47 protein-coding genes and 8 tRNA genes (1 of these 55 running past the window's edge) are annotated in these 57,671 nt (G+C 44.5%); 38 read left to right on the top strand and 17 right to left on the bottom strand.

The features are described 5' to 3' along the window. The 20 genes from alaS to luxS form a co-directional block, all read left to right on the top strand. A protein-coding gene (gene alaS, locus LDO37_RS16045; RefSeq protein WP_126607277.1) for an alanine--tRNA ligase crosses the window boundary here: on the top strand, nt 1-2,045 show its 3' portion. The gene continues 538 nt to the left of window position 1, outside the view; 2,045 of the gene's 2,583 nt are visible here — the last part of the coding sequence; its start codon lies beyond the left edge, outside the window; the stop codon is at nt 2,043-2,045. A 135-nt stretch (nt 2,046-2,180) separates the two neighbouring features. After that, nucleotides 2,181-3,377 carry an aspartate kinase gene (locus LDO37_RS16040; protein ID WP_126607276.1) on the top strand — a complete coding sequence of 399 codons (1,197 nt, stop codon included), beginning with the start codon at nt 2,181-2,183 and terminating at the stop codon, nt 3,375-3,377. Between the two features lie 86 nt (nt 3,378-3,463). Next, nucleotides 3,464-3,661: a carbon storage regulator CsrA gene (gene csrA, locus LDO37_RS16035; protein WP_101112495.1), complete on the top strand. Its 198-nt coding sequence runs from the start codon at nt 3,464-3,466 to the stop codon at nt 3,659-3,661. A 180-nt stretch (nt 3,662-3,841) separates the two neighbouring features. Further along, a tRNA-Ser gene (locus LDO37_RS16030) sits at nt 3,842-3,934 on the top strand. Between the two features lie 55 nt (nt 3,935-3,989). Beyond that, nucleotides 3,990-4,066 (top strand) — tRNA-Arg (locus LDO37_RS16025). 27 nt (nt 4,067-4,093) lie between these two features. Next, nucleotides 4,094-4,186: transfer RNA gene (locus LDO37_RS16020), tRNA-Ser, on the top strand. A gap of 66 nt (nt 4,187-4,252) precedes the next feature. Then, nucleotides 4,253-4,329 (top strand) — tRNA-Arg (locus LDO37_RS16015). 37 nt (nt 4,330-4,366) lie between these two features. After that, nucleotides 4,367-4,443, top strand: a tRNA-Arg gene (locus LDO37_RS16010). Nucleotides 4,444-4,494: 51 nt separating this feature from the next. Then, a tRNA-Arg gene (locus LDO37_RS16005) sits at nt 4,495-4,571 on the top strand. 37 nt (nt 4,572-4,608) lie between these two features. Further along, nucleotides 4,609-4,685, top strand: a tRNA-Arg gene (locus LDO37_RS16000). A gap of 51 nt (nt 4,686-4,736) precedes the next feature. Next, a tRNA-Arg gene (locus LDO37_RS15995) sits at nt 4,737-4,813 on the top strand. Nucleotides 4,814-5,191: 378 nt separating this feature from the next. Continuing rightward, nucleotides 5,192-5,449 carry an oxaloacetate decarboxylase subunit gamma gene (locus LDO37_RS15990; protein WP_101112494.1) on the top strand — a complete coding sequence of 86 codons (258 nt, stop codon included), beginning with the start codon at nt 5,192-5,194 and terminating at the stop codon, nt 5,447-5,449. 32 nt (nt 5,450-5,481) lie between these two features. Continuing rightward, complete coding sequence (oadA, locus tag LDO37_RS15985; RefSeq protein WP_126606891.1) at nt 5,482-7,278, top strand: sodium-extruding oxaloacetate decarboxylase subunit alpha; 1,797 nt, start codon at nt 5,482-5,484, stop codon at nt 7,276-7,278. 9 nt (nt 7,279-7,287) lie between these two features. Further along, nucleotides 7,288-8,418: a sodium ion-translocating decarboxylase subunit beta gene (locus tag LDO37_RS15980; protein ID WP_101112492.1), complete on the top strand. Its 1,131-nt coding sequence runs from the start codon at nt 7,288-7,290 to the stop codon at nt 8,416-8,418. Nucleotides 8,419-8,529: 111 nt separating this feature from the next. After that, nucleotides 8,530-9,483 (top strand): NADP-dependent oxidoreductase, encoded by a 954-nt coding sequence (locus LDO37_RS15975; protein WP_126606892.1) that lies wholly within the window; start codon nt 8,530-8,532, stop codon nt 9,481-9,483. After that, nucleotides 9,477-9,914 carry a YqaA family protein gene (locus LDO37_RS15970; protein WP_101112490.1) on the top strand — a complete coding sequence of 146 codons (438 nt, stop codon included), beginning with the start codon at nt 9,477-9,479 and terminating at the stop codon, nt 9,912-9,914. Before LDO37_RS15975 ends, LDO37_RS15970 begins: the two co-directional genes overlap by 7 nt. A gap of 10 nt (nt 9,915-9,924) precedes the next feature. Next, nucleotides 9,925-12,777, top strand: a complete 2,853-nt coding sequence (locus tag LDO37_RS15965; RefSeq protein ID WP_126606893.1) for a M16 family metallopeptidase — start codon at nt 9,925-9,927, stop codon at nt 12,775-12,777. 198 nt (nt 12,778-12,975) lie between these two features. Then, nucleotides 12,976-14,544: a glutamate--cysteine ligase gene (gene gshA, locus LDO37_RS15960; RefSeq protein ID WP_126606894.1), complete on the top strand. Its 1,569-nt coding sequence runs from the start codon at nt 12,976-12,978 to the stop codon at nt 14,542-14,544. 5 nt (nt 14,545-14,549) lie between these two features. Beyond that, nucleotides 14,550-15,155, top strand: coding sequence for a transglycosylase SLT domain-containing protein (locus LDO37_RS15955; RefSeq protein ID WP_101112487.1), 606 nt, complete (start codon nt 14,550-14,552; stop codon nt 15,153-15,155). A gap of 24 nt (nt 15,156-15,179) precedes the next feature. Beyond that, nucleotides 15,180-15,698, top strand: coding sequence for an S-ribosylhomocysteine lyase (luxS, locus tag LDO37_RS15950; protein ID WP_101112486.1), 519 nt, complete (start codon nt 15,180-15,182; stop codon nt 15,696-15,698). 89 nt (nt 15,699-15,787) lie between these two features. Here the strand turns inward: luxS and LDO37_RS15945 are convergent, their stop codons facing one another. From LDO37_RS15945 to LDO37_RS15935, 3 genes are all read right to left on the bottom strand, one after another. After that, nucleotides 15,788-17,023, bottom strand: coding sequence for a YbiU family protein (locus LDO37_RS15945; RefSeq protein WP_126606895.1), 1,236 nt, complete (start codon nt 17,021-17,023; stop codon nt 15,788-15,790). 214 nt (nt 17,024-17,237) lie between these two features. Continuing rightward, nucleotides 17,238-18,503: an HlyC/CorC family transporter gene (locus tag LDO37_RS15940; protein ID WP_101112484.1), complete on the bottom strand. Its 1,266-nt coding sequence runs from the start codon at nt 18,501-18,503 to the stop codon at nt 17,238-17,240. Nucleotides 18,504-18,602: 99 nt separating this feature from the next. Continuing rightward, complete coding sequence (locus tag LDO37_RS15935; RefSeq protein WP_126606896.1) at nt 18,603-19,397, bottom strand: cytochrome C assembly family protein; 795 nt, start codon at nt 19,395-19,397, stop codon at nt 18,603-18,605. 431 nt (nt 19,398-19,828) lie between these two features. On the opposite strand from LDO37_RS15935, the gene ffh reads away from it, so the two are divergent. From ffh to mutT, 6 genes are all read left to right on the top strand, one after another. Continuing rightward, nucleotides 19,829-21,214, top strand: coding sequence for a signal recognition particle protein (gene ffh, locus LDO37_RS15930; protein ID WP_101112482.1), 1,386 nt, complete (start codon nt 19,829-19,831; stop codon nt 21,212-21,214). Nucleotides 21,215-21,494: 280 nt separating this feature from the next. After that, nucleotides 21,495-21,743 (top strand): 30S ribosomal protein S16, encoded by a 249-nt coding sequence (gene rpsP / locus LDO37_RS15925; protein ID WP_101112481.1) that lies wholly within the window; start codon nt 21,495-21,497, stop codon nt 21,741-21,743. A gap of 25 nt (nt 21,744-21,768) precedes the next feature. Beyond that, the gene (rimM, locus tag LDO37_RS15920) at nt 21,769-22,323 is read left to right on the top strand and encodes a ribosome maturation factor RimM (protein ID WP_101112480.1); all 555 of its coding nucleotides are present in this window, start codon (nt 21,769-21,771) and stop codon (nt 22,321-22,323) included. 26 nt (nt 22,324-22,349) lie between these two features. Next, on the top strand, nt 22,350-23,093 hold the full coding sequence (gene trmD / locus LDO37_RS15915) for a tRNA (guanosine(37)-N1)-methyltransferase TrmD (RefSeq protein WP_126606897.1): 744 nt from the start codon (nt 22,350-22,352) through the stop codon (nt 23,091-23,093). 41 nt (nt 23,094-23,134) lie between these two features. Next, nucleotides 23,135-23,488: a 50S ribosomal protein L19 gene (gene rplS / locus LDO37_RS15910; protein WP_101112478.1), complete on the top strand. Its 354-nt coding sequence runs from the start codon at nt 23,135-23,137 to the stop codon at nt 23,486-23,488. Nucleotides 23,489-23,645: 157 nt separating this feature from the next. Then, on the top strand, nt 23,646-24,059 hold the full coding sequence (gene mutT / locus LDO37_RS15905) for an 8-oxo-dGTP diphosphatase MutT (protein WP_126606898.1): 414 nt from the start codon (nt 23,646-23,648) through the stop codon (nt 24,057-24,059). A gap of 91 nt (nt 24,060-24,150) precedes the next feature. Here mutT and yacG read toward each other — a convergent pair whose 3' ends face one another. The 8 genes from yacG to nadC form a co-directional block, all read right to left on the bottom strand. Next, nucleotides 24,151-24,345 (bottom strand): DNA gyrase inhibitor YacG, encoded by a 195-nt coding sequence (gene yacG / locus LDO37_RS15900; protein ID WP_126606900.1) that lies wholly within the window; start codon nt 24,343-24,345, stop codon nt 24,151-24,153. Between the two features lie 69 nt (nt 24,346-24,414). Continuing rightward, a complete protein-coding gene (gene zapD, locus LDO37_RS15895; protein ID WP_126606901.1) occupies nt 24,415-25,155 on the bottom strand; it encodes a cell division protein ZapD in 741 nt (246 codons plus the stop codon). 37 nt (nt 25,156-25,192) lie between these two features. Beyond that, nucleotides 25,193-25,792: a dephospho-CoA kinase gene (coaE, locus tag LDO37_RS15890; RefSeq protein ID WP_126606903.1), complete on the bottom strand. Its 600-nt coding sequence runs from the start codon at nt 25,790-25,792 to the stop codon at nt 25,193-25,195. A gap of 51 nt (nt 25,793-25,843) precedes the next feature. Continuing rightward, nucleotides 25,844-26,713 (bottom strand): prepilin peptidase, encoded by an 870-nt coding sequence (locus LDO37_RS15885; RefSeq protein WP_126606905.1) that lies wholly within the window; start codon nt 26,711-26,713, stop codon nt 25,844-25,846. A 59-nt stretch (nt 26,714-26,772) separates the two neighbouring features. After that, nucleotides 26,773-28,005 (bottom strand): type II secretion system F family protein, encoded by a 1,233-nt coding sequence (locus LDO37_RS15880; protein WP_126606907.1) that lies wholly within the window; start codon nt 28,003-28,005, stop codon nt 26,773-26,775. 9 nt (nt 28,006-28,014) lie between these two features. Next, entirely contained in the window at nt 28,015-29,703 is a 1,689-nt protein-coding gene (gene pilB, locus LDO37_RS15875; protein WP_126606908.1) for a type IV-A pilus assembly ATPase PilB, read from the bottom strand. Nucleotides 29,704-29,706: 3 nt separating this feature from the next. Beyond that, nucleotides 29,707-30,129, bottom strand: a complete 423-nt coding sequence (locus LDO37_RS15870) for a pilin (protein ID WP_126606910.1) — start codon at nt 30,127-30,129, stop codon at nt 29,707-29,709. Between the two features lie 294 nt (nt 30,130-30,423). Further along, nucleotides 30,424-31,311: a carboxylating nicotinate-nucleotide diphosphorylase gene (nadC, locus tag LDO37_RS15865; protein WP_126606912.1), complete on the bottom strand. Its 888-nt coding sequence runs from the start codon at nt 31,309-31,311 to the stop codon at nt 30,424-30,426. Nucleotides 31,312-31,794: 483 nt separating this feature from the next. Between nadC and ampD the strand changes: the two genes are divergently transcribed. The 5 genes from ampD (at nt 31,795) to lpdA (ending at nt 39,683) form a co-directional block, all read left to right on the top strand. Next, entirely contained in the window at nt 31,795-32,352 is a 558-nt protein-coding gene (gene ampD, locus LDO37_RS15860) for a 1,6-anhydro-N-acetylmuramyl-L-alanine amidase AmpD (RefSeq protein WP_126606913.1), read from the top strand. A gap of 576 nt (nt 32,353-32,928) precedes the next feature. Next, nucleotides 32,929-33,696, top strand: a complete 768-nt coding sequence (pdhR, locus tag LDO37_RS15855; RefSeq protein WP_101112467.1) for a pyruvate dehydrogenase complex transcriptional repressor PdhR — start codon at nt 32,929-32,931, stop codon at nt 33,694-33,696. Between the two features lie 54 nt (nt 33,697-33,750). Next, on the top strand, nt 33,751-36,414 hold the full coding sequence (gene aceE / locus LDO37_RS15850; RefSeq protein ID WP_126606915.1) for a pyruvate dehydrogenase (acetyl-transferring), homodimeric type: 2,664 nt from the start codon (nt 33,751-33,753) through the stop codon (nt 36,412-36,414). A 31-nt stretch (nt 36,415-36,445) separates the two neighbouring features. Next, nucleotides 36,446-38,005 (top strand): pyruvate dehydrogenase complex dihydrolipoyllysine-residue acetyltransferase, encoded by a 1,560-nt coding sequence (gene aceF, locus LDO37_RS15845; protein ID WP_126606917.1) that lies wholly within the window; start codon nt 36,446-36,448, stop codon nt 38,003-38,005. Nucleotides 38,006-38,252: 247 nt separating this feature from the next. Then, nucleotides 38,253-39,683 (top strand): dihydrolipoyl dehydrogenase, encoded by a 1,431-nt coding sequence (gene lpdA / locus LDO37_RS15840; RefSeq protein ID WP_101112464.1) that lies wholly within the window; start codon nt 38,253-38,255, stop codon nt 39,681-39,683. 154 nt (nt 39,684-39,837) lie between these two features. On the opposite strand, the gene LDO37_RS15835 is transcribed toward lpdA, so the two are convergent. Then, nucleotides 39,838-40,449 carry a TetR/AcrR family transcriptional regulator gene (locus LDO37_RS15835; protein ID WP_101112463.1) on the bottom strand — a complete coding sequence of 204 codons (612 nt, stop codon included), beginning with the start codon at nt 40,447-40,449 and terminating at the stop codon, nt 39,838-39,840. Nucleotides 40,450-40,703: 254 nt separating this feature from the next. Between LDO37_RS15835 and hpt the strand changes: the two genes are divergently transcribed. Continuing rightward, nucleotides 40,704-41,237 carry a hypoxanthine phosphoribosyltransferase gene (hpt, locus tag LDO37_RS15830; RefSeq protein WP_101112462.1) on the top strand — a complete coding sequence of 178 codons (534 nt, stop codon included), beginning with the start codon at nt 40,704-40,706 and terminating at the stop codon, nt 41,235-41,237. An 87-nt stretch (nt 41,238-41,324) separates the two neighbouring features. On the opposite strand, the gene LDO37_RS15825 is transcribed toward hpt, so the two are convergent. Continuing rightward, nucleotides 41,325-42,536: a multifunctional CCA addition/repair protein gene (locus LDO37_RS15825; RefSeq protein WP_126607215.1), complete on the bottom strand. Its 1,212-nt coding sequence runs from the start codon at nt 42,534-42,536 to the stop codon at nt 41,325-41,327. A gap of 84 nt (nt 42,537-42,620) precedes the next feature. Between LDO37_RS15825 and LDO37_RS15820 the strand changes: the two genes are divergently transcribed. Next, nucleotides 42,621-44,228, top strand: a complete 1,608-nt coding sequence (locus LDO37_RS15820) for an ExeA family protein (protein ID WP_126607214.1) — start codon at nt 42,621-42,623, stop codon at nt 44,226-44,228. Between the two features lie 63 nt (nt 44,229-44,291). Further along, complete coding sequence (locus tag LDO37_RS15815; protein ID WP_185829760.1) at nt 44,292-45,005, top strand: general secretion pathway protein GspB; 714 nt, start codon at nt 44,292-44,294, stop codon at nt 45,003-45,005. 96 nt (nt 45,006-45,101) lie between these two features. Here the strand turns inward: LDO37_RS15815 and LDO37_RS15810 are convergent, their stop codons facing one another. The 3 genes from LDO37_RS15810 to LDO37_RS15800 form a co-directional block, all read right to left on the bottom strand. Next, nucleotides 45,102-45,713, bottom strand: coding sequence for a TIGR04211 family SH3 domain-containing protein (locus LDO37_RS15810; protein ID WP_101112458.1), 612 nt, complete (start codon nt 45,711-45,713; stop codon nt 45,102-45,104). 165 nt (nt 45,714-45,878) lie between these two features. Next, nucleotides 45,879-47,138: an inorganic phosphate transporter gene (locus tag LDO37_RS15805; RefSeq protein ID WP_126607212.1), complete on the bottom strand. Its 1,260-nt coding sequence runs from the start codon at nt 47,136-47,138 to the stop codon at nt 45,879-45,881. A 122-nt stretch (nt 47,139-47,260) separates the two neighbouring features. After that, nucleotides 47,261-47,941, bottom strand: a complete 681-nt coding sequence (locus LDO37_RS15800; protein ID WP_101112456.1) for a TIGR00153 family protein — start codon at nt 47,939-47,941, stop codon at nt 47,261-47,263. A 203-nt stretch (nt 47,942-48,144) separates the two neighbouring features. Between LDO37_RS15800 and LDO37_RS15795 the strand changes: the two genes are divergently transcribed. From LDO37_RS15795 to hldE, 4 genes are all read left to right on the top strand, one after another. Next, on the top strand, nt 48,145-49,659 hold the full coding sequence (locus LDO37_RS15795; protein ID WP_126607211.1) for a CYTH and CHAD domain-containing protein: 1,515 nt from the start codon (nt 48,145-48,147) through the stop codon (nt 49,657-49,659). Between the two features lie 350 nt (nt 49,660-50,009). Further along, complete coding sequence (locus LDO37_RS15790; RefSeq protein WP_126607210.1) at nt 50,010-51,614, top strand: methyl-accepting chemotaxis protein; 1,605 nt, start codon at nt 50,010-50,012, stop codon at nt 51,612-51,614. A 112-nt stretch (nt 51,615-51,726) separates the two neighbouring features. Beyond that, entirely contained in the window at nt 51,727-54,576 is a 2,850-nt protein-coding gene (gene glnE / locus LDO37_RS15785) for a bifunctional [glutamate--ammonia ligase]-adenylyl-L-tyrosine phosphorylase/[glutamate--ammonia-ligase] adenylyltransferase (protein WP_126607209.1), read from the top strand. 100 nt (nt 54,577-54,676) lie between these two features. Beyond that, a complete protein-coding gene (gene hldE, locus LDO37_RS15780) occupies nt 54,677-56,107 on the top strand; it encodes a bifunctional D-glycero-beta-D-manno-heptose-7-phosphate kinase/D-glycero-beta-D-manno-heptose 1-phosphate adenylyltransferase HldE (protein WP_101112452.1) in 1,431 nt (476 codons plus the stop codon). Nucleotides 56,108-56,191: 84 nt separating this feature from the next. On the opposite strand, the gene tolC is transcribed toward hldE, so the two are convergent. After that, nucleotides 56,192-57,496, bottom strand: a complete 1,305-nt coding sequence (gene tolC / locus LDO37_RS15775; protein WP_126607208.1) for an outer membrane channel protein TolC — start codon at nt 57,494-57,496, stop codon at nt 56,192-56,194. Nucleotides 57,497-57,671 lie beyond the last annotated feature (175 nt).

Here is a 57,671-nt window from a genome sequence, read left to right as displayed (position 1 = left end):
CTTGTACTGAGATCTTCTACGATCACGGTGATCACATTTGGGGTGGACGTCCAGGTACACCAGAAGAAGATGGTGATCGATTCATCGAAATCTGGAACAACGTTTTCATGCAATTTAACCGTCATGCCGATGGCACGATGGAACCGCTACCAAAGCCTTCTGTCGATACCGGAATGGGTATTGAACGAATTTCTGCGATTATGCAGGGTGTACACTCAAACTATGAAATTGATGTATTCCAAACATTAATCAAAGCCGCGGCGGAAGTGACTGGCTATGACGATCTATCGAATCAATCGCTTCGCGTTGTCGCTGACCATATCCGATCTTGTGCATTCCTAATCGTTGATGGTGTTATGCCTTCTAATGAAGGACGCGGTTACGTACTTCGCCGAATCATTCGTCGTGCTGTTCGTCATGGCAACAAGCTAGGTGCGCAGGGTGCGTTTTTCCACAAATTGGTGGGTGCACTTGCTGACGTGATGGGGACTGCTGGCGTTGAGTTGAAAAAACAGCAAGCCATTGTTGAAAAAGTACTTCGAATCGAAGAAGAGAACTTTGGTCGTACTCTTGAACGCGGCATGACCATTCTGAACGACGCATTAGATAGCCTTGAAGGTAACGTTCTGGATGGTGAAACAGTATTTAAGCTTTATGACACATACGGTTTCCCAGCTGACTTAACCAATGATGTTGCTCGTGAGCGAGAACTTGCGATCGATGAAGAAGGTTTCGAGAAAGCGATGGAAGCACAGCGTCAGCGTGCTCGTGAAGCAGGTCAATTTGGCACCGACTACAACTCATCTATTAAGATTGATGCGACAACTGAATTCCAAGGTTATTCAGCAACCGAAGGTCAGAGCTCTGTTACAGGCATTTTTGTGGAAGGGGAAGAAGTTGAATCTCTGTCCGCTGGTGACAAAGCGATCATTGTTCTAGGTGAAACACCTTTCTATGCCGAGTCTGGTGGTCAGTGTGGTGATACCGGCGTGTTAAAAACAGACACTGGGTTGTTCATAGTGGAAGACACACAAAAGCTGGGTAATGCCATTGCTCATCACGGTGTTCTTTCTGAAGGTGTTTTAGCGAAAAGCGACAGCGTATCGACCAATGTGGATGCAGAGCGCCGCGCGGCTATTTCTTTAAACCACTCAGCAACTCACTTACTGCATGAAGCGCTACGTCGAGTACTTGGCGAACATGTTATGCAGAAAGGGTCACTAGTTAAAGCCGATAACTTGCGTTTTGACTTCTCTCACTTGGAAGCCATGACTCCGGCAGAAATCAAAGAAGTAGAACGCCTAGTAAACACGCATGTGCGTCGCAATCACACAATTAAAACGGACATCATGGATATTGAGTCTGCTAAAGCGAAAGGTGCGATGGCGCTATTTGGCGAGAAGTATGACGACGAAGTCCGTGTGCTGTCGATGGGAGAATTCTCAACCGAGCTTTGTGGTGGTATTCATGCGTCCAGCACTGGTGATATCGGCCTATTTAAGATTGTTTCAGAAGGTGGTATCGCAGCAGGTATCCGTCGTATTGAAGCGGTGACCGGTGAAGGTGCACTAGACGCGATCGAAGCAAGCCATGATAAGTTCGAAGCCAAATTGTCTGAAGCCGCGAACAAAGCAAAAGCTTTAGAAAAAGAGATTCAACAGCTGAAAGATAAACTGGCTTCTCAAGCTAGCGCGAGCCTAACGAGCCAAGTAAAAGAAATCGCTGGCGTGAAAGTATTGGTTTCTAAGTTAGACGGTGCTGACAATAAAGCACTGCGTGGCATGGTTGATGAGCTAAAAAATCAACTGGGCAGCGGCATCATTATGTTGGGTAACGTATCTGGAGACAAAGTTGGCTTGATTGCTGGTGTAACTAAAGACCTGACTGGTAAGGTAAAAGCAGGTGAGCTAGTTAACATGGTTGCTCAACAAGTCGGTGGCAAGGGTGGCGGTCGTCCAGACATGGCTCAAGCTGGTGGTACGGATGCAACTGCACTGCCAGAAGCTTTGTCGTCTGTTGATGCGTGGCTAGAAGAGCGTTTGTAACTTTTGTATTTTTGACTGCCACTGGCTGATAAAGTCAGTGGCATTTGTATTTAGTCGCTTTGAATATGATGGCTTCGTGTTCAATCGCTTTTGTGTAATAACAACGGGGATTAAGCCCCAGGATGGTGAAGAAAGGTGACACAGTCATTACGTGAATCTTTAGTAGTTCAGAAGTTCGGCGGAACTTCGGTTGGTTCGATTGAGCGCATTGAGGCAGTTGCTGAGCGCATCATAAAAACCAAGCAAGAAGGGAAGCAGCTTGTGGTTGTCGTTTCTGCAATGTCAGGTGAAACAAACCGCTTGTTGGGGTTGGCTCAACAGATTGATTCTGTACCAACTGCCCGAGAGTTAGATGTATTGTTATCAGCAGGCGAGCAAGTTTCAATGGCACTTTTGGCCATGACCTTGAACAAAAAAGGTGTGAATGCTGTATCGCTAACTGGCAGCCAAGCGGGTATTAAAACGAATGGTTTCCACAACGACGCGTCTATCGAATCGATTGATACCAATACGATTCAGAGCTATTTAGAGAATGACCACGTAGTGATCGTCGCAGGCTTTCAGGGAGTTTCTGAAAGTGGCAATATTACCACCCTTGGGCGCGGAGGATCGGACACGACCGCAGTGGCACTTGCGGGTGCGTTAAACGCTGTAGAATGTCAGATCTTTACTGACGTTGATGGCATTTATACATGCGATCCGCGCATCGTAAAAAGTGCACGTAAACTAACGGAAATTGACTTTCCTAGTATGGAAGAAATGGCCAGGAAAGGGGCGAAAGTATTGCACTTACCTTCTGTCATTCATGCATGGAAACACGGTATTCCTTTACGTGTTCTTTCTTCATTTTCTGAAAATTCGGGAACTTTGGTGACCGGAGAGCAGTCTGATAGTCCGATATGCGGGCTCGCTATCCAGCGTGATTTGATTGTTGTTGAGGTTAAATCAAGCGCATTGCAGTCTATTCGAGATCAAAGCCAAATGTTAGGGATTGATGTTTGGGCGACGGCGGAAGATGTGAAAGTATCGGATATTGTCATTCCACAGAGTTCTCTCGCGAAGTTATCACTTATTGCTTCTGAGAGTATTGAAAAGACTACTCGGGTATCAGCAATCAGCTGTGTTGGTTGTCGAATCCAAGAAGTGCATGCTGCGCTTACTGATGAATTCGCACAGCATCAAATTCCATTGTTAGGTGAAGTGAAGAGCAACCGCTCTTGTACATACTTCATTGAACCAGAGAGAATAGAAGAGATTTCAAATCATCTTCACAATTTTATTGTAGCTGGACATTTAGAGCTTGATGGGCACCAAAAGCTAATGGTTTCATAGCCAAATAACATTATGGAATTGTTAATTGCCTAAGATGGTGACATCATAGAGAAAAATAAATCAGAGATTACTCAAGGAGCACAAGAATGCTAATTTTGACTCGCCGCGTAGGTGAAACTCTTATGATCGGTGATGAAGTAACTGTCACCGTGCTTGGTGTTAAAGGTAACCAGGTTCGAATTGGTGTTAATGCGCCAAAAGAAGTATCCGTACACCGTGAAGAAATCTACATGCGTATACAAGCCGAGAAAGGCAACGGTGGTTCTGCTTCAGGCAACTACTAACATTAAAAAGGTCAGCAAACGCTGGCCTTTTTAATAACGGTTTAAATGGTGTGTAACAGGAAAAGTTTAATTTCCCGCCGCTTTGATTAAATACCCAACGCTTAAGCCATTTTTTGCAAATTATGCCAAGAAAATGTTTGACATATTTTTGGTAAATCGTAATATGTGCCTCCGCAAGACGGTGAGGTGGCCGAGAGGCTGAAGGCGCTCCCCTGCTAAGGGAGTATACGGTTTGTAGCCGTATCGAGGGTTCGAATCCCTCCCTCACCGCCATTCTTGCACATGCTCTTATAAATGTTGATATTTTCAACGTCCAATAAGACAAAGCGCGCTCGTAGCTCAGCTGGATAGAGTACCTGGCTACGAACCAGGCGGTCGAAGGTTCGAATCCTTCCGAGCGCGCCATTATTCCTAAGTTTTGGAATGTAATGCGGTGAGGTGGCCGAGAGGCTGAAGGCGCTCCCCTGCTAAGGGAGTATACGGTTTGTAGCCGTATCGAGGGTTCGAATCCCTCCCTCACCGCCATTTATTGGCCAAAGGTCAATTTTTTTGTTTCTGAAGAAATGAAATGTGATATAGTTCACAACCTGCGCGCTCGTAGCTCAGCTGGATAGAGTACCTGGCTACGAACCAGGCGGTCGAAGGTTCGAATCCTTCCGAGCGCGCCATTATTTAAAACTGTAAGGCATCTGCCATACAGACTTCGCGTCCTTAGCTCAGCTGGATAGAGTACCTGGCTACGAACCAGGCGGTCGGAGGTTCGAATCCTCCAGGACGCGCCACTATTAAGGGTCATTAGATCCTGATATTACTCATGTAATATCGAACACAGCGCGCTCGTAGCTCAGCTGGATAGAGTACCTGGCTACGAACCAGGCGGTCGAAGGTTCGAATCCTTCCGAGCGCGCCATTATTTAAAACTGTTAGGCATCTGCCGTACAGACTTCGCGTCCTTAGCTCAGCTGGATAGAGTACCTGGCTACGAACCAGGCGGTCGGAGGTTCGAATCCTCCAGGACGCGCCACTATTAAGGGTCATTAGATCCTGATATTACTCATGTAATATTGAACACAGCGCGCTCGTAGCTCAGCTGGATAGAGTACCTGGCTACGAACCAGGCGGTCGAAGGTTCGAATCCTTCCGAGCGCGCCATTTCAATAAAAAGCCTCGCATTTGCGAGGCTTTTTTTATGCCTGTTAACATCTCATTATCATTTTATTATCTTTATTTTTACATCCTGTTGTTTTTAAAGAATAAAAATTATTTTTTTAAGTTCCTCTCAGTATTCGATACAGAATTTCATTATGTTTGGTAAAAGCCACAGTAACTATGGTGAAATCGGGTTTGTGTGGCGTATTTGTATGCAATAACTAGTCAAAAAAGTCGCATGTTTGTGCAGAATATTAAATAGCTTATTAAACAAAATTGACAAAATTTTACCAATCGAGATAATCCTAGACCACTTATGCCCACTATATTGAGGGAGTGTGTGCATAAGTTATTGTCAGGATGACATAGAAAGGAAGCAACATGACTAATATTGGAAGCCTGCTAGGAGATGCAGCGGTCCTTATGCTTACTGGCATGGCCGTTGTTTTCGTATTCCTAACCATTCTCGTTTATCTTGTTCGGTTACTGTCTAAGTTGGTGCCAGAAGAAGCACCCCAACCGAGCATTGCACCAGTACAAGCAAAAAAAATTCAATCCAGTACTTCTGGAGTTCAGCCACAGGTGGTTGCGGCAATTTCTGCTGCTATACATAAACACCGTGCGTCTGCTGTGAAGTAATGTCGGATAAAAATTAAAAGGAGTTAATCAGCATGTCTAAACCACTTGCTCTTACCGACGTGGTGTTGCGTGACGCACATCAGTCACTGTTTGCCACGCGTATGCGTATTGAAGATATGTTACCTATCGCGGCGGAGCTAGATAAAGTCGGATACTGGTCTTTAGAAACTTGGGGTGGCGCAACATTTGATGCATGTATTCGATTCTTAGGAGAAGATCCGTGGGAGCGTTTACGTGAGCTTAAAAAAGCGATGCCAAACACACCAATGCAAATGCTATTGCGTGGTCAAAACCTTCTTGGTTACCGTCATTACGCAGATGATGTAGTAGAGAAATTTGTTGAGCGCGCTCATGCAAATGGCATGGATGTGTTTCGAATCTTCGATGCGATGAATGATGTGCGTAATTTCCAAAAAGCAGTGAAAGCTGCTGTTGATGTTGGCGCACATGCTCAAGGTACATTGTCTTATACTACCAGCCCTGTTCATAACACCGATACATGGGTCGATTTGGCTAAACGCCTAGAAGACCTTGGTTGCCATTCTCTCTGTATTAAAGACATGTCAGGTCTTCTTAAGCCTTATGAAGCCGAGGAACTGATTACCCGAATTAAATCTTCATGTGATGTACCTTTGGCGTTGCACTGCCACGCAACTACAGGGCTTTCGACTGCAACGGCAGTAAAGGCTGTAGAAGCAGGAATCGATATTCTTGATACTGCAATCTCATCCATGAGTTGTACTTACGGCCATACGCCAACTGAAACAGTTGTTGCAATGCTCCAAGGTACTGAGCGCGATACCAACCTAAAGCTTGATCAAATAGAGCCTATTGCTGCTTACTTCCGAGAGGTTCGTAAGAAATACGCTAAGTGGGAAGGACAGCTAAAAGGTGTGGATTCTCGCATTCTGATTGCGCAAGTACCAGGCGGTATGCTGACGAATATGGAAGGTCAGCTAAAAGAACAAGGTGCGGCGGATCGTTTGGATGAAGTATTAGAAGAGATCCCAAGAGTACGTAAAGATCTTGGTTACATCCCACTTGTTACCCCTACATCTCAGATCGTAGGTACACAAGCCGTGATCAATGTCTTAACAGGTGAGCGCTACAAGAGCATCACTAAAGAAACGGCAGGATTATTGAAAGGCGAATACGGAGCTGCACCAGCAGAGCTAAATACCGAACTTCAAGCTAAAGTCCTTGAAGGTGCAGAGCCGATCACCTGTCGCCCAGCAGATCTTTTGAATGCAGAGCTGCATACGCTGACAGATGATCTTATCGCGAAAGCTAAAGAGGATGGAATATCATTAGCAGAAGATACAGTCGATGATGTTCTTACGTATGCACTGTTCCCGCAAGTGGGTCTTAAATTCCTTAAAAACCGAAACAACCCAGACGCATTTGAACCTGCTCCAGGTAAAGAGCCTGTCGTAACGGAAACGGCATCAGCCCCAGTTACTGCCACTTCATCTCCAGGTGGTGTGGAAGCTTATAGCGTTAAAGTAGACGGGCAGGTTTACAATGTGGAAGTAGGACCTCAGGGGCAATTAACCTCTGTTACACCAACATCTGCACCTCAACCCGCTGCGGCTCCAGTTGCACAGGCATCAAATGATGCAGAAGCGGTTCCAGCGCCATTAGCAGGAAACATCTTTAAGGTGAACGTTCTACCTGGCTCAGAAGTAGCAGAAGGTGATGTTTTACTTATTCTTGAAGCGATGAAGATGGAAACAGAAGTTCGTGCTGCACGTGGCGGTGTTGTTCAAGATATTCACGTGAAAGAAGGTGATGCCGTGACGGTAGGTGCACCACTATTAAGCCTAGCGTAAGGGAGCATCATGGAAGGATTGTTGACCCTTTGGGCTGAAACAGGGATCGCCAACTTCGAGTTCGGTCAAATTTGTATGATCCTTGTGGGCTGTGGGCTTTTGTACCTTGCAATAGCAAAAGGTTTTGAGCCCCTTCTATTACTACCGATAGGTTTTGGTGCTGTTTTAGCGAATATCCCAAATGCTGGGTTTACCGACGAAGGTGGCTTGCTCTATTTGGTCTACTACATCGGTATTGAATCTGGTGTGTTCCCACTCCTTATCTTTATGGGAGTTGGGGCAATGACCGACTTTGGGGCGCTTATTGCTAACCCTAAAACCCTTTGGTTAGGTGCTGCGGCGCAGTTTGGTATATTTGCCACTTTATTTGGTGCAATTTTACTTAACTATGTGCCAGGTATGGAATTCAACATGGCTGACGCGTCATCCATCGCTATTATTGGCGGTGCAGACGGACCAACGGCTATTTTCTTAGCCAGCCAATTATCGCCAGACTTATTAGGTGCTATAGCGGTTGCTGCATACAGCTACATGGCATTAGTCCCAATTATTCAGCCGCCGATTATGAAGGCGCTGACGAACCCTGAAGAACGTAAAATTCAGATGGCTCAGCTTCGCCACGTAAGTAAAGGTGAGAAAGTACTGTTTCCATTAGCTGTATTACTCATGACGATTCTTTTCTTACCTTCGGCGACGCCTTTAGTGGGGATGTTTTGTCTTGGTAACTTGATGCGTGAAGCTGGCGTGGTAGATCGTCTTTCAAGTACAGCGCAGAACGAGCTTATCAACATCGTGACGATTTTCTTAGGTCTTGGTGTTGGTTCTAAGCTTCAAGCTGAACAGTTCTTAAACTTTGAAACATTGGGTATTTTGGCTCTTGGTGCTGTTGCATTCAGTATTGGTACTGGAGCAGGTGTTCTAATGGCTAAGCTACTGAATAAGTTTTCTAAAGAAGACATCAACCCGCTTATTGGCGCTGCTGGTGTATCCGCTGTTCCTATGGCTGCTAGGGTAGTAAACAAAGTGGGTTTAGAAGCGAATCCGCAAAACTTCCTTCTTATGCATGCGATGGGACCTAACGTAGCGGGAGTATTGGGAAGTGCGGTTGCAGCAGGTATTTTGTTGGCATTAGTGGGATAACGTTCAACGAAATTGAGATCTGATGATTAACCAAACATTGTAAAATGGTTTATAGTCAAAGGGATGCTTCTGCATCCCTTTCATTTTTTTGAGTATCAAGGGAACTTGTGTATGACGGACAACAAAAAAGTGGTGATTACCCAGTTTGGTGAGCCTGACGTGTTAGCCATTCAAAGTGAAACAATACCAGAGCCTGAAGCGGGCGAGGTATTGGTTAAAGTGCATTTTGCTGGGGTAAACCCGATTGACGTTAAAACAAGAAAAGGACTAGGTTGGGCGGCTGAAGCCAACAAAGACAACCTCCCTTGGACACCTGGGTACGATATCTCGGGCGTCGTGGAAAAATGTGGTGAAGGCGCTGAAGAATTTAAGGCAGGCAGCTTTGTTGCTGGTCTTATTGGCTTTCCAGCTCAGGCAGGCGGTTATAGCCAATATGTCTGTGTAAAGGAAGATCAGCTTAGTCTCGTGCCAGATAGCGTGACACTTGAAGCTGCTGCTGTTTTGCCTGTTGCGGGGCAAACCGCGGCTCAAGCACTTAATAAAGCCAAAGTTACCGGAAATGATCGCGTGTTGATTCTCGCGGGTGCTGGCGGTGTTGGACATCTAGCAATTCAATTCGCGGTCGCCGCTCAAGCAGAAGTTTTTACAACATGCAGTGAAGATAACCTAGATTACTTAGCAACACTTGGTGCGCATGCGATCAACTATCAGTTTGCTCCTGTATCTGAGCGTGTTGAAGATGTCGATGTATTGATTGATTTAGTTGGTGGTGATGCTGCATTAGATGCTTTGAAGTGCTTGAAAGACAACGCGCGAGTCGTCACGGTTCCGACGATCACCGCTGAGCTTATATGTGATAAAGCCAAAATGTTGGGCTTTGAAGCAAGTGGTATGTTGGTAGAGCCTGATACTGAGCAGCTAGATACAATGCTGTATATGGTAAGTGTTGGCATTGTAAAAACGGAAGTACAAAAAATATTCTCTTATACCGATGTTGCTAAGGCGCATGAACATGTTGAAGGTGGTCACACCCGAGGCAAAGTGCTGCTCGATATGAAATGTTAGATGGCTTTACTGAATGGTTTAGCCAGTCTGCTTTATGGGTCCTCTTTTCAACCGGCTTTTTAAGTGCAACATTACTGCCTGGCGGATCTGAAGCCAGCTTGTTGGTTGCCCTAAAGCTTAATCAATACCCCGTATATCAACTTGTATTGGTCGCCACCCTTGGTAACACATTGGGAGGTTTGACCAATTATTGGATTGGACTTTTTCTTCCAAATCGAACCCATTCGGAAAAATATGGTCATAAAGCTTTACAGTGGATAAAGCAATATGGCTATATCACTCTTCTATTCAGTTGGCTGCCTATTGTGGGTGATCCGCTTTGTTTAGCGGCAGGCTGGCTCAGAATGAAATTTATACCTTGTCTAATTCTCATCGCCACAGGCAAAGCGATACGTTATAGCGTGATCGCGGCAGCATTCGTCGGTTTTTAAAGGAGTCTTCATGAGAAAAGTTTGGTTTGGTGCAACTGCGTCACTGTTTGTCGCGGGTTGCTCTTCTCTTGCACCCGTCTCTTTTTTCTCTTCAGTACCCGAAGGGATTACCCTTGTTGAAGAGGTTAAGCCACAATCTGGCAAGGTTGTGATTCCATACAAAAAATACCAACTAGATAATGGACTAACGGTCATTCTTGCCCCAGACGACTCAGACCCTCTTGTGCATGTCGATGTGACTTATCATGTGGGTAGTGCACGTGAAGAAATAGGAAAATCTGGCTTTGCACATTTCTTTGAGCACATGATGTTTCAAGGAAGCGAAAATGTTGGTGATCAAGAGCATTTTAGAATCATCACAGAAGCGGGTGGGACATTAAACGGAACCACGAACAGAGATCGAACCAATTATTTTGAAACAGTTCCTGCGAATCAATTGGAAAAAATGCTTTGGTTAGAGTCAGACCGTATGGGCTTTTTGCTTGATGCCGTTTCTCAACGAAAATTTGAAATCCAAAGAGATACCGTTAAAAACGAACGTGCACAAAACTACGAAAACCGACCGTATGGATTGATGTGGGAACGCATTGGCGAAGCCATGTACCCTGAAGGTCATCCATATTCTTGGCAGCCGATTGGCTATGTCGAAGATCTCGACCGAGTCGATGTGAATGACTTGAAAGCCTTTTTCCTCCAGTGGTACGGACCAAACAACGCGACTCTGACCATCGGTGGTGACTTTGATACTGAAGAAACATTAAATTGGATAAACCAATATTTCGGCTCCATTCCTGTTGGACCTGAAGTGAAAAAAGCGGAAAAGCAGCCAGCAACATTAACAGAAGATCGCTACATCACTTTGGAAGATAGAATCCAACAACCTATGGTTATGGTTTCGTGGCCAACAACGTTCCAAGGGCACGACTCTAATGCCTCGTTAGAAATGCTCTCGACCGCACTGGGTGATGGCAAAAACAGCATGCTTTATCAGCAGTTTGTTCAATCTGGAAAAGCGGTGGATGTCGGTGCTTTCCAAGATTGTGCAGAACTCGCCTGTACTTTCAGCGTTTATGTTATGGCAAAGGCGGGGGAATCAGGAAACCTTAAGCCTATTTATAATGAGCTAATGGATAGCCTGAAAACGTGGTCGGAAAAAGGCGTGTCTGAATATCAGCTTGAGACGATGATTGGTCGCGCAGAAGCAAACGCTATCTTTGGGCTTGAAAGTGTTCGAGGTAAGGTGACTCAACTGGCGTCGAATGAGACCTTTTTTGGTCAACCGGATCGTATTGAAGAGCAGTTGGAACAGCTTAGAACGGTTACTCCAGACAGTGTTCAATCCGCTTATCAGCAGTACCTAGTAAACAATCACAAAGTGGTCTTGAGTGTTGTACCGAAAAACAAAGCCGACTGGGCAGTTAAGCCTACGACTTTTGTTACGCCGAAGCGCACCTTACCTGAATATCAAAAAGTAAAAGAGTCTGATCTTGCTTATCGCAAAGCGGTCGATACATTTGATCGTTCGGTCGTGCCAAAAGTCTCAGGTGCCGTTAAAGGGACGATGCCCGATTTATACCGAATCTATTTAGACAGTGGTGTTGAAATTCTAGGGACAGTCAGTGATGAAACACCAACCGTTCAGCTTGATATTAAACTGCCTGCCGGAAATCGTTACGTTGCAGAAGGGCAAGAAGGGTTGGCTGGCTTAACAGCAACCATGATGACAGAAGGTACGCTGAAACGCTCTGCCAAAGAAATTCAAACAGAGCTAGACCGTTTAGGGAGTTATGTTTCATTTGATGCAGGCTCTTATTCAACGGTTATTAGCGTGTCTGGGTTAGAGAAGAACCTTGCTGAAACCTTGGCATTGGTAGAAGAAATGATCCGCGAACCGGCGTTTCGTGAGAGTGATTTTGAGCGAGTTAAGCAGCAAGCGATTCAAGGCATTGTCTATGAACATCAAAAGCCAAGTTGGTTAGCTTCTCAGGCGACTCGCCAAGTGTTATTCAACGGTAGTCGTTTTGGTCGTTCGAGCGATGGCACCAGAACGTCAATCAATGGTTTGACACTAGAAGATGTCAAAGCATTCTACAGTGAGCATTATACGCCTCAAGGCGCGCAAGTTGTCATTGTTGGCGATATTAAAAAGCGCGATGCGAAGACATCACTGTCATTCTTGAACGACTGGAAAGGCAATTCAGCACCACTGTATACGCCCCAAGTGATTCAACCACTTGAAGGACAAAAAATCTTCCTAGTAGATAAGCCCGGAGCACCACAAAGTGCAATTCGATTGGTTAAGCAAGGTCTGCCTTTCGATACGACGGGTGAAATGCACCTAGGACAGCTAGCAAACTACAATTTGTCGGGGAACTTCAACAGCCGAATTAACCAAAACCTCCGTGAAGACAAAGGTTACACATACGGTGCATACGGCTATGTGTATGGGATGAAAGAAACGGGATTGATTGTATTCTCAGCCGAAGTACGAGCGGATGTTACGGTAGAGTCATTGGATGAAATCATCAATGAGCTTAATGAAGTTTCAACGAGTGGCTTAACGGAAGAAGAGCTGCAGTTTATGCGATTAGCACGTGGTCAGGCAGATGCACTGAAGTATGAAACCCCGTCGAAGAAATCTCAGCTGCTATCAAGAATTCTTACTTACTCTTTAGAAGAGGATTATCTAGAGCAACGCGATAACCTATTACAATCTGTTGAGCTTGGCACATTGAACAAAGTGGCTGCAAAATGGTTTAACCCATCTGATTTCCAGATCATAGTTGTGGGTGACGCGGAAAAACTTGCACCAAAGTTGAAAAAGTTTGGACTACCTATCGAAAAACTTGAAATCGAGCAATAGAGCACACATAACTGTTGTTTAGGGTTAACAGATCCTAGAGATGCATACAAAACGTAAGTTTGATATGCATCTCCAACATGAATACCAGTAGACGGGAAACTCACTTTCTCATTTATTAGTATTTGCTTCAATTTCATAGTAATCAAAGACCAGAATGATTATTCTAGCCTGATACTAAACAGATAAGTGAACTGAGTTTTGACTGTATTCTCCAAGCGACTTCAGAAAGTCGCAAAAGACCCTTCTATTTTTGAGCAGTATGGACGTGGCGTGGAAAGAGAGTCGTTACGTTACACTTCAGATGGTCATCTAGCACTGACACCTCATCCTAAAGCGCTAGGGTCAGCACTCACTAACCGCTGGGTAACAACTGATTTTTCTGAATCGTTGTTGGAATTTATTACTCCTGTTTCCCACTCGGTAAATGACGTGATAAGTCAGCTGTCGGATGTGCATCACTTTACGCAAAAGAAGTTGGATGGCGAAAAGTTTTGGCCGCTGTCAATGCCTTGCTTCATTAAGAATGAAGACGATATCGCGCTGGCTCAGTATGGTGAATCAAACACAGGTAAAATGAAAACCTTATACCGTGAAGGCTTAAAGCGTCGATACGGTAGCTTGATGCAGGTAATTTCCGGTGTTCACTTTAATTTTTCTTTTCCTGAAAGCTTTTGGGACGTGTTATACGGTGAGCAAGATCAAAAAAGCCGTGAAGATGCGAAGTCGGATGCGTATTTTGGCTTAATTCGAAACTACTATCGATTTGGTTGGATGATCCCATTCTTTTATGGAGCATCTCCAGCATTATGTCCATCCTTTATTCAAGGTAGAGATTCAAAACTGCCCTTTGAAAATATAGGTGAAACGCTCTATTTACCTGAAGCTACCTCCCTTCGTTTAAGCGACCTCGGTTACACCAATAGCGCTCAAAGTGAGTTAAAAATTGGGTTCAACAGCTTGAATCAGTATCTTGAGGGGCTGAATGCGGCTATCCATACACCATCGGCAGAGTTTGCGCAGCTCGGTGTAAAAGTGGATGGAGAATATCGCCAGTTAAATTCGAATGTCCTGCAAATCGAAAATGAGCTGTATGCTCCAATACGTCCAAAGCGTGTTACTCATTCCGGTGAAAAGCCATCTGAAGCGCTTCATCGTGGTGGGGTTGAATACATTGAAGTACGTTCACTTGACGTTAACCCATTCAGTCCTGTAGGGGTTGATGAGCAACAGATCCGATTCCTCGACTTATTCCTTACTTGGTGTGTTCTGTCCGAATCCGAAGAAATGGATAACTGTGAGCTCGAATGCTGGCGAGATAACTGGAGCAAAGTGATCCTAGAAGGGCGAAAAGTTGGTTTAGAGCTCCAAATCGGTTGTAAAGGTGAACGACTTACGCTTCAGGATTGGGGGCATCGAGTATTCAAAGAGCTTCGCTTAATTGCAGAAATTATGGATGAGCAACATGGCTCGACAGATTACCAAAAAGTATGCGATGAACTGGAAACTTGGATAGATCAGCCTGATTTAACGATTTCTGGTCAGCTACTCGCTCAAACTAAAGAGCACGGCGGTATTGTTGGTATTGGCATGCATTTGGGGAAAGCGTATAAACAAGCCCACCTGAATCACGAATACCAGGCCTACAACGAAGAGATGATGGAACAAGAAGTTCTGGATTCTCGAGAAGCACAATCTCGAATAGAAGCTAACGAAACACAGCCTTTTGATGCTTTTCTAGATGACTATTTTGCCTACTTGAAGCAATAGAACAAATGAAGATAAAACCGCTGCTATTGGTTGTATTGACCAGCTCTGTACTCATGGGGTGCGCTACCGCACCTCCCAAGAAACAGCACAATTTGTGCGATATCTTCAAAGAGAAACCAAGCTGGTATGATGACGCTAAAGATATGGAAGACGAATGGGGAACCCCTGTTCATGTTGCCATGGCTTTTATTAAGCAAGAAAGCAGTTTTATCCACGATGCCAGACCACCAAAAGACTATTTATTAGGGTTTATTCCTTGGGGGAGAGTGAGTAGTGCGTACGGTTACGCGCAAGCTCAAGATCCCGCATGGAGTGACTTTCAAAAAGCGACCAATCATGGTGGGTCAAGAACGAATTTCGATGATTCCATTATGTTCGTAGGTTGGTATACTCACGAAACCCAGCGACAATTGGGCGTTTCAAAATGGGATGCCTATAATCAATATTTAGCTTATCACGAAGGTCGCGGCGGTTATAAGCGCAAGACCTATGCCAGTAAACCATCGCTTAAAAAAGTTGCTCGAAAAGTCGAGCAGCAAGCAAAAAACTATGGCTGGCAACTTAAACAATGTAAAGACGAGTTGGAAAGCAGCAGGAGCTGGTTTTTTTGACCGATATAACAAGGAATTTATCCGATGCCATTACTAGATAGTTTCACCGTTGATCACACTAAGATGAACGCTCCTGCGGTTCGCGTGGCGAAAACCATGCAGACGCCAAAAGGGGACACGATCACTGTGTTTGATTTGCGATTCACCGCGCCTAACAAAGACATCCTTTCAGAAAGAGGCATACATACGTTAGAGCACCTTTATGCGGGTTTCATGCGTGCGCATTTGAATGGTTCTAATGTGGAAATTATCGATATTTCTCCAATGGGCTGTCGTACAGGTTTCTACATGAGTCTTATTGGCACGCCAACAGAATCTCAAGTAGCAGAAGCTTGGCTAGCAGCAATGAAAGATGTGCTGAAGGTAGAGAGTCAAAATCAAATTCCAGAATTGAATGAATATCAGTGTGGGACTGCAGACATGCACTCTCTTGATGAAGCAAAAGCGATTGCGACTGCGATTATCGATGCTGGTATTGCTGTAAATAAAAACGATGAACTGGCGTTGCCAGAGTCAATGTTAAAAGAACTTAGCATCAAGTAAGGGCTTAGTTCTCTGAACATTGAAGATAAATAGCGTTAAGTAAACGTTTAAGCCCGCCTCTGTCGCGGGCTTTTTAATGCTATGCATTCTTACTTTTCGAACCCCATCTGACGCTTTCCGAGATGCGTTAAGTCATTCATAGTGGCTCGATTTTGATAACTGATTTCATGATCTTCTGGTGAAAAGTCGGGGCAACTTCTACCAGCAAGAAATGCGTTTTTTTGTTTTGATTGAAACCGTCGGTTTTTCTCACAATCTGGTGCGGCACCGATAAACATGACATTGCTATAGCCATTTCCAGAGTGTTTGTCTTCTACAGCGTGCACTGTATCTGGGTGCCACCACACGGTATCACCAGGTTCCATATTTGGAATACTGACTAAACCTTGAAGCAATAAATCATGCCATTTCTTGTTTACAGTTAGCGCTCGACCTGGCTGCGCCCCACATAAGTCATCTTCTTCAATATCATCTTGCAGCGCTCTTAGCAGCATGTAAGGCATAGAAAGGGTTGTAGGTATGAGCTGCAATGTGCCGTCTCCCGCACCTTGTGGTGTTAAGGCTACCCATCCTTGAAAAGTTCTGAATACGCTACAAACAGCCGATGAATTAAATTCTTCAACAGCGATGCGATGTCTAGCATCAAATGCCTGATACTCTTTCCATTGACCATTGAAAACGTTGCGATAAACCTGACGATAATTGGGTTCTAACCAACGCTCGATGGAGCCGGAATCAACATGAGGGGAGAGGCCTAATGAGGTATCCCCTGGGCTTCTGCGTCTAACTCGGTCAGCATAGCTCACCTCCAAATCTGGATTGAACTCTTTCTGCCCGTCATGTTCAAACTCCCATAAGCGATTGAGATGACTGCGCAGTTTCGCCATATTTTGATGCTGACGAGCCCAAACTTGAGCTTTAGACCAATAGATTCCAAAAATCTGAGGCTTATCTGACTTCAACTGGCTGAAATAATTGTCTTCAACCTTTGGGGTATGGTCGTAGTAACCATTTTCAATAATATAACGCTCCAAAGCGGTATTGTGCTCGTCCACTTCGCTTCCCGGCAAAACACCTCGGATGACAACGCAGCCAGCTCGTTGGATCTTGAAAGTCTGCTGTTCATTGAAGCCACTCTCGATGTCTGAATATTGGTATATGGGCACCGAGTGACCATTCAATTCTTCATCTTTAATTCGAGCGACTTCTGACTTTAATGCATCTGCGACTTCTTCAAATTTTTCCTTATAATCAGGGAGTTCAATTTGAAGCTGCTTTTTAAGGGCTTTAATTTGAGCTGTGATGTTGTCCGTCGATAGTGCCATGTTAAGCTTCTCCTTTGCAATAAAGCGACACGTGTCTAGAAAAGCTAGCTCGAAAGACCATTTTGAATTGAGTGTTCGTTCACGCTATTCGTAATCATGGAAAATTAAAGGGGCGCAATTCTCACTTTTGAATCTGAGGTGAGGGTCGCTAAGGTAAGAAGGAAGGGTTTTGTGCGAGAGAAACGCCCTGACTTATCAGGGCGAATATTGTTTGCTACTGATGAGAAGGGTAAACCTTGACTAGTTTTATTTTGTTCTCAGTAAAATCAATAATTTCCATTGGATGGCTCGCCACTTGGATACTCAACTGGCTTTCAGGAATATCCTCAAGGTGCTCCAAGATCAGCCCGTTTAATGTTCTTGGTCCATCGGTTGGAAGCTCCCAACTCAACCCTTTATTGATATCCCTGATATTGGCACTACCTTCAATTAAGAAACTTCCGTCGTTTTGTGGTGTAATTTCTTCAGAAAGGCTTGGTGCCATTGAGGTGGTAAACTCGCCAACGATCTCTTCTAGAATGTCTTCAAGTGTAATCAAGCCTATGATGTCACCATATTCATTTACGATCAGACCAATACGTTCTTTGTTTCGTTGGAATTTGAGTAATTGAACATTCAATGGTGTCGCTTCAGGAATGAAATACACTTCATCTGCTGCCCTTAATAGGGTTTCTTTAGTGAATTCATTCTTGTCTAGCATCAGACGATAAGATTCTCTTAATCTTAGCATTCCGACGACTTCATCAATCTGGTCACGGTAAAGAACGACTCTGCCATGAGGCGAGTGCGTTAACTGACGAACGATAGATTTCCAATCGTCGTTAATGTCGATACCGGTAATCTCATTTCGAGGCACCATGATGTCATTTACCGTCACGTGCTCCAAATCAAGAATCGAAATCAGCATGTCTTGGTGTCGGCGAGGTATCAGCCCGCCAGCTTCATTCACCACAGTACGAAGCTCTTCAGAGCTCAAATGATCGTCGTCGCCGTGTTTGGCTTTTATGCCAAGGATGCGCAAAAACCCGTTAGTAATGAAGTTAACGAGTAATACTAATGGCGACAGTATTTTCATAAGTAAAGTCAGTACGACAGAACTGGCGTATGAGACTTTTTCAGGGTAAAGAGACGCAAGAGTTTTTGGCGTGACCTCGGCAAAGACAAGGACGACTAGAGTCAGGGCACCAGTGGCTATTGCAACCCCTAAATCACCATATAAGCGCATCCCTAAGATAGTTGCGATTGCAGACGCAAGGATATTAACTAGGTTGTTACCAATCAGAATCAGACCGATCAATCGATCTGGACGATCCAGTAGTTTCTCAACTCGGCGAGCACCTTTATGTCCTTCTTTAGACAGGTGTTTAAGACGGTATCGATTGAGTGACATCATCCCGGTTTCAGAACCAGAAAAGTAACCGGAAATGACGATCAGTACCGCCAGCAGGGCAAACAAGACGCCCGTTGATATATCATCCAAAGTTGTAACTGTCCTTATATTACGGAATTGGTGAAGTAATGAGCAAAAGCGGTCTTCTTCAACTTTTTAGAGCGGTTGAAAAAGAAAAGCAAGTATAAATCAGCTAAGAATGATCTCTCGCACAAAGCGGCTTCCAAAGTACGCAAGAGTGAGCAGTGTCGCACCACTTACTGCAAACCAAGTCACTTTTTTCCCACGCCAGCCTTGCTGATAGTGTCCCCACAAAAGCACGGTATAGATAACCCAAGCGATAAAAGACAAAATAGCCTTATGTGCCTTGCCTTGTATGAACATGTCTTGAACAAATACGTAGCCTGTCAGCAGTGTTGCTGATAAGAGTACAGTTCCAATCAAAATGATCTTGAAAAGTTGCCTTTCCACCATCATTAATGGAGGCAGGTTAGGGTTAATGGCTAGGGCTTTTTTGGCTTTAAGTTTATGATCTAGCCACGCTAGCTGCAGTGCATAAAGCGCAGCGATAGTTAACGTTGAGTACGAAAACAACGCTAAAGAAATATGGATCAATAGTTTAGGGTCGTTTTCTAAATGCGTAATGTAGGCACTTGGTAAAAATGTGGCTGCAGATAAGTTTATTGCCGAAAACCCGTAAACAACTGGGAGCAAAAACCATAAGCGTGTTTTGAACATGGAGGCGCTCATCACCAGTGAAATTATAAAGCTGATGAGAGAAGCGACGTTGAGAATACTCAGGTTTTGCCCTGAACCGTCAAAGATTAGATCACTAAGAAGCCAAGCGTGGAAAACCAAAGCTAAAAGAGCGCTGACAAATACGGTACGCGTTTTAATACCTGTTTGATTAGCAAGGCCTGGAACGATGGTCGCGACGGCCAAGAAATAAAGAATAACAGCTATAACCGCAATCAAATTTTCCATGGTTTCCACAATTTTACTGTCAGAATAAGGGATTATACCCAAGTGACTTGCAAGTTCATAGCATATACTCAAGCTACCTCAAGATGCTAGGTTCAGCGAGAATTGCTTGGTATTCAGACTAGGCACCGATTTGAAGATCTAGTGGTTCTAAATCAAGAATCGGTAACGCAGTATGAAAACCGAGCAAACTCGCCCTTGGGAGCTTATCTTCTGTCCCACTTCATCGTCAAAAAACTTGAAAAGGACTCGTCATTCCACTGCGTTCTTTTCCTTGAATTGAAACAGAAGATAGAGCTCTGAATCCTGCACTTGAGGTAGCTTGAGTATAGATACTGAAGTCACTTCAAGGATTCATAACACAGAAGACAGACACTCGTGTGCGTATATTGTATACTCGCGACAAAGTATCGCATTGATTAGGCGAATAAGTAATGTTTGAGAATTTAACGGATAGACTATCCAGTACGCTGAAAAATATCAGCGGTAAAGGTCGACTGACCGAAGACAATATCAAAGACACACTGCGTGAAGTGCGAATGGCGCTGCTTGAAGCCGATGTTGCCCTTCCCGTTGTTCGAGATTTCGTAAAACGCGTTAAAGAAGGCGCGGTCGGTGTTGAAGTCTCCAAATCTCTGACCCCAGGTCAAGAGTTCATCAAGATAGTTCAAAGCGAACTTGAAGCCGTGATGGGAGAGTCGAACGAGGCTCTAAACCTTGCGGCTCAACCACCTGCTGTCATCTTGATGGCGGGTTTGCAAGGTGCTGGTAAAACCACCAGTGTCGGTAAACTCTCTAAGCTACTGACCGAGCGCGACAAGAAGAAAGTATTGGTTGTTTCTGCGGATGTTTATCGCCCAGCCGCGATAAAGCAGCTTGAAACGTTAGCCAGTGATGTTGGCGTTGATTTCTTCCCATCTTCGGCAGACCAAAAGCCTATCGATATTGCTAATGCTGCTATCGATCATGCGAAGAAAAAATTCTATGACGTTCTTGTCGTCGATACCGCGGGTCGCCTTGCTGTCGATCATGAAATGATGGAAGAAATCCAAGAGCTTCATTCGGCTATCACACCAGTTGAAACCTTGTTTGTTGTTGATGCGATGACAGGTCAAGATGCGGCGAATACAGCAAAAGCCTTTGGCGACGCGCTTCCATTGACGGGTGTTATCTTAACGAAAGTGGATGGTGATGCACGTGGTGGTGCGGCGCTATCTGTTCGCCATATTACAGGCAAGCCGATTAAATTCTTGGGTGTGGGTGAAAAAACCGATGCTCTAGAAGCATTCCACCCTGATCGTGTCGCATCTCGTATTTTGGGAATGGGTGACGTACTGTCACTTATCGAAGATCTGCAGCGCAATGTGGATCAAGACAAAGCGGAAAAGCTGGCAAAGAAATTCAAAGAGAAAAAAGGCTTTGATTTGGAAGATTTCCGTGAGCAGCTTGGTCAGATGCAGAACATGGGCGGCATGATGGGAATGATGGACAAACTGCCAGGTATGTCCCAACTACCAGATAACGTGAAAGATAAAGTAGACGACAAGATGTTCAAGCAAATGGAAGCCATCATTAATTCCATGACCATGAAAGAGCGTCAGCGCCCAGAAATCATTAAAGGTTCACGCAAAAAGCGTATCGCTTCGGGTTCAGGTACCCAAGTGCAAGACGTTAATCGCATGCTGAAGCAGTTCACTCAAATGCAGAAAATGATGAAGAAAATGCAGAAGGGTGGCATGAAAGGCATGATGAGAAATATGCAAGGTATGATGGGTGGAATGGGAGGCGCGGGCGGAGGGTTTAATCCGTTCGGTCGATAACAACAGCCGTTATATGAAAAAGGAAGCGAATGAATTAGCTTCCTTTTTTTACTTTTATGCTAAGCAAAAGCAATGCGAGGTCAGTATTTTTTCAAGTTGTTATCGTGCTCACATAAAAATGTCGCGTATTCATGTGGTGAAAAAATAGCTAAAAGCCTTGCAATGACTAGTAATAAGAGTAAAATTCCGGAGCTTTATTTTGGCACGAGACCCCAAATTCCTCGGTAATAGGAGGAGTTGATGGGGTTATATTTATTTTTGAGAAAGCAAAGAGGACGACATGGTAACCATTCGTTTGGCACGTCACGGCGCAAAGAAGCGTCCATTCTATCAAATCGTAGTAGCGGACAGCCGCAAAGCTGCAACTGGCCGTTTCATCGAGAAAGTGGGTTTCTTTAACCCTACTGCTCAAGGTCAAGAAGAAGGTCTACGTCTAGACCTAGATCGCGTTAACCATTGGGTTGGTCAAGGCGCGACTGTTTCTGACCGCGTAGCTAAGCTAGTTAAAGACGCTCAAAAAGCGGCTTAATTCTTTTAAAGAAGATAATTAGTTTATGTCGATGAAGGATAAAGAAACAATGAGCGAGCAAGTCGAGAAAATTGTTGTAGGTAAGTTTGGTGCTTCTTACGGCATTCGTGGCTGGCTTAAGGTTTTCTCCTACACAGACAATGCTGAAAGTATTTTTGACTATAGCCCTTGGTTTATTAAACAAAAGGGTGATTGGGTGGAATGCAAAGTTGAAAGTTGGAAGCGCCATAACAAAGGGATGGTGTGTAAATTAGAAGGTCTAGAGATCCGCGAGGAAGCTCACCTACTAACCAATTTTGAAATTGCAATAAACCCCGCTTCTCTACCTGAATTGTCAGAAGATGAGTTCTACTGGCGTGAATTGTTCGGTATGCAAGTTATTACCACTAAAGGGTATAACCTTGGTGAGGTCGTTGACCTATTAGAAACTGGCTCGAACGATGTTTTGGTTGTAAAAGCGAATCTAAAAGATGCTTTTGGCCAAAAGGAACGATTAATTCCGTTCCTTGAAGAGCAAGTGATCATTCAAGTTGATCGCGAAGCTCAACGGATCGAAGTTGACTGGGATCCTGGATTCTAGCTTCAGAATTTAGAGCGAGAGAACACATGTGGGTTGGCGTAATTAGCCTTTTTCCTGAAATGTTCCGTTCTATTACGGATTTTGGAGTAACAGGTCAAGCGGTTAAAAAAGGTCTCTTGTCGGTAGAGACATGGAATCCTAGAGATTTCACTCACGACAAACATCGCACTGTTGATGACAGACCTTACGGTGGTGGTCCTGGTATGTTGATGATGGTTCAGCCTTTGCGCGATGCCATTCAAACAGCCAAACAAGCCTCACCGGGAAAGACGAAAGTCATTTACCTTTCTCCTCAAGGTCGAAAACTCGACCAAAAAGGAGTAGAAGAATTGGCAACGAATGAGAATTTACTTCTTATTTGTGGTCGCTACGAAGGGGTAGATGAGCGCATCATACAATCTGAGATTGATGAAGAATGGTCAATCGGGGATTTTGTGATGACGGGTGGTGAAATACCAGCCATGACGTTAATTGATTCCGTCTCTAGGTTTGTACCTGGGGTATTGGGAGATTTTGCATCGGCAGAGGAAGATTCTTTTGCTAATGGCTTGTTAGATTGCCCGCACTATACGCGCCCTGAAGTGTTGGATGGTATTGAAGTACCAAGTGTACTCAAGTCTGGAAATCACAAGGACATTCGTCGCTGGCGGTTAAAGCAATCGCTAGGTCGCACCTGGATTAGAAGACCAGAGCTTCTGGAAAACCTAGCTCTGACTGACGAACAGGAATTATTACTTGCCGAGTTCATTAGAGAATATCGAAGCAAGTAACCTATTGAATTTAGTATCAGTTTATTCTAGGAATTTACAAAATGAGCAACATCATCAAAGCTCTTGAGCAAGAGCAAATGAAATCAGATCTACCTAAGTTTGCACCAGGTGACACTGTTGTAATTCAGGTTAAAGTAAAAGAAGGTGACCGTGAGCGTCTACAGGCATTCGAAGGCGTTGTAATCGCTATTCGTAACCGTGGTCTACACTCTGCATTCACAGTTCGTAAGATCTCGAACGGTGAAGGCGTTGAGCGTACGTTCCAAACTCACTCTCCAATTGTTGACAGCATTGAAGTTAAGCGCCGTGGTGCAGTACGTCGTGCCAAACTGTACTACCTACGTGAGCGTTCTGGTAAGTCAGCTCGTATTAAAGAGAAACTTGCTAAGAAGTAATGCTGATTGCATTCTCATAGTAAAAACGGGTTCCCCATTTGGGAACCCGTTTTTTTTGAGGTGGAGAATAGTGTTAGGGTGTCAATTGGGTATACACTCTCAGTCATCTTTTAGAGCTTTGTTGAGCTCTTTGTCTTGTCATAAAAAAGGAAACTAAATGAAACGTCTTCATATTGCCGCGGCTGTCATATTGAATCCGGGTAAAGACCAAGTCTTCATCACTAAGAGGGCTGACAAAGCCCACAAAGGTGGTTTATGGGAGTTTCCTGGTGGCAAGGTAGAAGAAGGTGAAACGGCTCAGGATGCAACCATTAGAGAGCTTTTTGAAGAGATTGGGATAAAGGTGACCACGTTGAGTCATTTGGAGTCACTGAAACACGATTATCCAGATAAGTCTTTAGAATTTGATTTCTTCGTGGTGACGGATTTTGAAGAAGAGCCTTACGGTAAAGAGGGGCAACAAGGAGGATGGGTGAATATAGTGGACCTTCAACAATATGATTTCCCTGAAGCCAACGTCCCCATCTTGGAAAAGGTTATGAATATTTACGGCGCGATAACCTCGAAATAACTGACCAGTAATAGACGAGATTAGGGGTGTTAAAAGACCTTGTTGAATTGCTCAAAGAGACGTATATGGCGTCTCTTTGTACTTCTGAAATCTAGTAAGTTTCTTCTGACCAGCCATCAGAGTCGGACATGTCCGGAGCACCTGCAATCGATTTTTCTTCCTCTGCCCATTCACCAAAATCAATAAGTTGACATTTCTTGCTGCAAAAAGGGCGAAAAGTGCTTTTTTCTACCCATTGAACATCAGCTTGGCAAGTTGGACATTTTACGATAGTAACGTTATTCATAGTGTGCTTTTGATTAAGTTCCGATGAGCGTTGATTCTAGCATGTTTTCCAAGGTAAGAAGTACAGAGTCTAGCTACAAATAGCCAAGTCAAACTCGACATCGTGTGGGTAGGCTTGCCCTGATTCAAAGCTCATAAATTTTATCGCAAAGCGATTCTTGTGACCTGAAATCATCGGGTAAACACCGTATTCCAACGGGATATTTAAGCGTAGAATGTTGGCTTCTTCTGCATCACTTTGGAAAAATCCTGCACGAGCAATGATTGGCTTTTCATGCCCTGTTTCTCGCGTCAGTTGCAACCAAAGGTGCAATGCGGAAGTCAGAGGTTGTAGCGTTTCAAGCCAGCCTTCAATGTCTCTCTTTCTATTTTCATCAGGCTGATGTAGCCAAAAGTGCAGAGAAGGTAAATCAAAACAACAAGAACCGCCTGGCAGATTGAATCGTTGACGAATGGTGCTTAAGAAGCGATCTTCTTTCAAAGATTGACCAAAACGTTCCGCTGCCATCAGATCTCTATGAACATCATCGATGTTGGAGAGAACGGCTTGCAGCATGTCTTGATTAACGCCATCCACATTGAGCCAAGATTTATAGGACAAACGTTGCTTTTCTAGATCTTTGGCAAGCTCAGATTTCATTTGAATTTGCTCAAATATTTCAAGCAAATCAAAGATAGGGCGAAAGAACAGCGGGTATTGAACGGTGTCCACTTTTGCTGCCGCGTGACTCATTTGTCGCAATAGCGACTCCACTCTAAGGTAAATTCGAGTTTTTTCATTTAATGGATGTTCAAATTTATGAGTGGTCATGAAAAACGCCTTTGTGCTCCTTTCGCCGTGTTATGGGTTAGTGGCTCAATGATAAATATTTTTGGTGTAGCGCTGTAACTTGCGACAATAGGTCACTCTCTGATGAATCATTGTCTATTACATCATTTGCATGGCTCAAGCGTTCTTCACGAGTTACTTGTGCATTTAAAATAGACTCGACTTGCGCTTGAGGGACATTATCCCTATTCATGGTGCGCTGAATCTGTGTATCTCGTGATACATCGACAACCAGCACGGTATCTGCCATTGATTGTAATTGGTTCTCTACAAGCAAAGGCACAACCAATAGACCATAAGGTGATTGTAACTGCATTAAGCTTTGTTTCATTTTCTGGCGAATCATGGGATGAAGCAAGTTATTAAGCCAAAGTTTTTCATTTTCGTTCTCAAAAACTCTTGCCCTAAGTTCTACACGATTTAATGAACCATCTGAATTTAATACATCAGCGCCAAAATACTCTGCAATTTTACCTAAACCTTCCGAGTTAGGCTCCACAACTTGTCTAGCGATAACATCAGCGTCGACAATATCGATCTTGAAGTGTTTTTGAAAAAGATTCGCGACGGTTGTTTTCCCGCTAGCAATCCCTCCAGTTAAACCAACAACAAATGCCATTCTTTGCCTTTTAAATCTGCAATGGTGAAACAGTCTATCTTTGATTCACAACTAAATGCCAAGGAAATGTGAAAAATACCAACTTGTGATGTCTTTTCCAAACAATAGGGTAACCCAACCAGCGATGGCAAGGTAAGGACCAAAAGGGAAGGCTTGTTCGATGCCTTTTTTCTGCAATCTTAGCTGAATCACGCCAAACACAACACCCACTAGTGATGACATCAGGATTATAATGGGCAAACTTTGCCAACCCAACCAAGCTCCGAGTGCCGCAAGTAATTTGAAATCGCCAAACCCCATCCCTTCTTTGCCAGTAAGCAGCTTAAACAGGTAATAAACACTCCATAAACACAAGTAACCCGCCATTGCACCGATCACGGAATCAGTGAGTGATACAGGGCTGATTTCAAAGAGCGAAAGCGCTATCCCTGCCCACATAAGCGGTAAGGTGAGTTGGTCGGGGAGAAGTAAAGTGTCGAAATCAATGAAAGTGGCTGCGATAAGCACAAAAGTAAAAAATAGAAGGGCAATAGAGAAATAACTGAACCCGAAATAGTTTGCAACAGCAAAGCTGAGACCTGCGGTAAGCAGTTCGATAAGAGGGTAACGAGCTGAGATCGCAGTGCCGCAAGCGCGACATTTACCGCGTAGAAGTAACCAGCTGAGCACTGGGACATTATCCCGAATTCTGATTTGTGTATTGCACTTTTGACAAGTAGAACGTGGGACGCTTAAGGTGAGCTTCTCTGTTGGAGGCGCAATATTGTACTCAGGAAAAGAGTCAGCACACTCTTGTCGCCATTCGTTTTCCATCATTCTTGGAAGACGGTAAATCACGACATTCAAAAAACTACCAATGACCAACCCAAATACAGCAGCCATCAACGGAAACAGCCAAGGGTAGTAGTGAAAAGCGTCCATATATGATCTCTAAGGTGGAATGTGTTTAGGGTCTAAAGACCACTAGCCAATGGCAAATATTAGCCTAATACACTCATTAAGTTAAACACTGGCAAGTACATAGAGACGACTAACCCACCAATTACAACACCAAGAAAGATGATAATGAGGGGTTCGAGTAATTTTCCGAGGTTATCAACGGTGTTATCAACTTCAAACTCGTAGACGTTCGCGACTTTATTCAGCATGTCGTCGAGTGAACCTGTTTCTTCTCCAATCATGACCATTTGCAAGACCATTTCTGGAAAAGCTTCCGTGTTTCTCATGGCGATATAAATAGGCATACCTGCTGCTGTATCTTTATAAACCTGTTCTATCGCGACTTGGTAATGCAAATTGCTGGCGGTCTTAGAGCTGGTTTTGAGCCCGTTAAGAATAGGGATACCAGCATTAAAGCTGGTGGCCAGTGTTCGGCTGAACTTGGCGATGGCTGCTTTACTAAAAACGCTTCCGATGATTGGGAATTTCAGTCCCCACCTGGAGCTTCTTAAGCGAAATTTAAACGATCGTTTTCTGATGAGTTTAAAAGCAATGCCCAGTACGGTGATAGCGACCACCATCTTCCACAAGTCGTTTTGCACTATGTGCGAGAGTTTTAGCACTTGTTGAGTAAACCATGGTAATTCAGCGCCAAACCCCGAAAACATCGTCTCAAACTCGGGTATGACGAACTTGAGCATCAGAACAGACACTCCAATTGCAGTCAAAAGAACCATGACAGGGTAGATCATCGCTTTAATGACTTTAGAGCGGAGCTGCTCGCTTTTTTCTTGATAGGTAGCGATACGCTCAAAAACATCGGATAAATTACCAGTCTGCTCACCAGTTTCAATCAAGTCGGTGTAAAAGCTGTCAAACAGGCTATTGGATGTGCTAAGTGCTTTAGAGATAGGAGTGCCAGCCTCTACGGATTTGGTTACCTGAGACAGGATGGATTTCATCTCTGCTTTGTTGTGATTATCCGACACCATTCTTAACGATTGAACGATGGGGACACCAGTTCCCAGCATGGTTGCCATTTGGCGAGTGAACACCATGATGTCTTTCTTTTTAACTTTGTGGCTCAGCTTATCGAGCAACGAGATACCCGATTTCCTGACTTTTTTAATTTGAACTTGTTGGTTTCGCAGCTTATCGCGTACTTCAACCTCGGTGTACGCCAGAAATTGCCCAGAGACTTTTTTCCCAGAGCTGTTAATGCCTTTCCAGCGAAAGTTGTACAGTTTGAGGCGAGGGGTAATTGAACGATCCAAAATATCTCCTTACAAATACAAAACGCGTTGTAGTTCTTGGTAGCTCGTGATGCCTTGTTTTAATATTTCAATACCAGACTGACTCAGAGTTTTCATACCGTTTTTAACCGCTAGCATTTCAATTTCTGCGATATTGGCTTTATGAGAAATAGCTTGCTGCATTTCCGCATCAAAAGGCATGACCTCATAGATACCAATTCGACCACTGTACCCTGAGTTGCAATCGGCGCAGCCCTCTTTAGACGCTTGAAAAATGGGTGTGCTAGTCTCAATTCTGTGTTTGTCTAACAGTGCTGGAGAGAGCTGGTGCGGTATTTTACAGTGTGGGCACAAACGCCTTGCTAAACGTTGAGCGATGATCAAACTCAGTGAAGACGAGAGGTTATAAGGTTCAACCCCCATATTGCCTAGCCGAATAACCGTTTCTGCTGCGGAGTTGGTATGTAAGGTCGATAGAACCAAGTGCCCTGTTTGAGCCGCCTTGATGGCGATTTCCGCTGTTTCAAAATCTCGTATCTCACCTAGCATCACGATGTCAGGATCTTGGCGCAAAAAGGATTTAAGTGCAGCGGCAAAGGTAAAGCCGATTTTAGGGCGAATTTGGACTTGGTTGATGCCCGCTAGGTTGATCTCGACCGGATCTTCAGCGGTTGAAATATTGCGTTCAACCGTATTGAGAATACTAAGTCCTGTGTACAGTGAAACGGTTTTACCGCTCCCTGTAGGACCTGTCATTAAGATCATGCCCTGAGGGCGACGTAGGGCTTCGATATATAAGGCTTTTTGTTCTTCACTATAGCCGAGCATATCGATGTTCAAATTCGCACTGCTGCTGTCCAATAAACGTAGAACAATTTTCTCTCCCCAAAGCGTGGGCAGAGTGGATACCCGAAGATCGATCGCAGTTGTGTCGCTGAGTTTTAGCTTGATGCGCCCATCTTGAGGTAAACGCCGTTCGGCAATATCCAGTTTTGAAAGTATTTTTAATCGTGCGGCTAGCCTTCGCCCTAATTGAGGAGCTGGGCTATTGGCTTGAATAAGAATACCGTCGCATCGCATCCGGATACGGTACGTTTCTTCATAAGGTTCAAAATGAATGTCGGAAGCCCCTTTACGTACTGCATCGAACAATACTTGATGAATAAAGCGACTGACTGGGGCGTCGTCTAAGCTGAGATCTTCTGCTGAATCAAATTCATCATCACCCACTTGAACCAAATCCGCGAGCTCTTCTTGCGTGATTTCTTTAGCACCAGTGCTGCTATCGACTCTATTTTTGCCGTACATTCTACGAATGCAGCTGGTTAATTCTCTTTCATCACAAAGCAGGATTTCGACTTGCTGATTGGTAGCAAAGCGAAACTCTTCTTCTGCTTCAACGATCGTTGGGTCAGATAGCGCAATAAATAGAGTATTGTTGGTGGATTCAACAGGCAGCGCATTGTAGCGAGTGATCAGGTCTCGTAGACCAAGCTGCTCACATAACGGAAGGTAGTCGTATTGATTGGTTTCTATGACCGACAAACCAAAAATCTCAGCAATATGCTGAGTCAATTCAAAAACAGGAATAATACCAAGCGCTGCAATAGCACTGGGGACGGTGCCCCCAGTGCTGCCTATGCGCTCAATAATAGCCAGTTCATGTGCTTCACTAATAATATCGGCTTGGCGAAGAATGCTAGCTAAGTTGGTGTGCATTGGTTACGGCTTACAGCTTTTTGGAATCTCTGTGCTATCAATTTTACCAGAATCGGTGAAAGCACAAGCCCATCCAGTTGAGGACTTACCCAGTTCAACATATGCTGTATCAATAGATGAGTTGGACCCAAACAAAAATTTTATAGTGCCTCCCGCTCCGCTAGCTGCGAGAGAAAGAGTTCCTAATTTATTCATTCCTGAAGTTGCTCCAACTTTAGCGAGATCGGAAGGAAAAGCGCCTATCTCTTGTATATACATATCAACATTGGTTACTAAAGCTCGTGCAGTAGCTAAACCTGTTGCCGCTTCTGATTTTTTAACATGGTTTTTATAGGCTGGAATAGCTACAGCAGATAAAACACCAATTATCGCTACCACAATCATCAGCTCTATCAGCGTAAAGCCCTGTTGTTTCTTATTTTTCATAAATAACTCCGTTTATAAGGTCGTATAAAAACAGAGCGAGGATAGGAGCGTGCCAAGAGTAAAGAAACTGTAAATAAAGGATTGCTGGAGGAGGATTTTAGATTTTTCACCTTTGTTTCAGTAGGTTACTGACTGAGTGCGAGTGAGTTCAAATGGGGTGGGTGATGTCAGTCGCAACCTTATGATAAGGCTAAAAAAAGGAAGCCGCGCTTCCTTTTCAATCTTAAGTTTATATTTATAAATTATTTCAGATTTGTGACAGTGCTCAAATCTGGTTTTTATTTCGAGCTTGCGTCACTTAAAGCGCATGGAAAGATCCATTGCTTTCAAATGTTTAGTGAGTGCACCAACCGAAATATAGTCGACGCCCGTGTCAGCGTATTCGCGGATTGTCTCTAAAGTAACGTTTCCAGAGTTTTCCAGCGCCGCTTTGCCTGCGTTAATTTTGACGGCTTCTCGCATCATATCTGTGGAGAAGTTATCAAGCATGACAATATCCGCGCCTGCTTCAATCGCTTCTTTTAGCTCATCTAGGTTTTCAGTTTCAACCTCAACGGGCTTCCCTGGGTTTAGGGTTTTGGCTGTTTCAATGGCTTTACGGATGCCCCCACAAGCAACAATATGATTCTCTTTTATTAAGTAAGCGTCAAAGACGCCAATACGATGATTGAATCCACCGCCACAAGCGACAGCATATTTTAGTGCACTTCGTAAACCAGGAATGGTTTTGCGTGTATCGAGCAGGCGGCAATCTGTGCCTTGCAGCTTTTCAGCGTATTCTGCAACCAACGTAGCGCAGCCCGAAAGCGTTTGAATAAAGTTCATAGCATTACGTTCACCCGTTAAAAGAGCACGAGCGGGACCTGAAAGTGTGCATAGGGTTTGATTTGGCTCTACTTTATCGCCATCTTGAACATGCCATTCTATCTTTACTTCGCCACCAAGTTGCTTGAACACTTCGTCTGCCCATGCTTGACCGCAAAAGATGCCGTGCTCTCGCGTAATAATCGTTGCGGTATTGGTGGCTTCCTCTGGGATTAACGCTGCGGTTATGTCTGCTGCGGGATCAAGAGTGCCCCCTAAATCTTCTTTTAAGGTGTCTTCGACTGCGCGTGTAATTTCCAATGGAAGTTGCTGTTTTAGGTAGTCAAGACGTTCTTGGCTGTTGTGTGTATTCTTCATCGCAATTCAGTAAATACCAGAGGTTGAAATTGTCTGCATCATACTCTGGCTTGGAGGATAATTCAGCTATTTATCGGTATCTAACTTAGTTACGTCTATTATTAATCAAAATTCGTTCGCCTTTTTCTAGCGTTAACTATGCCTGCATATTGATATACCCAAGTGACCTCAAGATACAGGATTCAGAGCCTCATAGTCTGTTCCAGTTCAAGGAGAAGAACGCAGTGGAATGATGAATCCTTTCCAAGTTCTTCGACGACGGAATGGGATAGACTATGGGCTCCCGAGGGCGAGTTTAACTGGCTTTCATACTGCGTTACCGATGTTTGATTTAGAATGACTAGATCTTCATATCGCTGCCTTGCCTGAAAGCCAGTTAATTCTCGCTGAACCAGGTATATTGAGGTTACTTGGGTATATTACTTGGGTATATTACTGGGTATATACTCTGTCCACTAAACGGTTTTGTAAGAATTAAACAACATGAAAATCGATGAATCTCATTGGCTTACTGATATAAATAAAGTGGCGTCCCCTTATTACGATGAGCGACCCGAAGGTGAAGACATTTCTTTGCTGGTTGTACATCATATTAGCTTGCCTCCTCGCCAGTATGGCGGCACATTTGTTGATGATTTTTTTGCAGGAAATCTGGACCATACCCTTCACCCGTTTTTTGAAGTCATTAAAAACCTTAAAGTGTCCGCTCATTGTTTGATTCGGCGCACCGGTGAAGTCGTGCAATTTGTTCCGTTTGATAAACGAGCCTGGCATGCTGGTGTGTCCAGTTTTGCGGGTCGCAAACGCTGCAATGATTATTCTATTGGTATTGAATTGGAAGGGTGTGAGTTCGACAGCTATACACCTGAGCAATATGACTCATTGGTTGAGTTAACGAAATTACTACAATCTCAATACCCAAAGATGAGTGACCACCGAATTACTGGGCATCAATACATCGCGCCTCTGCGCAAATCTGATCCCGGTCTCACATTTGATTGGCGACATTTTCGCAAACTTCTCAAAACTGGATCGAATTAGCACATTTTCAGCGTGTTAGCTGGATAGTCATATTGTTTAACGTGTCAAACCCCAAGATGTGACTAAGCTTTATACCCAAGTAACCTCAAGATGCTTGGTTCAGCGAGAATTAACTGGCTTTCAGACAAGGCACTGATATGAAGATCTAGTCATTCTAAATCAAGAATCAGTAACGCAGTGTGAAAGCCAGTTAAACTCGCCCTTGGGAGCCCATATTCTGTCCCATTTCGTCGTCAAAGAACTTGGAAAGGACTCGTCATTCCACCGCATTCTTCTCCTTGAACTGGAACAGACTATGAGGCTCTGAACCCTGCACTTTGAGGTTACTTGGGTATATCTACTGTCACAAACAATTTTTCATAACTTTAATTTATGTCACACAGAATGAAATATTAATTGGTAAGACCAATTTTATTGCCGTTTTAATACACTCTTGTTACGTCTGGGTTAATTTGTTCTTCGTTCAATGATGTGCGTCAAGTTTTATCTGGACAGAAACGTTTTAATTATGTTATTTTTTCGCCCAATTTGAAATTGGTATTACCAATTGACTGCAAGAGTAGAAGAACAATAAATATGGCTTATCAAAGGATTCGTCAGCCGAAACTCTCTGATGTTATTGAACAAGAGTTGGAGCGGTTGATATTGGAAGGAACACTCTCACCGGGGGAACAATTGCCACCGGAACGAGAGCTAGCGAAGCAGTTTGATGTTTCGCGTCCTTCTGTCCGAGAAGCGATTCAGAGGCTGGAAGCAAAGCGATTGTTAACCCGACGCCAAGGTGGTGGGACTTTCGTTAGTGAATCCCTATGGAAGAGCTTTTCCGATCCTTTGTTGAACTTATTGTCTACCCATTCCGAAACCCAGTTAGATTTGCTGGAAGCGCGACACGCGATGGAAGGGTTATCTGCTTACTTTGCTGCATTGCGCGGTACCGATGAAGACTTTGAGCGAATTCAACGCTGCTTAGAGCAAATTCGCGAAGCTCAAGACAAAAAAGACGTAGAAGTAGAAGCTTCAGCGGTTATGGCGTTTCTTATTGCCTTAACGGAAGCGGCACATAATGTGGTGTTACTGCATATCGTGCGTAGCTTGTCGCCTTTGCTTGAGCAAAATGTCTTACAAAATTTAAAGCTATTGCATCGCCGCGAAGAAGTGGTGGATAGAGTCAGTAAACATCGAGCTAACATTGTGGATGCGATTGTTTCTGGTCAGCCTGAACAGGCGCGTGAAATGTCTCACTCACATTTAGCTTATATCGAAGAAACATTGCTGGATTTAACTCGTGAAGAGTCAAGAAGAGAACGCTCTTTGCGTAGAATTCAGCGAGGTAACGAGTCGTAATCACGGCTTGTCACAAGTTTAAAGTAGATCCAACCAACAGAAGGATAGATCGCCATGTCTGATACGAAGCATGACGTAGACGCACTTGAAACTCAAGAATGGCTTCAGGCACTTGAGTCAGTCGTTCGTGAAGAAGGTGTAGAACGTGCACAATTCTTGTTAGAGCAAGTTCTAGATAAAGCACGCCTTGATGGTGTTGATATGCCAACAGGCATCACAACTAACTACATCAACACGATTCCAGCCGATCAAGAACCAGCTTACCCTGGTGACACAACGTTAGAGCGCCGTATTCGTGCCATTATTCGTTGGAACTCGGTAATGATCGTATTACGTGCTTCTAAGAAAGACCTAGACCTAGGTGGTCACATGGCTTCTTACCAGTCAGCGGCGGCATTCTACGAAGTATGTTTCAACCACTTCTTCCGTGCTCCTAATGAGACGGACGGTGGCGATTTGGTTTACTACCAAGGTCATATCTCTCCAGGTATCTACTCTCGCGCATTTGTTGAAGGTCGTCTAACTGAAGATCAGCTAGATAACTTCCGTCAAGAAGTAGACGGCAAAGGTATCCCATCATACCCGCACCCTAAACTTATGCCTGAGTTCTGGCAGTTCCCAACGGTATCTATGGGCTTAGGTCCAATTTCAGCAATCTATCAAGCGCGCTTCCTTAAGTACCTTGATGGTCGTGGCTTGAAAGATACTTCTGCTCAACGTGTATACGCTTTCCTAGGCGACGGTGAGATGGATGAGCCAGAATCACGTGGTTCTCTATCTTTTGCAGCACGTGAGAAGCTAGACAACCTATGCTTCCTAATCAACTGTAACCTTCAGCGCCTAGATGGACCTGTAATGGGTAACGGTAGCATCATCCAAGAGCTAGAAGGTCTATTTAAGGGCGCTGGCTGGAACGTTGTTAAAGTTATCTGGGGTAGCAACTGGGATGCTCTACTTGCTAAAGATACGACAGGTAAACTACTGCAGCTGATGAACGAGACTGTAGATGGTGACTACCAAACATTTAAGTCGAAAGATGGCGCGTACGTACGTGAGCACTTCTTTGGTAAATACCCAGAAACAGCAGCACTTGTTGCAGATATGACCGATGACGAAATCTTCGCTCTTAAGCGTGGTGGTCATGAGTCATCTAAGCTTTACGCAGCATACAAGAATGCAGCAGAAACTAACGGTCGCCCAACGGTTATCCTAGCTAAGACTGTAAAAGGTTACGGCATGGGTGAAGCGGCTGAAGGTAAGAACATCGCGCACCAAGTTAAGAAAATGGATATGACTCACGTACTTCATTTACGTGATCGTCTAGGTCTTCAAGACATCTTAACCGATGACGCAGTGAAAGAACTTCCGTACCTGAAACTAGAAGAAGGTTCAGCGGAATACGAATACCTTCACGCACGTCGTAAAGATCTAAAAGGTTACACGCCGCAGCGTCTGCCTAACTTCACTCAAGAGCTTAAGGTTCCTGAGCTAGAAGAATTTGCCCCATTATTGAGCGAGCAAAAGCGTGAAATCTCAACAACGATGGCCTACGTTCGTACGCTAAATATTCTTCTTAAGAATAAAGGCATCGGCAAAAACGTTGTACCTATTATCTGTGATGAAGCACGTACATTTGGTATGGAAGGTCTATTCCGCCAGATCGGTATCTACAACCCGCACGGTCAAGAATACACGCCTGAAGATAAAGGCATTGTTTCTTACTACAAAGAAGCGACTTCTGGTCAGGTTCTACAGGAAGGTATCAACGAGCTAGGTTCAATGGCATCTTGGGTTGCGGCTGCAACGTCATACAGCACCAACGACCTACCAATGATCCCATTCTACATCTACTACTCTATGTTCGGTTTCCAACGTGTTGGCGACATGGCGTGGATGGCAGGTGACCAACAAGCGCGTGGCTTCCTACTGGGTGCAACGGCTGGTCGTACAACATTGAATGGTGAAGGTCTACAGCACGAAGATGGTCATTCTCACGTATTGGCGAACACCATCCCTAACTGTATTTCTTACGACCCAACGTTTGCTTATGAAGTTGCTGTAATCATGCAAGACGGTATCCGTCGCATGTACGGTGCTGATCAAGAAAACGTGTTCTACTACCTAACCGTAATGAACGAAAACTACGCAATGCCAGCAATGCCTGAAGGCGCTGAAGAAGGCATTCGTAAGGGTATCTACAAGCTTGAATCTTACGCGGGTGATAAGTCTAAAGTTCAGCTATTGAGCTCTGGCACAATCATGAACGAAGTTCGTAAAGCGGCGACTATCCTAAGTGAAGAGTACGGTGTGGCGTCAGATGTATTCTCTGTAACCTCTTTCAACGAACTAACTCGTGATGGTCAGAATGCAGAGCGTTACAACATGCTTCACCCTGAAGCAGAAGCGAAAGTTCCATACATCACATCAGTACTTGGTGATGAGCCAACTATTGCTGCGACGGATTACATGAAGAACTACTCTGAGCAAGTTCGAGCGTTCATTCCAGCTGAATCTTTCAAGGTTCTTGGTACTGACGGCTTCGGTCGCTCAGACAGCCGTGAAAACCTACGTCGTCACTTCGAAGTGAACGCAGGTTACGTAGTAGTTGCGGCACTAACTGAACTAGCGAAGCGCGGTGACGTTGAGAAATCAGTGGTTGTTGAAGCGATTAAGAAGTTCGACATCGACACTGAAAAAACAAACCCGCTATACGCATAAGACAACGCTTAATTTAGAAGGTAGATAAGCAATGGCAATCGAAATTAATGTACCTGACATTGGTGCAGATGAGGTTGAAGTTACTGAGATTCTTGTAAGCGTTGGCGACAAGGTCGAAGAAGAACAATCCCTTATTACTGTAGAAGGCGACAAAGCCTCTATGGAAGTTCCTGCATCTCAAGCGGGTGTAGTGAAAGAGATAAAAGTGACTGAAGGTGATTCAGTCACCACAGGCACTTTGATCATGATCTTTGAAGCAGAAGGTGCGGCTGAAGCAGCGCCGGCAGCACCTGTTGCGTCTGTAGAGAAAGAAATTAATGTTCCAGATATCGGTGGCGACGAAGTTGAAGTTACTGAAATTATGGTTGCAGTTGGCGATGCAGTAGAAGAAGAGCAATCTCTTATCACTGTTGAAGGCGATAAAGCGTCAATGGAAGTTCCTGCACCGTTCGCTGGTACAGTAAAAGAGATCAAGATTAATGCTGGCGATAAAGTGTCGACTGGCTCTCTAATCATGACGTTTGTTGTAGAAGGCGCGGCGCCAGCACCTGCAGCAGCCCCTGCTCAAGCTGAAGCGGCTGCACCTGCGGCGGCTCCAGCAAAAACGGAAGCACCAAAAGCGACTCCAGCTGCATCTACAGGTGATTTCCAAGAGAACAACGAGTACGCTCACGCTTCTCCAGTTGTTCGTCGTCTCGCTCGTGAGTTTGGCGTAAACCTATCTAAGGTTAAAGGTTCTGGTCGTAAGAGTCGCATCTTAAAAGAAGATGTTCAGTCTTACGTTAAAGATGCGCTTAAGCGTCTAGAGTCTGGCTCTGCTGCTTCAGGCAGTGGCGATGGTTCTGCGTTAGGTCTACTTCCTTGGCCAAAAGTTGACTTCAGCAAGTTTGGTGAAACTGAAGTTCAGAAACTTTCTAAGATTAAGAAGATTTCTGGTGCAAATCTACACCGTAACTGGGTGATGATCCCTCACGTTACGCAGTGGGACAACGCAGATATCACTGAGCTAGAAGCATTCCGTAAAGAGCAGAATGCAATCGAAGCTAAGAAAGATTCGGGCATGAAGATCACGCCACTTGTGTTCATCATGAAAGCAGTAGCGAAAGCACTAGAAGCGTTCCCTGCATTCAACTCTTCTCTTTCTGAAGATGGTGAAAGCATCATTCTTAAGAAATACGTGAACGTCGGTATCGCGGTTGATACGCCAAACGGTCTTGTTGTTCCTGTATTCAAAGATGTAAACAAGAAAGGCATTTACGAGCTATCTGAAGAGCTAATGGCTGTGTCTAAGAAAGCACGTGCAGGCAAACTGACGGCTGGTGATATGCAAGGCGGATGTTTCACAATTTCTAGCCTAGGCGGTATCGGCGGAACAGCGTTTACTCCTATCGTAAATGCGCCAGAAGTTGGAATCCTAGGTGTATCCAAGTCTGAAATGAAGCCGGTGTGGAATGGTAAAGATTTCACACCTCGCCTACAGCTTCCACTATCTCTTTCATACGACCACCGTGTGATTGATGGTGCAGAAGGTGCGCGCTTCATCACTTACTTGAATGGTTGTCTGAGCGATATCCGTCGCTTGGTGCTATAAGTCAAGATACGTAAAATCAGGGCGGCGATAAGCCGCCCTTAAATTACAAGCTGACAGTTTGATTTAACCTTGTTGATAACAAGAGAATCTCAATTGAACTGTTGTCTGGCTCACAGGCTAAATGGATTTACTTTTCACACCTTTAACAACTCTGTAAACTGTTTCGGTCTGAAAATAAAACGTTCTAAAAAAGAATTCATTGAACACCCACTCAGCCTGTTAGGGATAATGACTACAAGAGGTCAAAATGAGCAAAGAAATTAAAGCCCAAGTTGTTGTACTTGGTTCTGGTCCTGCTGGTTATTCTGCTGCGTTCCGTTGTGCGGATCTAGGTCTAGAAACGGTACTTATCGAGCGTTACACCACCCTAGGTGGAGTGTGTCTAAACGTGGGTTGTATCCCATCTAAAGCACTGCTACACGTATCTAAAGTGATCGAAGAAGCGAAAGCAATGGCTGATCACGGTGTGGTATTTGGTGAGCCGCAAACGGACATCAACAAAATCCGAATCTGGAAAGAAAAAGTGGTTAACCAATTGACGGGCGGTCTTGGCGGTATGGCTAAGATGCGTAACGTAACAGTGGTTAACGGTTACGGTAAGTTCACTGGCCCTAATTCTATTCTTGTAGAAGGTGAAGGCGAAGCAACTACAGTTAACTTCGACAACGCTATCATTGCGGCAGGTTCTCGCCCAATTAAACTTCCGTTTATCCCGCATGAAGACCCACGTATTTGGGATTCTACTGATGCACTAGAGCTTAAAGAAGTTCCGGGCAAACTGCTTATTATGGGTGGTGGTATCATCGGTCTTGAAATGGGTACGGTATACCAGTCACTAGGTTCTCAGGTTGACGTTGTTGAAATGTTTGACCAAGTGATCCCTGCAGCTGATAAAGACATCGTTAAGGTTTACACCAAGCGAGTTAAAGACAAGTTCAACTTGATGCTAGAAACCAAAGTGACGGCTGTTGAAGCCAAAGAAGATGGTATCTACGTTTCAATGGAAGGCAAAAAAGCACCAGCAGAAGCTGAGCGCTACGATGCTGTTCTTGTTGCTATCGGTCGTGTACCAAACGGTCTTCTTATCGATGGTGAAAAAGCGGGTATCGAGATTGATGAGCGTGGCTTTATCAATGTGGATAAGCAAATGCGCACAAACATTCCTCATATCTTTGCGATTGGTGATGTTGTCGGTCAGCCAATGCTGGCACACAAAGGTGTGCATGAAGGCCATGTTGCTGCAGAAGTGATTTCTGGTAAGAAACACTACTTCGATCCTAAAGTTATTCCTTCAATCGCTTACACTGAGCCAGAAGTGGCGTGGGTTGGTAAGACAGAGAAAGAAGCAAAAGCGGAAGGTATCAACTACGAAACTGCGACTTTCCCATGGGCTGCGTCTGGGCGTGCAATCGCGTCTGACTGTGCTGATGGTATGACTAAGCTTATTTTCGATAAAGAAACACACCGCGTAATCGGTGGTGCTATCGTTGGTACTAACGGTGGTGAGCTACTAGGTGAAATTGGTTTGGCTATCGAGATGGGCTGTGATGCAGAAGACATCGCTCTAACCATCCACGCTCACCCAACTCTACACGAATCTGTAGGTTTGGCTGCTGAAGTGTTTGAAGGCTCTATTACTGACCTTCCAAACAAGAAAGCTGTGAAGAAGAAGAAGTAATTTTTCTAAAAGCTGAATGATAAAAACCGCTGCCAGTCAGCGGTTTTTTTGTTTCTGTTTCTCGTGGCGTTTTCGGCTTTCGGGCGGACAAAAACAAAAAACGGAGGGGAAAATCCCTCCGCTTATCTATTTTACCGTTTTACAAAAGCGCGTTTTAGTCTTGCTTGTAAATGCAAAGCATACCCAGGAAGCTAGCTACAAGCCCTTCTAAGTACTCTGGATCTGGGTTGCGGTTAGCTTGAACATAAAGAGAGTAGCAAATGCCGTGTAATAGCTTAGCTAAGTCTTCTGCTTTGTGCTCATCGCATACTTCGCCACGTTGCATCGCGGTCAGGAACATGTCTTCAACACGCTTCTGAGATTCTTCGTTACTGGATAGGAACAAAGGCCATACTTCTTCACGAGTAGATGTGCTCCACTCGAACCAAACTTTCATCCAGTGCGTGCCATCGAGTGCAAACTTAATGATGTTCTTGGTTAGGCTCGTTAAGTTTTCTTCGGCAGTTGCTTCTGGAAGAATGCTTTCATTGATGAAAAGAGCGTATTGTTTCTCAACTTGGCTCAGTACTTCATCAACCAAATCTTCACGGGTCTGGAAGTAGTTGAAAACAGTTGCAACTGATACCTGAGCGATCTCAGCAATATCAGCGTGACCACCGCGACCGATACCGCGTTTTGCGAATACTTCTATCGCAATATCATGCAGCTGTTCTTTACGTTTCTGTGGAGATAGCCTTGTTCTTGGACGTTTTTTTACAGTATCCATAATTGATTTTCCTTGCCAACATATGAAGTTTAATGATTATTTTATAATTAGATTTGCCATATGAGTGTAATGGTGCATATAAAAGTGTCAATCAAGAAATGTTAAAAAGTGCTCAATTTCATGACCAAGTTAAAAATTTACCCTGAGTCGTTTGCAGTGGTAAAATGTGTTATTGGGTGCACATTAACGAAAATTCAAATTATTGATAATGTGACTTTACCTGCAAAATCAGCCACTAACTAATTGAGAGCAGTATGAAACATACAGTTGAAGTAATGATTTCTGAGCAAGACGTTCAGGATCGAGTTATCGAATTGGGCAAGAAAATCACCGAGCGCTACAAAGATTCAGACAAAGAGTTGGTGTTGGTGGGACTGCTTCGTGGTTCATTTGTTTTTATGGCTGATCTGACGCGTGCCATTGGTAAGAATCATACTGTCGATTTCATGACCGCATCTAGCTATGGCAACGCGATGGAAAGCTCACGCGATGTGCGTATTTTGAAAGATCTGGATGACGACATCAAAAATAAAGACGTTTTGTTGGTGGAAGACATCATCGATACGGGCAACACGTTGAGTAAAGTATGCGAAATTTTAGAAATTCGCGAGCCTGCTTCTATCGAAATTTGTACTCTTTTAGACAAACCCTCTCGTCGTGAAATTGCAGTCGATGCAAAATTCATTGGTTTTGAGATTCCAGATGAGTTTGTTGTTGGTGTTGGTATCGATTACGCTCAGAAATACCGTAACTTACCTTACATTGGGAAAGTGGTTCCTCAAGAGTAAGCACTCGGTCTGTAATGCAAACAGAATAAACGCCACTATTGCGATAGTGGCGTTTTCGTAATGACGTTTGTGTACGGTCTTTTGGTTTTACAATTCTTGAATAAAGCGCAATCGCCGCTTGTCTAACTCTTCACGTATTTCTTTTCCCTGAAATCCATCCTGAATAACCTTTTGTACATCCACTTGCAAAGCAGCCTGATAAGCTTGATTGAAGAGTTTCGATTGAGGGTAGGGGTTATCTTCTAAACCCAGCCGCCCACGATGATCGGCTTCACAGCAGATTAAGAGTTGAGCCAAGCGTTCAGGTTTACGCCACACATCCAATTTATTCAGTATTTTAAGTTTTGTTTTTGCTCTTAGTTCTTCTGCACGGTGCACATTGGTGTGATGTTCGCATACGGCCAAGGCGGTTTCTCTGAACTCGTTGGGAATTTTAATGCGCTCACATAATTTCTTAATTATGTTGAGCCCTGTGTGGCAATGCATTTTGTGGCTCGGCCATTCTTCCTTCGGTGTTACCCCTTTCCCTAAGTCGTGAACTTGTGCTGCAAATCTAATGACGGGGTCTTGGCTCAAATCAGCGCCTTGCCTTGCAACCATCAACGTATGAATACCAGTATCGATTTCAGGGTGCCACTGCTCCGGTTGTGGGACACCAAATAAAGCGTCCAATTCTGGGAGGACGACTTCCAGAGCGCCACATTGTCTGAGTACCTCTAGAAATACGTCAGGTCTGTCTGTATTGAGAGATTTATGCCATTCCTGCCAAACCCGTTCAGGCGTCAAGTGTTCAAGCTCGCCGGATTGCGCTATCTTGGACATCAATTTCAGGGTTTCATCTGCGACAGTAAAACCTAATGAAGCCAGCTTGGCTGCGAACCGAGCCACGCGAAGAACGCGAAGAGGGTCTTCGACAAATGCATCAGACACATGGCGCAAGATTTTGTTATTGAGGTCATGTTGCCCACCGTAAGGATCGACAATTCTTCCATCCTTGTGTTGAGCCATGGCGTTGATGGTTAAGTCTCTTCGAAGGAGGTCGTCCTCAATGGTCACATCAGGTGCAAAGTGACATTCAAAGCCAGTGTAACCATGCCCTGACTTTCGTTCGGTACGCGCTAATGCATATTCCTCATGACTTTCTGGATGCAAGAATACAGGAAAGTCTTTGCCGACGGCTTGGTACCTATTGGCGAGCATTTTTTCTGGTGAGCTACCCACTACAACCCAATCCTTGTCGTGTACCGGAATACCCAGTAATTGGTCTCGCACAGCGCCACCGACTAAATATACGTCCAAGTTTGACCTCCTAATTATGCCTCGAGGCTTTACAAACCTCGTCACAATGGTAATTTGCCAGAATCTTAGCGAAGAGAGATAAGCATGTATAAGGATTTTTTCGGTTTCACGGAAATGCCATTCTCAATAGTACCGAGTTCTCGGTATTTGTATTTGAGTGCGCGTCACAGAGAAGCAATGAACCATCTTCAATCTGGTTTAGGTGAAGGTGGTGGGTTTGCAATGCTTACTGGTGAAGTTGGAACAGGCAAAACAACCGTTTCGAAAGCCATGCTTTCCGCGCTTGGAGAAGAAACCAAAGCAGCACTTATTTTAAATCCGACCTATTCAAACCAAGATTTGTTGGAAGCGATTTGCGATGAGTTTGGTATTGAATACCCAGAATCAGCAAGCCTTAAGGTACTAACACAATCCATTCAGCGCTTCTTGCTTGATAACTATGCTGGTGGGTTTCAAACGCTTTTGATCATTGATGAGGCACAGCATCTACTGCCAGATGTGCTTGAGCAATTACGGCTTCTCACTAATTTAGAAACCGATAGCCAAAAACTCTTAAAAGTATTATTGATTGGGCAGCCTGAACTACAAGCAAAGTTGCAGACAACTGAATTGAGACAGCTTGCACAGCGCATTACTGGTCGCTATCACTTGCTGCCGCTTAACCGTGCTGAAGTGAGCGAGTACATCGAGTTTCGACTTGGGTTAGCAAACGGCGCTCAAAGCACTTTTGAACCGGCTGCAATTAAAATTATCGCAAAATATACTCAGGGCATCCCTCGTCTTATCAATCTAATCTGCGATAAAAGCCTGCAATACGCTAGCCAAAGTGGTGTCAAAGTTGTGAGTAAAGCGCGAGCCGAACAAGCTTGTCAGGATGTTATGGCGTTTCAAGCTCCCGTACAAGGCGCCGTGTCACCATCTTCTACTCCCTCTTCTGTTTGGCCAAATATATTGCTATTAACGGGAAGTGCAGCCCTCGCAACGTTTGCTTACTTCGCCACTCCTCTTGCCTTACAGAAGTGGATCCCTGCTCAAACTCCGGAAATTCAGGTTACGACTAAGACCATCCAAATCCCCGTTGCTGACACGCTATCGCCATATTTAAAGCGCAGTGAAGGTGAAACCAAAGCGACATTAAAGTTGTTTGAGTTGTGGGGGCTGAAAGCCTCGGTTCGTGACACGGATTGTGAAAGGTCACGTTCATCCTACTATTGCTCCATTGAATCTGGGGGGCTGGATGATGTGATACAACAAAATCGCCCTGTTGTTTTTGCGCTGAATGTTGGCGATGAACGTCATTATGCGCTGCTGTATGCAGTGTCTGATGAAACTGCCCAAATTTTGGTTGGTGATGGTCGAGTAGAAGTGCCTGTTGGGTGGTTAGAGCAACATTGGGCTGGCGAATACCGCACTATTTGGCATGATCCAATAGCGGAAACTCTTAAACTTGGTCAGCAAGGCGAGTCCGTTGCTAAGTTAGAGTCGATGCTTGCTAAAGCGCTTGGTGAAGCGTCACAGAGCAGCAATGTTTTTGATGAAATATTGAAAGAGAAAGTGGAGGCTTTTCAGCGTTGGCAAGGGCTATTTGTTGATGGAATTGTAGGAGCGAAAACCTTGCAGTATCTGGATTTAATAGTGAATGACTCGGCCCCTTCACTGACTAAAACGACAGAGGTACCATCGGATGCTTAATGCCTTTATTGAAATAAAAGAATTAGGGGTGTTCTGTCACTTCGTATTATGTGGTGGCATTCAATGAGCTATTTAAATACACCTTCAACGGGTTCGAGTCTGTTTAAAACGATGGTATTTGTCATTCCCGCCGTTTTGGTTTCTTCATGGCATTATTTAAATTATCAACCAGATAGCGCCCCGATTATCCAAGTTGAAACAGTAAAGACACAGCTTGCTAAAGTAATGGATTACCCCGAAGCTAAGCCTCTTAAGGATATGCCAACGGTGGATGGCTCACCTACTGAGGTGTTGTATGACTCGACAACGGAAAATGCGCGGGTGCTGAGCTCTCAAACACAGGAAACATCTCAAACTGGGCTAAGATCTCAAACGGATCAAAAGCTAACAGAGAAAAAGCCAACAGAGAAAAAGAAAGAAACGCTGGATAACTTAGATCTTTCCTCATTATCTCCAGAGTTAGCGCTAGCCGTTCAATCTGCCATTGACGATACGGCTTATCCAGACTCTAGTCGCTATAATGATGAACCCGTTGAAGCGACGCCCTTAGTGGGTAATGAACGCCGATTCCAGGGTAAGCTTCCTGCACTTAATCTGCAAACTCATATGTACGCGTCAAATAAAGATCGACGCTGGGTTAAAGTGAATGGCAAGGAGTTAAAAGAGGGGGACTGGGTGGATGATAAAGTAATGATCGATAGCATTACCCCTAGAACAGTTGTTGTGGAGTTTGCTGGACAGAAAATTGAATTACCAGCACTGCATGAGTGGCGTTAGCTGCTGTTTTCAAAAAACTATTTTTCAATAAATTCGGCGATTAAAAAAGGGCACATAACGTGCCCTTCTTGTTTTAATCTCTATTTGTATGAAGCATTAAGCCCAACCAGATGGCGCCTTTTTCCTACGAGGAATTAGATGGGGAAGAACCAATCCAAAGATAAGACCAATTCCCGCAACACCACCACCGTACATGAAGTATTTCAATAGTAGGTCTTCTTTCTGTGTATCTAGCTTAGCGCGCAGTTCGCGTACTTCGCTTTGAGAGGCGGTAAGTTGCTTATTCATATCAGCGTAGTTCTTTTCAAGCTCTTTGATTTGTTCGTTACGAGCTTCAAGTGAGTCAACCAGCCCCGATTTCTCGTCGTCAGAGCTTCTACGCGCATTTGCGAGCTTCTCTTTTACTTCACCTAGCTCTTTCTCAAGTGCAGGTAATCGTTCAGCCATACTTGGGCGTGTGGACACGTATTTACTTTCTACCCAGCCTTTTCTGCCTTTGGAGTCGACAACTTGGCTGTATCCAGAATCTCGATTTGTTGCAACCAGTGTGATTTTGTCGCCTGCATTAACACTGCCGATGATTCGAAATTGATTGCTTGGTCCTGCGTGCATATAAGTGAATAAGTTGTCTGAGATGTAACGATCTTTTGCGAAGCTGACAGGCGCGACAAGCATGCTAAAGAGGGCCAGACAAATAAGTTTTTTCACGGTACGTCCCTTAACTGATGGAGTTGAACAACGTTTACGCCATTCATTTATTCTTAATTAGACAGAGATAGTATGAATTTTCAGGCAGTGGTGCAACAAAAGAGGGAGGCAAAGCCTCCCTTTCTGTGCGTTTGAGTCAATAATGACATGTGTCTAACAAAAGGCTTACAAAAATAAGCCTTGAATTGCATAGAAGAAGATGACTGCCAGCAATGCGCCAGCTGGTAAAGTCACAACCCAAGATGCAACAATGTTACGTACAACGCCGAGGTTTAGTGCTGCGATACCACGTGCAAAACCGACACCTAATACCGCGCCCACTAACGTTTGTGTTGTGGAAATGGGTAAGCCAGTACCAGAAGCCAAAACAACCGTTGAAGCGGTCGCAAGCTGCGCAGCAAAACCACGGCTTGGTGTAAGTTCTGTAATACCCGTTCCCACGGTTGCCATCACTTTGTGACCCATAGTCGCCAAACCAACCACAATACCAATACCACCTAGTGGCAAGATCCACCATGCAATGGATGTTTTCGTCACGATTTCGCCGAGGTTTTCAACGGTCGATACGACTGCCGATAGAGGACCAATCGCGTTCGCAACATCGTTGGAGCCGTGAGCAAATGCCATCGCACACGCAGTAATCACCATTAGCACACTGAAGATGCTCTCAACGCCAGCAAAACTGTGGTCGTCTTCGCGGTGAGCAAATTTCTTCTGAATATAGAGGTAACCGCCAATCATGATTAAACCCGATACGCCGGCAGACCATAACCATGCTTCAGTGTTGCTTAAATGCAAGCCTACGTGTTTCAAACCTTTCTTAATGGTTACTAATGCGATCACCATGGTCGTGATGAACATGTAGACTGGCACAAAACGTTTGGCGTTGATGAGTGGGTTTTCTGTATCGAAGATAAGTCGCTGAGCACTCACAAATATCAGATATGCAAAGATACCTGAAATGAGTGGTGTCACAATCCAGCTCCCGACTATTCCTTGCACTGACTGCCAGTCAACGGCTTCAGTACCTACAGATACGCAAGCGAATCCGATAATAGCACCGATAATGGAGTGAGTAGTGGAGACCGGCCAGCCCATATAAGACGCAAGCAATAGCCACGTACCTGCAGCAAGAAGCGCAGACATCATGCCGTATACAAGCACGTCGGGTTGATCAGCGAAGAAGGAGGTCTCGATAACACCTTTACGGATAGTATCGGTTACTTCACCGCCTGCTAAGTAAGCACCAGCAAATTCGAAAATCATTGCGATGATGATCGCTTGTTTTACCGTCAGCGCTTTAGAGCCAACTGACGTACCCATGGCGTTTGCTACATCATTGGCACCGATACCGATTGCCATTAAGAAGCCAAATAGTGCAGCCACTATAATAATGATAGTGCCGTAGTTCGCGAGGATATCCATCGTAATACCTAGTTGTTGGATAACGTATGAGAGGATTTTTGAACAAGCGCGCAACAAAGGCACACAAGCCTTCCGTGTGCCTTGATACAATCCAATCTCATGTTATGTGTTTCAGTTTTCGTTTATGAACGAGATAGCATCAGTTCAAGACGAGCGCCAACGCGCTGAGCTTGATCGGCGATGCCACCTACCCATTCTAAAATCTTGTATAAGAACATGATGTCGATCGGATTGTACTTCGATTCGATCGCCATTAGTTGCTGGCGCAATACAATTTGCATGGCATCGGTATCGTCTTCGATGGCATCCAATTGATTGATCATCTCTGCCACCAAAGTGACTTCTCGACCTTTAAAGCCAGTTTCCAATAATTCGTCTAATTCGCTGATGACTTTCTGAGCCTGATCGGCGGCATCAAGACAACGCTTAACGTATAAAATGAAGTTTTCCTGAAGTGGTTCTGGGATTTGCAATTGACGACCAATCACCCTACCTGCAATGTCTTTTGCAAGGTTGGCTAGCTTGTCTTGCTGCGTCAGCAAATCAAGCATATCGGTACGATCTACAGGCATGAATAAGCCACGTGGCAGTTTCAGACGAATCTCACGTTTTAAGACGTCCGCTTCTCTCTCCAAGTGAGAGATTTGTGCACGAATTTCGCCTGCTTTTTCCCAGTCACCCTTAGCACTAACTTCAAAGAAGTTAACTAAGTGAGAGCAGCACTCGTTCACACACACAACGTGGCGTTGCAAAGGTTTAATTGGGGACTTTGCAAATAACCCCATAATTGTATTCACTGGCATGGCTATTCAACCTAAAAAATATAACCTATAAGAAACTTCAGCCATAAAGGCGAAATCTTGAACGATGGCTATAAAGTCGCGCATGTTAACCTAATCAATCCATCATTAAAACTGTTTTAGATCATCATTTGGGCGTTAATTGCCACTTGTCGACGATGGGATTAAGCAATATGCTTTCAGGGTCATCCGTTAAAGGTATAAATATGGAAACTGAGATAGAACTGAAGTTTTTCGTTTCACCTGAATTTTCAACGACTTTGGTAGCTAAAATAGCTGAAGAGAAAGTTCTTCAGCACAGTTGTCGAGAGCTGGGTAATACCTATTTCGATACGCCAGAAAATTGGTTAAGACAACATGACATAGGTCTGCGAATTCGTCGTTATGATGATGTCTTTGTGCAAACAGTTAAAACTGCGGGGCGTGTTGTCGCTGGTTTACATCAACGACCTGAATATAACGCCGAACATACCAACAATATTCCCGACCTACACCTTCATCCTAGCGACATTTGGCCTAATGGCAAAGCAATAGACGCGTTGCAACAAGAACTTACCCCTATTTTTTCTACCGATTTCAAGCGTGAGCAATGGCTGATCAGCATGACGGATGGCAGCCAAGTTGAAGTGGCGTTTGATCAAGGTTGGGTGACGGCGGGTGACAACAAAGACGAAATTTGCGAAGTCGAGCTGGAGTTAAAGTCCGGACAAACCGATGCGCTGTTCAACCTTGCTCGGATATTGTGTGAAGATGGCGGTATGCGTTTGGGTAATTTGAGTAAAGCGGCACGCGGATACCGATTGGCTTACGGTCATCAAGGTGATGAAGTTATGCCTCTATCGTTAGTGGCGACGGAAAGTTCTCACAACGCTGAGTATTGCCTTATTCAGTCTTTAGAGCATGCATTGGGTCACTGGCATTACCACGAGCAAATCTATGTAGAGCGTGATGAGTTCGATGCTTTACACGAAATTGCACACTCAATTGGATTCATTCGCCAAACACTGTCGGTATTTGGGGGCATAGTTCCAAGGCGAGCAAGCGCTATTTTGCGACAAGAATTGATGTGGTTAGAAGATGAGCTGACTTGGCTCAAAGAGGCGGATTACCTTGATGAGCTGATGGACGATAAAGGGCATGCGTTACGAAAGCTGGATGCGCGAAAGTGGCTTGTCGAACAGCTTGGCACTCAATTCCAAGCGTTACCAAGTAGAGAGCATTCGTTAAAACTTCTCAAATCCTCACGCTATACACGATTGTTGCTTGATTTGAGTCGATGGATACTTACTCGTGGTTGGCAGCCGTTCCTTGATGACAAAGCGCGTGAGAAAATGGCACAAGACATACGAAGCTTTTCGGTCAAGCAACTTGATAGAACGTGGGCTGAATTGGTTGAAGCATTTCCAGCAGAGCGTCAATTGAACCGTCAAGAATACATTGACCAGCAATACCGCCTATCTAGAAATCTGTACACTGGGATCTGTTTTGCCTCTCTCTATGATACAGAAGATAGAAATGCATTCCGCTTACCTTGGGAAGATCTTAAGCAAGGTATTGACGATTTATTGATGTTAGAGCCGCTGCATAAATTGCTTCCAAGTTTAGAAGGTGAAAACCAAATGCAGCTGGAGCGTTGGTTGAACCGACAAGGAAACTCAATTTTGCATGCTATGGAGCAAACCCGCCAAATGAGTATCGATACGACCCCTTATTGGCAGTAAATTTCTCCTTTAAAGTGCACTTTATTGAATAAGTGCACTTTAGTTTTCGGCTCATTATGGGCTCATTTCTTTACCAAACTCAAAAAGTTACTACAGATTCCTGTGTCACCGCCGATACACAATTGACGGGATTTCCAACAATATGAGTGAACAACAAGCATTGGATCACAATTAGGGAAATCCATCAGCGAAAAGTGACAGGTAACTCAATGGCAACGAAGTGTCTTTGTTATCATCGTTTTTTCATACGAGGCGTAAAATAAATCTACAACTACAAAAAAATCCACGTCTCACAAAGAGTGCGGCAGTATTTGTTCGCAGGTAAATGAACACTATATGGAGTACGTACTATGGCGAGCATGAAGTTCAAGCCGTGGGAAAGAGTCATTACAGATATTCGGTTGGTACCAAAATTAGTGATGCTGATGGTATTCAGCACCGTCTTAATCATTGTTAAGCAACTTTGGGATGCGAATACTTTTTACGACTCTGTGGTTCTTGTCCAAAAAGACCAAGCGCAAGAAGTTTCCCATGCACAAGCCTCTTTTATTGACAGTGTTTTAAGAAGTAATGGGGAAGACGCGACATCGCTGGCGGAAAAAACCATTACTGCGTTGGTTAAAAGCCGCGACAACAACCATTACATCTATTTGGTTGAGCGCGATACTGGCAAAGTCCTAGGCCATCCTTCTGCAAGAACCATTTCTGATCTTACTCAGTCAACGGAAAGCGGACAGCTTTTATCTGGTCTTATTAATAGTGCATCAGCTGGCTTTGGTTTTGAATTGGAAGGCGGTAACCGATTTGAGTATGCATCCAAATTAAGCAGTGCAGATTGGTTTGTTATTGCCTCTCAAAGCGGAGATGTTGCTCAGGCTCGCTATGACGACTATCTATCGCAAATCTTTTGGCAAACTTTGGTGATGATCATTGTGTTTGTTGCTCTGTTACTTGGCGCTGCGCGAATTATGCTGCGTCAAACTCAGTACATTGCTTCAAGCATACAAAGAATGGCAGACAAAGACCTATCGACACCCATCAACCTAGAATGCAAAGACGAGTACGGCGATCTTGCTCGTGAGCTTGAGCGAACACGCTCTCAGCTGCAAGAGGTGATCAAACTTCAAGTCGATTCTTCTCAAGAGCTATCTGCCCTTACGGAAGTGATGACGATTAGCATGTCGGAAACCAAAGATTCTGCTCAAGAAGAGTTTAACGAGATCGACCAACTCGCCACGGCAATGAGCGAAATGACTACAACCGTTCAGACAGTCGCAGAACATGCCCAAAGTGCTTCATCTGTGACTGAAAATGCATCGAGTCAGGCTCAGCAAGGTCAGCGATTTGTGCAAGATACTGTAGGTAAGATGAGTGAGCTCTCAGGTGACATCTCTGAGTCTGCTCAGGCTGTGAACCAAGTAGAAGAACGTGTAGAAGCCATTGGTAGCGTTGTTGGGACGATTCAAGGCATCTCTGAACAGACCAATCTTTTAGCGCTGAATGCGGCAATTGAAGCAGCACGCGCAGGTGAAGCAGGCCGTGGTTTTGCGGTGGTTGCCGATGAAGTTAGAAACCTCGCTCAAAGAACGCAAGGTGCGACGATTGAGATTCAAGAAATGATTACTCAACTTCAAACCAGCGCAAATTCAGCGGTTGAGTTAATGGAAAAAAGTGTGGTTGAAGCCGCAGAAGGCGTGGAGCTGGTTACTAATGCTGGTACTGAGCTGGATGGCATTGTTGCTCAAGTGAGCCAAATCAATGACATGAATTTCCAAATTGCAACAGCGGCTGGGCAACAAAGTACGGTCGCGGAAGAGATGAACCAAAACCTAGACAATGTTCGCGAGTTGGTAGAGGCCTCTGTTGTTGTGGTTGGTGAGCTGTTAGAAACCTCAGAGATCATGCAAGCTAACGCTGAAGAATTGGACGGGAAAATACAGTCATTTAATGTTTAATCTATTTTTAAACTCATAGAATGCAAATAGCGCTCACATTTCATATGTGGGCGTTTTTTTATGTGATATGGTAAATCGAACAAACCACCTAACTCGTTGACAGGGATGAACAATGACCTTACCGACGCCCATTGCTGAACAAGCCCAATTCTCACGCCAGAAAATAGAAGAACAGTATCCTTCCGTTTTTGACACTTGGCCTCAAGCCAAATTGTCGGATCTTGAGCGCGTATTAGGATTGAGTGATTTTATCGCCGACAGCATGCAGCGAGACGAAAAGCTTTGTCAGCGTTTGCCGGAAATGCTTTCAACACAAAATCGAGCAGACGATTACCGTGATAGGTTGAAAAAACAGTTAGCTAAATGTGTTGATGAAAACGCCATGATGAAAAAGCTGCGCGAGTTTAGGCGTCGAGAAATGGTGTATATAGCTTGGCGAGATTTTACGGGATCATGGTCATTGGAAAACAGCCTCCTTCATTTATCGTCACTAGCCGAAGCACTGATCTTTGAGACTTATAGGCACCTTTATCAAACCAGCTGTAAAGAGTGGGGAACACCATGCAATGAAAATGGTGAAGCACAGCCGATGCTGATCATTGGTATGGGCAAGTTAGGCGGTGGTGAGCTCAACTTTTCTTCAGATATCGATCTTATTTTTACCTATCCCGAAAATGGAGAAACTCAGGGGGCGCGCCGCAGTATTGCCAATGCGCAATTCTTCACTCGCTTAGGGCAGCGAATGATCAAAGCACTCGATCAACAAACGTTCGATGGCTTTTGTTATCGTGTAGATATGCGATTGAGGCCCTTTGGCGAAAGTGGGCCGTTGGTGATGAGTTATGCCGCGCTAGAAGACTATTATCAGGAGCAAGGGCGAGATTGGGAACGATACGCCATGATTAAAGCTCGGGTTATGGGGCGCGAAATGTACCCAGAGTATCAGGAATTGCGGGGTATGCTTCGCCCATTCGTCTTTAGACGCTATATCGACTTCAGTGCCATTCAATCTCTCCGTCGTATGAAGTCCATGATCAGCACCGAAGTGCGCCGACGCGGATTGTCGGACAATATAAAGCTTGGTGCTGGTGGCATACGTGAAGTGGAGTTTATCGCTCAAGTCTTTCAATTAATCCGTGGAGGGCGTGAACCTAGCCTAAGAGGCAGAGGTTTACTGGAAACACTCGACGCAATTGAAGCCAAAACATTGTTATCTGAAATTGAAGTTCAGCATTTGAGAGAAGGGTATCTATTCCTTCGAAAACTCGAAAATTTAATTCAAGCTATTGGCGATCAGCAAACTCAAACCTTGCCAGACAAAGAGTTGGATCAACAGCGTTTGGTTGTCGCGATGAAATCATCAAATTGGGATACGCTGCGCGACTCGATTGACGGACATATGTCCAACATCCACGCTGTTTTTGAACAACTTATTGGTGATGAAGAGGAAGAAGCTCAAACAGTGTCTAAGCACTTCAAGGAAATGTGGGATCTTGCCAATACGGAAGATGTATTGATGCATATTTTCGAAGATGACCTCAAAGTCGAATCCCCAGAACCGATGGTGAAGACCATTATGGGCTTTAAAAAGGACTTGGCGAAAAAAACGTTGGGTCCACGTGGTCGCGAAGTATTGAATCGATTGATGCCTAAGGTTTTCCACGCACTCTTTAATCACAAAGATGCTGAGTTTGGTTTGTCTCGGGTGTTACACCTGCTTCACAATATTTGTACTCGCACAACCTATCTCGAGCTTCTTGATGAGCATCCCGCAGCCCTTACGCAGTTAGTGAGATTGTGTACGGCAAGCCCCATGATATCGGAGCAGCTTTCTCGTTACCCTATATTGCTTGATGAGCTTTTGGATCCGCAGCACCTCTATAACCCAACGCCACCAACCGAGTACAAGTCCGAGTTGCGAGATTACTTAGCGCGTATTCCAGAAGACGATATGGAGCAGCAAATGGAGGCGCTACGCCAGTTTAAGCAAATTTGCATACTGCGTATCGCCGCGGCGGATATTGCAGGTGTGTTACCTGTAATGAAAGTAAGTGACCACTTAACCTATTTGGCTGAAGCCATAGTAGAAGCTGTAGTAGGACAAGCTTGGCTACAAGTGACAGAAAAATATGGCGAGCCAACCCACCTGAAAGAGCGAGAGGGTAAAGGTTTTGCTGTTATTGGTTACGGTAAAGTCGGAGGTTGGGAGCTCGGGTATAATTCTGACCTCGATATTGTGTTCATGCACGACTGTCCTGTACACGTGAATACGGATGGGAAAAAAGAAATCGATGGCAGGCAGTTCTACCTGCGCCTGGCCCAACGAATCATCCACATATTTTCAGTTCGTACAGCTTCTGGCATTTTGTATGAAGCCGATACAAGGCTCCGACCTTCAGGAGCATCTGGCATGTTGGTCAGCCCAACCGATGCATTCGAAGAATATCAATTGCAAGAAGCATGGACGTGGGAACACCAAGCCTTAGTCAGAGCTCGTGCTATATACAGTGATGCGCCGTTAAAGTCGGCTTTTGAAGCAACGAGAGCGAAAGTATTATCTGCAAAACGTGATCAAAGCAAACTCAAAAAAGACGTGGCAGATATGCGTGAGAAAATGCGCAGTCATCTTGGGGGGAAAAAGGTCGGGCGATTTATGCTGAAGCAAGATCCCGGTGGCATTACCGATATTGAATTTTTGGTTCAATATTTGGTCTTAAATTTCAGTTCAGAATCCCCATCGCTATTGACGTATTCTGATAACGTTCGGATTCTTGAGGCGGCTGCGAATTTATCGCTGTTACCGGCGCAACAAGCAGCTAAGCTGACTTCTGCCTACACCGCATTAAGAGACGAAATTCATCACCGAAACTTACTCAATCAAGACGCTGATGTAGCGGAATCAAGGTTCCAAGATGAGAGGGAATGCGTCGTGTATTCATGGAATGAATGGCTGATCGACTAAATCCCATTGAAGTAGTTAGAGATAGACTCTGACCTTACGGTTTTTTTGCGTCTGGCGGCTATGTTACTATTCCGCCGGATTTGTATTTTTGGAGACAAACATGAAACCAATTTTGCCGGACTACACTCAATCTGGAGTGCTGATTGTTGGCGATGTAATGCTTGATCGTTACTGGTACGGACCAACAGGTCGCATCTCACCAGAAGCACCAGTACCTGTTGTTAAAGTTGAAGACAACGAAGAGCGTCCGGGCGGTGCGGCAAACGTGGCAATGAATATTGCTAGCCTTGGTGGTCATGCCCATCTAGTTGGTTTAACGGGACAAGATGAGCCCGCTCAGGTGCTGAGTGAACAATTAACGTCTCTAAAAGTGAAGTGTGACTTCGTCTCACTTCCAGATTTCCCAACCATTACCAAACTCCGTGTGATGAGCCGTGGTCAGCAGCTTATACGATTAGATTTTGAAGACAGTTTTGAAAATACTGACGCGCAGTATGTACTGGATCGAATGGAAAAAGCGTTACCAAGCGTGAAATCGGTCATTCTATCTGATTATGCAAAAGGGGCGTTAGAACACGTCCAGCAGTTCATCCAGAAAGCACGTTCAGCCAATGTCCCTGTGTTTATCGACCCAAAAGGGGCTGACTTTGAACGCTATCGTGGGGCTACATTGCTTACGCCTAACATGGCTGAATTTGAGTTAGTTGCTGGCAAAGTCAAAAATGAAGAAGAGCTTGTAGAAAAAGGGCTAGCTCTGATTGAAGAATTTGATTTCGAGGCGCTACTGGTGACTCGAAGCGAGCATGGTATGACTTTGCTCCGTAAAGGTCAGGAACCTTTCCATCTTCCAACTCAAGCGAAAGAAGTGTTTGATGTCACAGGTGCAGGCGACACGGTTATTTCTGTGCTTGCTGCCTCTGTAGCTGCTGGTAAGGCAATAGATGAAGCCTGTGCACTAGCGAACGCTGCCGCTGGGGTTGTAGTTGGAAAGCTTGGTACTTCTACATTATCAACCATCGAATTGGCAGAAGCGGTACATGGTAGCCAAGATACCGACTACGGTGTAATTGGTGAGCATGAGCTGATTGCAGCGGTTAAACAAGCGCGCGCGAAAGGTGAAAAAGTGGTAATGACCAACGGCTGTTTTGATATTTTGCATGCCGGTCACGTGTCCTATCTTAACCATGCCGCTGAGCTCGGCGACAGGCTCATTGTTGCCGTCAATACGGATGCCTCGGTGAAAGCGTTGAAAGGACCAGGTAGACCCGTTAACTCAACAGATCGCCGAATGGCTGTATTGGCCGGTTTGGGCGCTGTTGATTGGGTTGTGCCATTCAGCGAAGAAACGCCACAGCGTCTGATTTCTGAAGTTTTACCGAGTTTGTTGGTAAAGGGTGGAGACTACAAACCAGAAGAGATTGCTGGTGGTAAAGAAGTCATTGATGCTGGTGGTGAAGTGCGAGTGTTAAACTTCGAAGACGGATGCTCGACTACTGAGATTATTGAAGCAATCAAAGGTGGGCGCGGTTAAGCACTACCTACATTTGGTTATGAACAATAAAAAAACGACGCTTAAGCGTCGTTTTTTTATTAGTCTTGCAATATTTGGTAGCGATTAACTTACAGGTTTAAGCCCAGTGTTAATATCCAAAACATCTTGTTCATTCAGTGTGCCCACGGCTTGACGTAACTGCAGTACACTCAAAATATAGTTATAACGAGCGTCAGACAGGTTACGGTTGGCATCGTACAAACGGCGAGTAGAATCCAACACATCGACTATGGTACGAGTACCCACATCAAACCCAGCTTCGGTTGCTTCAAGTGCCGATTGCGCAGAAACGACTGATTGGTTGTACGCACGAATCGCGCCGATATTAGCATTGATGTTGTTGTAGTGGGCGCGCACATCTTTTACGACCGTGCGATATGTCTGTTCTAACCTCTGGCTTGCTTCAACATAGTTTGCTTCTGCTTTCTTTACTAGAGAGGTAATATTCCCACCAGTATAGAGCGGGACAGAGAGGTTTACTCCAATATTAAAATCATTGAAACTGCCATCACCCGTACCATTCAAGGTATTGGAGTTGTCTGTATATTTGTAACCACTATTAAGTGTTAGAGTTGGAAGGTGCCCTGATTCTGCAAGGGAAATATCATTTTTGGCAATATCACGTTTGATGCGTGTTGCTAACAATGACAAGTTTTCTTGCTGTGCTTTCTCAATCAAAGATTCTGTTGTGGATTCAGGTCGACTAGCAGCAAAGCGCCGAGTATCGAGGGTGGCTAGCTTTTGGTGTTCTTCACCTGTAATTTCACGCAGAGCTTCATAGCTATTTGCTAATGCATTTTCTTGCAATACTTCAGAAGCCAGCACACTATCGTATTGCGCTTGCGCATCGTGTACGTCTGTGATTGCAGATAAACCGACTTCAAATCGCTGTTTAGTTTGCTCCAACTGGCGAGCAACCGCTGCTTTTTCGGCGCGCACAAAGTCGAGGCTGTCTTGAGCTCGCAGTACCTCGAAATACGCAGTTGCAACACGCAATATCAGACCTTGTTGCTCAGCAGCGTATGCCGAGTCAACTTGTCGAGCAGACTTTTCCGCTTTATCTAGGTTTATCCAACTGTTACGGTTATACAGATCTTGCTTTAAGCCTACACCAGCTGTCAGTGCATTGCCTTCACGATCACTTTTACTACTTTGTTGAATGTTGTAACCTGCCGTTAGATCAATTTGAGGAAGCAAAGTACTGCGAGAGCTATTCACGGCTTCAAATGCTGCTTCGCGTTGTGCGGCGGCGCTCAGTAATTGAGGATCGTTTTGTTTTGCTAAATCGTAAATTTCAGCTAGGTTATCTGCCCAGGCTGCATTACTGCCCAGTGCAGCGGTAATCAATAGTGGAAGCAGCTTTTTCATTTTGCCTTTCCTGCCTTGTAATATAAAAATTGAAGCCATGCGAGTGTAACGCAACTCGCTTGATTTTTATGCCTATCTTTGCATTTTTAGCAATTTATCGCTGAGATGCACAGCAAATAAATTATTCATTTAAATATTTTTGCAATCATTATCAAAAAAGTTGAGCGCAATCATT

The sequence above is a fragment of the Vibrio penaeicida genome, assembly GCF_019977755.1.
Taxonomy (GTDB): Bacteria; Pseudomonadota; Gammaproteobacteria; order Enterobacterales; family Vibrionaceae; genus Vibrio; species Vibrio penaeicida.
This window is presented reverse-complemented; position numbering and strand designations above follow the sequence as displayed.

Coding starts and splice junctions, on each gene's coding strand:
- csrA (WP_101112495.1), top strand. CDS start 3,464: ATGCTAATTTTGACTCGCCGCGTAGGTGAAACTCTTATGATCGGTGAT.
- LDO37_RS15990 (WP_101112494.1), top strand. CDS start 5,192: ATGACTAATATTGGAAGCCTGCTAGGAGATGCAGCGGTCCTTATGCTT.
- oadA (WP_126606891.1), top strand. CDS start 5,482: ATGTCTAAACCACTTGCTCTTACCGACGTGGTGTTGCGTGACGCACAT.
- LDO37_RS15980 (WP_101112492.1), top strand. CDS start 7,288: ATGGAAGGATTGTTGACCCTTTGGGCTGAAACAGGGATCGCCAACTTC.
- LDO37_RS15975 (WP_126606892.1), top strand. CDS start 8,530: ATGACGGACAACAAAAAAGTGGTGATTACCCAGTTTGGTGAGCCTGAC.
- LDO37_RS15970 (WP_101112490.1), top strand. CDS start 9,477: ATGTTAGATGGCTTTACTGAATGGTTTAGCCAGTCTGCTTTATGGGTC.
- LDO37_RS15965 (WP_126606893.1), top strand. CDS start 9,925: ATGAGAAAAGTTTGGTTTGGTGCAACTGCGTCACTGTTTGTCGCGGGT.
- LDO37_RS15955 (WP_101112487.1), top strand. CDS start 14,550: ATGAAGATAAAACCGCTGCTATTGGTTGTATTGACCAGCTCTGTACTC.
- luxS (WP_101112486.1), top strand. CDS start 15,180: ATGCCATTACTAGATAGTTTCACCGTTGATCACACTAAGATGAACGCT.
- LDO37_RS15945 (WP_126606895.1), bottom strand. CDS start 17,023: ATGGCACTATCGACGGACAACATCACAGCTCAAATTAAAGCCCTTAAA.
- LDO37_RS15935 (WP_126606896.1), bottom strand. CDS start 19,397: ATGGAAAATTTGATTGCGGTTATAGCTGTTATTCTTTATTTCTTGGCC.
- ffh (WP_101112482.1), top strand. CDS start 19,829: ATGTTTGAGAATTTAACGGATAGACTATCCAGTACGCTGAAAAATATC.
- rpsP (WP_101112481.1), top strand. CDS start 21,495: ATGGTAACCATTCGTTTGGCACGTCACGGCGCAAAGAAGCGTCCATTC.
- rimM (WP_101112480.1), top strand. CDS start 21,769: ATGTCGATGAAGGATAAAGAAACAATGAGCGAGCAAGTCGAGAAAATT.
- trmD (WP_126606897.1), top strand. CDS start 22,350: ATGTGGGTTGGCGTAATTAGCCTTTTTCCTGAAATGTTCCGTTCTATT.
- rplS (WP_101112478.1), top strand. CDS start 23,135: ATGAGCAACATCATCAAAGCTCTTGAGCAAGAGCAAATGAAATCAGAT.
- mutT (WP_126606898.1), top strand. CDS start 23,646: ATGAAACGTCTTCATATTGCCGCGGCTGTCATATTGAATCCGGGTAAA.
- yacG (WP_126606900.1), bottom strand. CDS start 24,345: ATGAATAACGTTACTATCGTAAAATGTCCAACTTGCCAAGCTGATGTT.
- zapD (WP_126606901.1), bottom strand. CDS start 25,155: ATGACCACTCATAAATTTGAACATCCATTAAATGAAAAAACTCGAATT.
- coaE (WP_126606903.1), bottom strand. CDS start 25,792: ATGGCATTTGTTGTTGGTTTAACTGGAGGGATTGCTAGCGGGAAAACA.
- LDO37_RS15885 (WP_126606905.1), bottom strand. CDS start 26,713: ATGGACGCTTTTCACTACTACCCTTGGCTGTTTCCGTTGATGGCTGCT.
- pilB (WP_126606908.1), bottom strand. CDS start 29,703: ATGCACACCAACTTAGCTAGCATTCTTCGCCAAGCCGATATTATTAGT.
- LDO37_RS15870 (WP_126606910.1), bottom strand. CDS start 30,129: ATGAAAAATAAGAAACAACAGGGCTTTACGCTGATAGAGCTGATGATT.
- nadC (WP_126606912.1), bottom strand. CDS start 31,311: ATGAAGAATACACACAACAGCCAAGAACGTCTTGACTACCTAAAACAG.
- ampD (WP_126606913.1), top strand. CDS start 31,795: ATGAAAATCGATGAATCTCATTGGCTTACTGATATAAATAAAGTGGCG.
- pdhR (WP_101112467.1), top strand. CDS start 32,929: ATGGCTTATCAAAGGATTCGTCAGCCGAAACTCTCTGATGTTATTGAA.
- aceE (WP_126606915.1), top strand. CDS start 33,751: ATGTCTGATACGAAGCATGACGTAGACGCACTTGAAACTCAAGAATGG.
- aceF (WP_126606917.1), top strand. CDS start 36,446: ATGGCAATCGAAATTAATGTACCTGACATTGGTGCAGATGAGGTTGAA.
- lpdA (WP_101112464.1), top strand. CDS start 38,253: ATGAGCAAAGAAATTAAAGCCCAAGTTGTTGTACTTGGTTCTGGTCCT.
- LDO37_RS15835 (WP_101112463.1), bottom strand. CDS start 40,449: ATGGATACTGTAAAAAAACGTCCAAGAACAAGGCTATCTCCACAGAAA.
- hpt (WP_101112462.1), top strand. CDS start 40,704: ATGAAACATACAGTTGAAGTAATGATTTCTGAGCAAGACGTTCAGGAT.
- LDO37_RS15820 (WP_126607214.1), top strand. CDS start 42,621: ATGTATAAGGATTTTTTCGGTTTCACGGAAATGCCATTCTCAATAGTA.
- LDO37_RS15815 (WP_185829760.1), top strand. CDS start 44,292: ATGAGCTATTTAAATACACCTTCAACGGGTTCGAGTCTGTTTAAAACG.
- LDO37_RS15805 (WP_126607212.1), bottom strand. CDS start 47,138: ATGGATATCCTCGCGAACTACGGCACTATCATTATTATAGTGGCTGCA.
- LDO37_RS15800 (WP_101112456.1), bottom strand. CDS start 47,941: ATGCCAGTGAATACAATTATGGGGTTATTTGCAAAGTCCCCAATTAAA.
- LDO37_RS15795 (WP_126607211.1), top strand. CDS start 48,145: ATGGAAACTGAGATAGAACTGAAGTTTTTCGTTTCACCTGAATTTTCA.
- LDO37_RS15790 (WP_126607210.1), top strand. CDS start 50,010: ATGGCGAGCATGAAGTTCAAGCCGTGGGAAAGAGTCATTACAGATATT.
- glnE (WP_126607209.1), top strand. CDS start 51,727: ATGACCTTACCGACGCCCATTGCTGAACAAGCCCAATTCTCACGCCAG.
- hldE (WP_101112452.1), top strand. CDS start 54,677: ATGAAACCAATTTTGCCGGACTACACTCAATCTGGAGTGCTGATTGTT.
- tolC (WP_126607208.1), bottom strand. CDS start 57,496: ATGAAAAAGCTGCTTCCACTATTGATTACCGCTGCACTGGGCAGTAAT.